This window comes from Pseudarthrobacter sp. HLT1-3, from assembly GCF_059383535.1.
In genome coordinates, this window is sequence record NZ_JBWZCJ010000021.1 from 1 (window position 1) to 57671 (window position 57671).

Genomic DNA, 57671 nt, shown 5'->3' on the forward strand with positions numbered 1-57671 from the left:
CAGGCCGGGCTTGCGCCCGGGCCGCCGGTCCCGTGACACGCCAAGATCCGGCAGAACACGGTCGGTCAGAAGGACATAGAGTGTGGTCAGGAGAGTGTTGAGTCGGGGTTCACATACCGGGTTTAACACTCTCCGCCTCACTTTAAAAGCGTCCCCACCGTCCCAACCAATAGGAATTACTCATCTAGTGCCGGGCCCGGGCGTCGGGAACAAGGGCCTCGTCGTCGTCGGCGTCGTCGGCGGTGATCAGGATGTTGCCTTCCGAAAGGGACTCGGAGAGCACATCGTGCTCGATCGCGGTGGCGAGCGGCCTCTGCTTGACGAAGCACATCAGCACGGCGGCGGCCAACGCCAGCGGAACCATCCAGATGAAGATGGGAGTCAGCGCGTCATTGTAGGAGGAGATGATGGCCTCCTTGATCGGCGCCGGCAACTGGCTGACCACCGCGGGCGTCAGCGAGTTGGATTCCCCAGGCGTGCCGCCGCCGGTCGCTGCGGCTGGCAGACGGTCGGCGAGCAGCTCGGCCAGCCGGCTCGCGAAGAGGCTCCCGACCACGGCGGAGCCTAGTGTGGCCCCGATCTGCCGGAAGAAGTTGTTCGACGCCGTGGCGGTGCCGACTTCGCGCAGCGGGAAGGAGTTCTGCACGATGAGCACCATGATCTGCATGCTCAGGCCCAGGCCCAGGCCCATCACGGCCAGGTAGGCGCAGATTTCCCAGAGGGGTGATTCCGGCTTGAGCGTGGAAAGGAGCACGAGCGCAATGGCGACCAGCACGCCGCCGGCGATGGGCATCCACTTGTAGCGGCCGGTCCGGCTGACCAGCTGGCCGGAGACCACCGAGGCCACCAGCAGGGCGCCCATCATCGGGATCATCAGCAGCCCGGATTCGGTGGCGTTGACGCTGAAGGCCATCTGGAGGTAGGTCGGCAGGTAACCGATGGCTCCGAACATGGCCACGCCGATAAGCAGGCCGGCAATGGTCGCCAGGTTGAAGTTGAGGTCCTTGAACAGGTGCAGCGGGATGATCGGTTCAGCCGTGCGGCGCTCCACCAGGATGAAGCCAATCGCGCTGATCACCGTGCCGGCGATCAGTCCGAGGATGATGGGGTCAGTCCATTCGTACTTACTGCCGCCCCAGGTCGCGAACAGCACGAGGCAGGTCGTCGCGATCGCGAGCAGCAGCATCCCGCCCAGGTCCAGACGCGGTTTGCCGCTGTGCTTGGGCAGTTTCAGGAAGAACACGGCACCGGCCAGTGCGAGCAGGCCCAGGGGGATGTTGATCCAGAACACCCAGCGCCAGCCGGGTCCCTCGGTGAACCAGCCACCCAGCAGCGGACCGGCGACGGAGGCAATGGCGAAGACGCCGCCCATCATGCCCATGTACTTGCCTCGTTCGCGGGCCGGTACCACGTCGGCGATAACGGCCTGCGAGAGGATCATCAGACCGCCGCCGCCGAGGCCCTGGACGACGCGGGCCGTGATCAGCACGCCCATGTCGTTGGCGAGGCCGCCGATGACTGAACCGATCATGAACAGGATGATGGCGGCCATCAGCAGGGCTTTGCGGCCCATCAGGTCGCCGAGTTTGCCGTAGATCGGCATGGTGATGGTGGAGGCGAGGATGAAGGCGGTGATGACCCAGAGCATGTCGCTGACGCCGTGGAGTTCGCCCACGATGGTGGGCAGTGCCGTGCTGAGCACGGTCTGGTTCAGCGACGCCAAGAGCATAGAGAGCATCAAACCGACGAAGAGCAGCACCATGTGCTGTTTTCCTTCGGCCGGTCCCGCGGCGGGGACAGCGTGCTTGGTCATGAAATTTTCCTTAGTAAATGGTGGAGCAGTGTCAATGACGGATCGAGGGTCTTCTCGGAGATTCCCTCGGCGGGGTCGAAATCAGCTGAAGTGAGGTTGAAGCGGATGGGGACGCCGGCGATCATGACCAGCATGCGCGCGGCCTCCTCGGGTCCGAAGCCTTCGGTGCCGTCCGACCACGCGGGGTCTTGGGCCAGCAACCCGGCGACCCCCTGGGTGACGAGCCTTTCGGCCTTAACCATGTAGTCCATATGGCGGCGGCTGAGATTGGGATCCCGGGCAATAAGCACCCGGCGGCGTGCGCGGTCGGTGCCGCCGATCGCCGTCCAGGCAACGGTCATCAGCAGCCGCGAGACCTGTCCCACCAGGTCATCCGCCGTGACGGAGATGCGGGACAGCTGCGCGGCCTCCAGGACAGGCTGCCGCAGCCCCACGATGGCGTCTTCCTTCACCTCGAAATAGTTGAAGAAGGTTCGGGGGGAAACACCGGCATTGGCGGCAATGGCCTCCACTGTGGTCTGGTCAACGCCGTGCTCAAGGGCAAGGGATGCGGCCGATTCATGGAGCGCCGCCCAGGTCTCAGCCTTTTTGCGCTCGCGAAGGGGCATCGAGGCAACAGGAGTCATGGCTAAAATAATTGCACGACTGCAATGATTGCGCAAATGCAAACTTGCACTGATGCAAATCTGCGGTCCCGGCGCTACGGAGGTTCAGGCCGCCGGCACGGGCGCGCCGCGCAGCACCCGGCCGTTCCTGCCGCGCTTGGTCCGGAGACTGCCGGCAAGCCGGCAGATGACGTAGATCAGGAAGGACAGTGTGGTTACATATGGGCTGATCGGGATCCGGCCGCCAAGGGCCAGCAGGATGCCGCCGACCGTGGCTGTCATCGCGAAAACCACGCTGAGAATCACTACGAGCCTCGGTGAGGATGTCACCCGCATCGCCGCCGCCGCGGGAGTGATCAGCAGTGCCAGCACCAGCAGGGCGCCGACAATCTGGATGGAGAGCGCCACGCTGACGCCCAGCAGCAGCATGAACCCGATGGCCAGGACACGCACCGGCACACCGCGGGCCGACGCGACGTCGGGATCCACGCTGGCAAAGGTCAGCGGACGCCAGATGGCCACCAGGGCAAGCATCACGACGACGGCGGCGACCGCCAGCACCTGGAGCTGGACAGTTCCGACGGAAACGATCTGCCCGGTGAGCAGCCCGAACTTGTTGGCCGCACGCCCCTCGTACAGGGAGAGGAAAAGGATGCCCAGACCCAGGCCGAAGGGCATGATGACGCCGATGATCGAATTCTTGTCCCGCGCGCGGACCCCCATCAGGCCCAGCACCAGCGCCGCCAGCACGGATCCGACCAGCGAGCCGAAGATGATGTCCGCCCCGATCAGGAGGGCAAAGGCCGCGCCGGCAAACGAGAGTTCGGAGATCCCGTGCACGGCAAAGGCCAGGTCCCGCTTCATCACGAAGGTTCCCATCAGCCCACCGAGCAGCCCGAGGACAGCGCCCGCCCAGAGCGAATTCTGGACCAGCACGAGCAGTTCGCCGTAGTTGTCGAAGTTGAAGATTGAGTTGAGCAGGCTCTCCAGGTCCATCTAGCCCACCTCCCCCGCCACCACGTGGGCGTCCTCGTGGTGGTGCGTGGCGGCGTCGGGCAGTCCGACGACGATGAGCCGTCCGTTCGCATGGATCACTTCGACGTGGCTGTCGTAGAGATCGGACAGGACCTCGGTGGTCATGACTTCCCCCGGCGTTCCCACGCGGAAGCGTCCGCCAGCCAGGTAGAGCACCCGGTCCACGTAGTCCATGATCGGGTTGATCTCGTGCGTCACGAACACCACGGCACTGTCCTGGTCGCGGCACTGCTTGTTGATCAGCGCACTGACGGCCTGCTGGTGATGGAGGTCCAGGGACAGCAGGGGTTCATCGCAGAGCAACACCTTCGGGTCGGCGGCCAGCGCCTGCGCCACCCGCAACCGCTGCTGTTCGCCGCCGGAGAGCTGGCCCACGGGAACTTTCGCGTAGTCGGCGGCCCCTACCAGGTCGAGGAGCTCATCGATTCGGCGGTTAACTTTGGCGCCGCCGAGCCGGATCCCCCAGCGGTGGCCGTCGACGCCGAGACCGACGAGGTCGCGGGCGCGCAGCGGGGTATCCGGGTCGAAGGACTTCTGCTGCGGGACATAGCCGATCGCCGGGTTGCCCCGCGCCACGGGACGGTCGGCCAGGGTGGCGGAGCCGGAACTCAGCTCCTGCAGGCCGAGCAGGACTTTGAGGAACGTGGTTTTGCCACTGCCGTTGGGGCCGAGGACGGCAAAGAATTCACCCGGGTTGATCTCCAGATCCAGGCCTTCCCACAGGGTTCGCTCGCCGAACGACAGGGAGGCTCCGCGGAGGCTCACTACGGGTGTCAACTTGGATTTCCTCTAATTCTGCGTTCTGGGCGAGCCCTCGGCTCGAGCTCCCAGCCTGCGCTGCCGGGCTGGGTTGACTGCTGGGTGGTCAGCTAATCCTAGGCCAGGGCCTTGGAGATGTGGTCAACATTCTCCGTCATCCACTGGATGTAGGACAGTCCGTCCGGCAGGGTCTCACTGAAGTCCACCACCGGCACGCCGGCGGCCGCTGCGGCCTCCCTGACGGCCTGGGTCTGCGGGCCTTCGGTCTGCTGGTTGTAGGCCAGCAGCCTGATGCTGGCCGAGCCCATAAGATCAGTGGCCGCCTTGAGCACGGCGGGCGGCACATCGCTGTCGTTTTCGATCGCGGCCGTGTACTCGGCCGGGGTCCGGTTTTCCAGCCCTGCGGCCTCGAGCAGGTAGAGCGGGACCGGTTCCGTGACGGCGACGGGCACCCCGCCGGCGGACGTCTTGATCGCCGCGAGCCTGGTCTCGAGGCCGCCGAGCGAATCCTTGAAGGCTGCGGCGTTGCCGCGGAAGCTCTCGGCCGAGGACGGTTCGAGTTCGGCGAGCTTGGCCGCGACGGCGTCCGCGAGACGGGCCATGGCAGGCAGGCTGTACCAGACGTGCTCGTTGAAGCCGGCAGGGCTGTCCGTATGCCCGTCGGCATCCGTGATTGCGGACGGCCCTGCAGTCTCTTCCGGAGCCAGGCCGGAGAGTTCCGCGGCATTCAGGACGTTGGAGTGATCCAGCCCGGTGTCTTCCGCGAGCTTGTGGAGGAAGTCGTCATAGCCACCGCCGTTTTCCAGCACCAGCTCGGCTTTAGAGACCGCGAGCTTGTCCTGCGTGGTCGCCTCATAGGAGTGCGGGTCCTGGCTGGTGCGCGTGATGATGGAATTGACCCGCACCTTGTCGCCGCCGATGGTACCGACGATGTCGCCGTACACGCTGGTGGACGCGACGATGTCGACGATTCCGTCGCCGCTGCCCCCCTGGGGGGTTCCCGACGTGGGGGCGCACGCCGTCAACAGCACGGCCAGGCCGGCGAAGGCGGCAACGAAGGCACGGGGGGCGGGACGGCGCACGGAAAACCTCGGATCTGTTATTGAGAATCAGCAGCAATAGCAACTGCGTCGAGTGTATCCCTAAATAGGAATGATTCCTATTTAGGGATACGGCTCAAGCTACTGCTGGTCCTGCCCGAGCCTCCGGTAGCCGGTGGCCTGGGTGGCATCCCGGATCTCCCCGACGAGTTCCTCGATGACATCCTCGAGGAACAGCACGCCCTGGGTGAGGCCGTCAGGGCCGATGACGCGGGCCAGGTGCGAGCCGGTCCGCTGCATCACGGACATGGCTTTCTCGATCTCGTCGTCCATGGCCAGGTTCGCCAGCGACCGGATGTGGCTTTCCGCGATCGGCTGCTGGTAGGCCTCGTCGGGGATGGACAGCACATCCTTGATGTGGAGGTAGCCGGAGAGCATCCCGTCCTCGTCCAGCATCGGGAAGCGCGAGAAGCCGGTGCGGCTCACGGCCTTTTCGAATTCCACCGGCGTGGTGGCCGGCTTCAGCATCACCAGCTTGTCCAGCGGGACCATGACGCGGGACGCGGTATGTTCCGAGAACTCCAGCGCACCCGTGATCAGGCCGGCATCGTCATCCACGAGGCCGTGGCGGGTCGATTCCTGCACGATCGACTGAACTTCCTCCAGCGTGAAGGAGGACGTGACCTCGTCCTTTGGCTCGATACGCATCAGTTTCAGAATGTGGTTCGCCGACCAGTTGAGGGAAACGATCACCGGCTTCACCGCACGGGCGATGAACATCAGGGGCGGCGCCAGCAGCAGGGCTGCCTTGTCCGCGACAGACACCGAGATGTTTTTCGGGACCATCTCGCCGATGGTGACGTGCAGGAAGGTGACCAGCAGCAGGGCGACGGCGAACGCCGCCACGTCGGCGATTTCCACCGGAATGCCGACCGCTTCCAGCGGCACGACCATCAGATGATGGATCGCCGGTTCCGCGACCTGCAGGATCAACAGTGAACAGACGGTGATGCCCAGCTGCGCGCAGGCCAGCATCAGGGAGACGTTTTCCATGGCGCGCAGTGTGGTTTGCGCCCGTTTGGAGCCGGCCTCAGCCAGGGGTTCGATCTGGCTGCGTCGCGCGGACATGACCGCGAACTCGCCAGCCACGAAGAAGGCGTTGCCCAGCAGCAGGACGACCAGCCAGAGAATTCCCGCCCAGTCGCTCATTCGGCACCCACCTCGGTCGTGGAGTGGTTCCCCTGGTGGGCATGGCCGGGCTTGAAGCAGATCCGGTCGATCCGGCGCGCGTCCATCCTGGTGACGCTCAGGGTCCCGCCGCCGACATCGACAGTGTCACCCACGGAGGCAATCCGGCCCAGCTTGCTCATGACGTAGCCTCCTACCGTTTCGTAGGCAGATTCGTCGGGAACGGTCAGGCCCGGGATCTGTTCGGAGAGTTCATCGGGGCGCAGCAGACCCGGGAAGTACCAGTCCCCAGAGGCGCTCTGCAGCAGCCCCGGCCGGACCTTGTCGTGTTCATCGGCCACTTCTCCAACGATCTCCTCGACAAGATCTTCGAGGGTGGCGATGCCGGCAGTGCCCCCGTACTCGTCCAGGACCACGGCCAGCTGCAGATTGCCTTCGCGCAGTTCCGCCAACAGGGCGTCCAGGTGGATGGTTTCCGGGACGCGGAGCACGTCGGTCATGATGGCTCCCGCCTCCAGATTGGCCCGCCGGCCCGAGGGAACGGCGATGGCTTTCTTGATGTGCACCACGCCGCGGATGTCGTCCGAGGATTCCCCGATGACCGGGAACCGCGAATAACCGGTGCGGCGCGCCGCCTCCACGATGTCGGACACCGGCTGGTCGCCGTCGATGGTTTCGACCCGGATGCGGGGCGTCATGACGTCCGCCGCGGTCCGGCCGGAGAACTTGAGCGTCCGGGCGATGAAGTTGGCGGTTCCGGCGTCCAGCGTTCCCATCGCCGCCGAGCGGCGCACGAGGGAAGCCAGCTCGGCCGGAGTCCGGGCACCGGAAATTTCTTCCTTGGCCTCCAGCCCGAAGATATTGAGCACTTTGTTGGAGAAGCCGTTAAGCACCACGATGGCGGGCTTGAAGATGGCCGTGAAAACCAGCTGCGGACCGGCCAGGGCCTTGCCGACCTGAAACGACAGCGCAATGGCCATATTCTTCGGAACCAGTTCGCCGATCAGCATCGACAGCAGGGTCGCGAAGGCCATCGCCAGGATCAGCGATACCGAGGCCACGGCGGGTTCGGGCAGCCCCAGGGCGCCCAGCGGGGCCTCGAGCAGCTTGCCGACCGACGGCTCCATGACATAGCCGGTCAGCAGGGTGGTGATGGTGATGCCCAGCTGGCAGCTGGAAAGCTGCGTGGACAGGGACTTGAGGCATTTAAGCAGGGGCGCGGCGGCGGTGTCGCCGTCATCCACGGCCCGCTGGACCGTGGCCTGGTCCAGTGCGACGAGCGAAAATTCGACGGCTACGAAAAAGCCGGTTCCCAGAATGAGCAGCAGTCCTGCTCCGAGAAGAAGCCACTCCATTTAGCGGCCTTCTTCCGGCGCAGCGGCGTGGCGCGGAGTGCCGCTGGCGGAGAAGCGAGGGTTGGGGTGCTGGAGCAATCGGTCCGGCGGAGGATGGTCGGCCGCGGCCGACCCTGTTTCCTGAAAGGCTCCGGACTGGTGGGTCGCCGGAGAATGATGGGCACGTGAACGGGGTTTGCCGGCTCTTCGGGTGGACTGCTCGGTAACGGTTTCCGTTCCCCGCTGACAGCCCCCAGGCCGGCACCTAGATTTACTGTCCATAAGAAGTTCAGTCTACAGGAGCAGCTGGCGCCGGCCGCCGTCAGGTGACGCCCGACGGCGGCAGCGTCCGCTGCAGCTCACCAGCTCTGCGGGACCGGGCGGCCTTCCTCGTAGCCGGCCGCGGACTGGATTCCGGCCACGGCGCGTTCCCGGAACGCCGCAAGGTCGGCAGCGCCGGCGTAGCTCATGGAACTGCGGAGCCCGGCGGTGACCATGTCCAGCAGATCCTCGACGCCGGGCCGCGCCGGGTCGATGTACATCCGTGAGGTGGAGATGCCTTCCTCGAAGAGGGCCTTGCGGTCCTTTTCGAAGGCGCCCTCGCGCTGGTTGCGGTTCTGCACGGCCCGGGCTGACGCCATGCCGAAGCTTTCCTTGAACTGGCGCCCGCCGGCGTCCTGCTGCAGGTCCCCGGGGCTCTCGTGCGTGCCGGCGAACCAGGATCCGATCATCACCTGGCTGGCGCCGGCAGCCAGGGCGAGCGCCACGTCGCGGGGGTAGCGGACGCCGCCGTCGGCCCAGACGCGCCCGCCGGCGGCCCGTGCGGCCGCCGAGCACTCCAGCACGGCGGAGAACTGCGGCCTGCCCACGGCCGTCATCATGCGTGTGGTGCACATGGCCCCTGGACCAACACCGACCTTGACGATGTCCGCGCCGGCCTGGATAAGCTCGCGGGTCGCGTCGGCCGTCACGACGTTGCCGGCCACCACGGGCACGCCGGGGTTGAGGCCCTTCACGGCCGCCAGGGCGTCAAACATCTTCTGCTGGTGGCCGTGCGCGGTGTCCAGGACCAGCACGTTGACCCCGGCGGCGAGGAGTTCCGCGGCCCGGCCGGCGACATCGCCGTTGATCCCGACGGCGGCAGCCACCTTCAGCCGGCCGGAGGTGTCCAGGGAGGGCCGGTACAGCGTGGAGCGCAGGGCCCCCTTCCGGGTGAGGACTCCGGCCAGCACGCCGTCCCGCTGCACCGGCGCGAAGTCGGTGCCGGCAGCGTCCATAGCGTCGAAGGCGCGGCGCAGGCCGGACCCGTTTCCGGCATCGGAACCGTTTGCAGGACCGGCACCGGCGTCGGCGGCGGCGGTGTTGTCCAGCAGGGCCGCGTCCACAACCAGCGGCTGGTGCCGCATCACCGAGGCGAGCGAGGCGAAACGGTCCTGGCCCTCACAGTCCGCGGCCCGGACAATGCCGGTTACGGCACCCGAGTCGTCCACGACCATGATCGCCCCGTGCGGACGTTTGCCCATCAGGTGCAGGGCATCAATAACGGTGTCCGCCGGCGTGAGCGTGACCGGGGTTTCCAGAACGGGGTCGCGGGTCTTGATCCAGGCCGTCACGTCGCGGATTACGTCGAGCGGCACGTCCTGCGGCAGTACCGCCAGCCCGCCACGCCGGGCCATGGTCTCGGCCATCCGTTTGCCAGTCACGGCCGTCATGTTGGCCGCCACCAGGGGAATCGTGGAGCCTGTCCCGTCGTCCGCGGCCAGGTCCACGTCCAGGCGGGACGTGACGTCGGATCGGGACGGTACAAGGAAGAGGTCCGAGTAGGTCAGGTCGGTGGTGGGCTCCGTCAGGAAACGCACGGCTGCTCCTTAAATAGGCATTCCGGTGCTAAGGGGTTCTCAGTTGCGAGTCTAGCGAGGGTTCCCGGAGGCCGGGGGTACCTGCACGACCGTCGCCCGCTCCGTTACCCTGCCCGCGCCCTCCTGCTTCGCTGCCCTCGCGGGCTCCCCTCCGGACGGCTTCCGGACGGCTTTGGGAGGGCTTTGGGAGGGCTTTGGGAGGGCTTGTGGACAGCTTTGGGACGGGCTTGTCGGCGGGCTTGAGGACGTCCGGATGGTGTGTCATGTCGGAGCTTTGAGCTGACTTGATGATTTGAGTCACCCTTATTGGCAGTTTGGCAAGAATCGTCACTAGACTGGCAGGGGTCTGGGTTCACTGGACGCGGAGACTGGTTCAATCGTCGTGCTAAGGCACCGTGAAACCAGTGGGAATCAAACTCATGGAAGAGGCGTAATTCAAGTGCCAGAGCAGCCTAGCCACCGTCTACCAGAGGAATTTGGCGGAAACGAGTGGCTCGTTGACGAACTGTACGAGCGTTATCAGCAGGACAAGAACACGGTGGACGCCAAGTGGTGGCCTCTGTTCGAGTCCTTCGACGCCGGGGACAGTTCCGCCACCAACGGAGCCTCAGGCGCAGCGACAGTTGCGCACCCCGCCACCCGCGAAATTCCCGTTGTAGCTCCGGCTGCCGCGTCGGCAGCGCAGCCGGCCGCGCCCGCCCCGGCTGCCGCCCCTGTTGCTCCGGCCGCTGCCCCCGCCGCGAAGAAAGCCCCGGCCACCGTTGCCCGCGACGGCTCCAAGGCCAAGGAAGCCGGCCCCGGCACCCAGCCGATCCCGGCCCAGCTGCCCAAGAACATCAAGGCCCCGACCGCCCCCGAGGAAGACATCGTCTCGGTCCTCCGCGGCCCGGCCAAGGCCATCGCCACCAACATGATCACCAGCCTGGAGGTCCCGACCGCCACCAGCGTTCGGGCGATCCCGGCCAAGCTGCTGATCGACAACCGCGTGGTCATCAACTCCAACCTTGCCCGCGCCCGGGGCGGCAAGGTGTCCTTCACGCACCTGATCGGCTACGCCGTCATCCGCGCCCTGGCCCAGTTCCCCTCGATGAATGTCTACTACGACCTGATCGACGGCAAGCCCGTCGCCGTCCAGCCGGCGCACGTGAATTTCGGCATCGCCATTGACATGCCGAAGCCCGACGGCAGCCGCCTGCTGATGGTGCCGAACATCAAGAAGGCGGAGACCCTTGACTTCTCCGAGTTCTGGCACACCTACGAGGACCTGATCAAGCGGGCCCGCGCCGGCAAGCTGACCGCTGACGACCACTCCGGCACGACGGTGTCGCTGACCAACCCCGGCGGCATCGGAACCGTGCACTCGGTACCGCGCCTGTCCAAGGGCCAGGCCGCCATCATCGGCGTCGGCGCACTGGACTACCCCGCGGAATTCCAGGGTGCCAGCCCGAAGATCATCGCGCAGAACGCCATCAGCAAGGTCCTCACGCTGACCTCCACCTATGACCACCGCGTCATCCAGGGTGCCGGCAGCGGCGAGTTCCTGAAGCTCGTGCACCAGCTCCTGCTCGGCGCGCAGAACTTCTACGACGACATTTTCGAGTCGCTGCGCATCCCGTACGAGCCCGTGCGCTGGAGCCCGGACCTGCAGGTGGACCCGGCCGACGAAATCAACAAGGTTGCCCGGATCCAGCAGCTCATCCACGCGTACCGCGTCCGCGGCCACCTCATGGCGGACACCGATCCGCTGGAATACGTCCAGCGGAAGCACCCGGACCTCGACGTCCTGACCTACGGCCTCACGCTGTGGGACCTGGACCGCGAGTGGCCCACCGGTGGTTTCGGCGGCAAGCCGATGCTCGCCTTCCGCGACATCCTCGGTGTGCTCCGCGATGCCTACTGCCGCACTACGGGCATCGAATACATGCACATCCAGGACCCGGCCGAGCGTAAATGGTTCCAGGACCAGATCGAGCACCCGTACTCCAAGCCGAGCCGTGACGAGCAGCTGCGCATCGTCTCCAAGCTCAACGCGGCCGAGGCCTTCGAGACGTTCCTGCAGACGAAGTTCGTTGGCCAGAAGCGCTTCTCGCTCGAGGGCGGCGAGTCCCTGATTCCGCTGCTGGACGCCATCATCTCCGACGCCGCCGACGACGAACTCGACGAAGTGGCGATCGGCATGGCCCACCGCGGCCGGCTCAACGTGCTCACGAACATCGCCGGAAAGACCTACGCCCAGGTCTTCCGCGAATTTGAAGGCACCCAGGACCCGCGCTCCGTGCAGGGCTCCGGTGACGTGAAGTACCACCTCGGCACCGAGGGGACCTTCACCTCGGACAACGGCAAGGAGACCAAGGTCTACCTCGCCGCCAACCCGTCGCACCTCGAGGCTGTGGACTCCGTCCTTGAAGGCATCGTCCGCGCCAAGCAGGACCGCCTCGACCAGGGCGAGGCTTTCCCCGTGCTGCCGATCATGGTGCACGGCGACGCCGCCTTCGCAGGCCAGGGTGTCGTGGCGGAAACGCTCAACCTCTCCCAGCTGCGCGGCTACCGCACCGGCGGCACCATCCACATCGTGGTCAACAACCAGGTCGGCTTCACCACCGCCCCGTCCTCGTCACGTTCGTCCACCTACTCCACGGACGTCGCCAAGATGATCCAGGCGCCGGTGTTCCACGTGAACGGCGACGACCCGGAAGCAGTGGTCCGCATCGGCCAGCTCGCCTACGAGTTCCGCCAGCGGTTCCACAAGGACGTAGTCATCGACATGGTCTGCTACCGCCGCCGCGGGCACAACGAGGGTGATGACCCCTCGATGACCCAGCCGCTGATGTACAACCTGATCGAAGCCAAGCGTTCGGTCCGCAAGCTGTACACCGAGTCCCTGATCGGCCGCGGCGACATCACCGAGGAGGAAGCCGAGCAGCTGCTGCGCGACTACCAGGAACGGCTGGAGCGCGTCTTCGCCGAAACCCATGCCGCGCAGACCTCCCCGATTCCGATCATCACGGCGGATTCCGCCGCGGTGTCAGACTTGGAGCGCCCGATGGCCCAGCAGTCCGACTCCGGCACCAGCACCCCGGCGTCCACGGCGATTTCCGCCGAGACGCTGGCCCGCATCGGCAAGGCCCACGTCGACATCCCAGAGGGCTTCACGGTCCACGCCAAGCTCAAGCAGTTGCTGGAGAAGCGTGAGGTGATGTCCCGTGAAGGCGGCATCGACTGGGGCTTCGGCGAACTCGCCGCCTTCGGTTCGCTCATCATGGAGGGGGTTCCCGTCCGGCTCGCCGGCCAGGATTCACGCCGCGGCACCTTCGTGCAGCGTCACGCCGTCTTCCACGACCGCGCGAACGGCAATGAATGGCTGCCCCTGGCGCACCTCTCCGATGACCAGGCCAAGCTGTGGATCTATGACTCGCTGCTCTCGGAATACGCGGCCATGGGCTTCGAATACGGCTACTCGGTGGAACGCCCGGATGCCCTGGTGCTCTGGGAAGCGCAGTTCGGCGACTTCGTCAACGGCGCGCAGACCATCATCGACGAGTTCATCTCCTCGGCCGAGCAGAAGTGGGGCCAGCGGTCCTCGCTCGTGCTGATGCTTCCGCACGGCTACGAGGGCCAGGGACCGGATCACTCGTCCGCCCGGATCGAGCGCTTCCTGCAGATGTGCGCCGAAGAAAACATGATCGTGGCCAACCCCACGACGTCGGCTTCGCACTTCCACCTGCTGCGCCGCCAGGCCTACAGCCGGCCGCGCAAGCCGCTCATCATCTTCACGCCGAAGCAGCTGCTCCGCCTCAAGGCCGCAGCCTCGTCGGTGGAGGACTTCACCACCGGCACGTTCCTGCCGGTGATCCCGGACCACGAGCAGCTCCAGGGCGACGCCGTCGAGCGTGTCCTGCTGGTCTCCGGCCGCCTCTACTACGATCTGCTGTCCACCCGGCAGAAGACCGGCGACAAGACCACGGCGATCGTCCGGGTCGAGCAGCTTTACCCGCTGCCCGCTGCCGAGATTGCCGCTGAGCTTGCTAAGTACCCGAACGCCGAGGTTATCTGGGCGCAGGACGAGCCCGCCAACCAGGGTCCGTGGCCGTTTATCGGCCTGAACCTTCCGGATGCGCTGGACCGCCGGGTCCGCCTCGTTTCCCGCCCGGCGTCGGCGTCCACCGCCGCAGGATCGATGAAGCGCCACGCGGCCGAGCAGGACGCGTTGCTCAAGCAGGCATTCGCACGTAAGTAAGGTCAGCGCTGCCCGGCCGGAGATTGAAAATGCAACTCCGGCCGGGCAGCTTTGTTTAACCTTTAATGCACGCTCTGGAATGAAGAGGTAGTCGTGGAAGATCGAAAACTGCGGATCGCAGCCGTGGGCGATGAACTGCTGGCCGGCCTGGGTGATCCCCGCGCGCTCGGCTGGCTGGGGCGGGTGCTGGCGCGGACACCGCAGGACGGCCTTACCCTGGAGTGCTATTCCCTGCCGTGCCCACAGGAAGGCACGGAAGGGCTGGCTGCCCGCTGGCTTGAGGAGTCGGGCCGGCGCTTCAACGCCCATCACGAGAACCGCCTGGTGATCGGGCTCTCCGGCCGCGACGTCGAGTTCGGGCTCTCCACGGCCCGCAGCCGGCTCAACCTGGCCAACATCCTCGACTCCGCCTCGCAGAACAAAATCGAGGTATTTGTGGTCGGGCCGCCGCCCACCCTGGATCCGGCCCAGAACCGCAGGCTCGGTGAGCTGAACACAGCCTTCGCCGACGTCACGACCCGGCGCAAGCACCTCTACGTCGACACGTTCTCGCCGCTGCTGAACCATGAGCAATGGCGCCAGGACCTCGCAGCCAACGGCGGGACCCCCGGCCAGGCAGGCTACGGACTGATGGCCTGGCTGGTGCTGCACCGCGGCTGGTTCCAGTGGCTAAAGATTGACGCCCCGGAGTAGGCCACGCCCCGCCGGGGAAAACCGCGATATAGCTTGACCGCGCCGGGGCCGCGATATAGCGTGAATGCATAGTCACGATATATCGTAACTGTGCGTCTGAAGAATCGCCTTCCCGGAGGAACCATGACAGAGAATAACTGGACCGTCACCGGTCCCCAGACCATCGACGTCGACGGCGTCACCTCGCTCAAGCTCGGCATCGTCCGGGGACGGTTCGACATTGTCGCGCACGATGAGTCCGTCGCCCGGATCGAAGTCTCCGAGGTTCACGGCGACCCTCTCGCGATCAGTCTGGTCAACGGCCGCCTGGAGGTACGGCACCAGCTGCATGGACCGCAGGGCTGGTTCAAGAACCTGATGGACACCGTCAACAACAGCAGCAGCAACTCGGTGGTCATCAGCATCGCCCTGCCGGCCGGCGTCGACGTCGAAGCTGGAACCGTCAGCGGCGACGGCATGGTGTCCGGCATCGGCGGGCACACCCGGCTCAATACCGTCTCCGGCTCCGTCCTGGCCGACGGCACGTCCGGGAATCTGTCGGTCAACACCGTCAGCGGCGAGGTCATCGCCCGCAACCACCACGGAGTGCTCACGGCCAAGAGCGTCTCGGGCGAAGTCACCGCCTCCGGCGACTTCAGCAACATCCGGGCCAACACCGTCAGCGGGGACCTCAGCTTCGACCTGCACGGCTTCACCAATGACTTCGGGGCCAATTCAGTGTCGGGCGACGTCACCATCCGGCTCCCGCACGACGTCGGCGTGGACATCATCGCCAAGTCCGCCAGCGGCGCCGTCGTCATCGACGACCAGCGGTACAGCCAGCCCGGCGGCGCTGTGCAAACCATTGCCGGACCCGATGCCCAGCTGATGCTGGTCCGGACCAACTCCGTGTCGGGGAAGACATCGATCTTCCACGGCCAGCCGGGCCCGGACTCCGGCAAGGGGCTCTGATGCCTCCGGTCTTCGCCCACGGGGCGCTGCGGCTCTATCTGCTCGCACTGCTGGAGTCGGGTCCGAAGCACGGCTATGAACTCATCAAGGCGCTCAGCGAACGCTTTGGCGGCACCTACTCCCCCAGCGCCGGCACCATCTATCCCCGGCTTGGCAAGCTCGAGGAGGAAGGGCTCGTCGCCACCCATACCGAGGGCCGCCGGACCTACTACAGCATCACCCCCGCGGGGCTGGTGGAACTGAACAACCGGCGGGACGAGCTTGCCGGCGTCGAGAACGACATCTCCGCCTCTGTCCGGCGGCTCGCGGACAACCTGCGGCAGGACATCAGGGTCAATATGCGCGGCCTGCGTGCCGACCTGGCCGCAACGGCGGAGGCCGCACGTTCCTCGGCCCGGGCAGCCGGCTCCACGGTCGCCTCGCTGGCGGGGCAGCGTTACTCGCAGGAAAGCGACGGCCGGCTTCGGGAGGCGGAGATGCTGGTGCAGGCCTTCCGCGACGACATCCGGGTGGAACTGCGCCGCCACGGCGGCCGGCATCCGATCACTCCGGTCACGCTGGAAACGGTCAAAACGGTGCTTCACCAGGCCCGGATCTCCATCCGGAATTCGCTGGAATAGAACAACAGGGCGCACCCGCACCGCCGGTTCGCGGCGGGTGCCCCGATGTGGGAGACTTGAGGGCAGCTCTTTTGAGTACCAAAAATTAAGGAGGCCAGCTATGAGCAAACGTGCACGCAAACGTCGTGACCGTAAGCGTGGCGGCGCGAACCACGGCAAGCGCCCCAACGCCTAAGCAAAGCTGAATGACAGCTTGAAACAAATGACCCCGGAAACCATATGGTTTCCGGGGTCATTTGTCTTGGCATCCAGGGTGGAAGGACGGATGGCAGGTCCCGACGGGTCAGGCCTCCACCGGGTTGTTGGAGTGGATCCGGTCCAGGATTGAATTCTTGAGGTTCTCCGGGGCGGCCTCGGTGCAGGATCGCTTTACCATGACGCGGATGACACATTCGAGGTCGTACTGCTCAAAGCATTCCGGGCACCCGTCCAGGTGGTCCTTGATCTCAGCGATGTCATCATGGGTGAGGGCACCATCCAGATACTCGTAGATCCGTTGCATCCGGGCGTCGTCGCAGTCGCCCAGTCCCTGGCAGTCGCTCATTTCCTGTTCTCCTGTTTGTTGCTTCCGGCCGGTGCGGTGGCACCCGCGCCCTTAAATCCCCGCCCGGCGGCGTAGTCGGCGAGCATGTCCCGCAGCATCTTCCGGCCCCGGTGCAGGCGGGACATCACGGTCCCGATCGGCGTGTTCATGATCTCTGAAATTTCCTTGTACGCGAAGCCCTCGACGTCCGCGAAGTACACCGCCAGCCGGAACTCCTCCGGAATCGCCTGCAGGGCGCGCTTCACGTCGGAATCCGGCAGGTGGTCCAGCGCCTCAGCCTCGGCGGAACGGAGGCCAGAGGAGGTGTGCGACTCTGCCCGGGCGAGCTGCCAGTCCTCGATCGTGTCCGAGTTCGACTGCAACGGCTCGCGCTGCCGCTTGCGGTAGAGGTTGATGTACGTGTTGGTCAGGATGCGGTACAGCCAGGCTTTCAAGTTCGTGCCCGGTTTGTACTGGTGGAACGCGGAGAACGCCTTGGTGTACGCCTCCTGGACGAGGTCCTCGGCATCAGCGGGATTCCGGGCCATCCGCATGGCTGCGGAATACAGCTGGTCCACATACTGCATGGCATCGCGTTCGAACCGGACCCGGCGCTGCTCCGTGGTTTCGGTGGCAACGTCCAGGGCCTGTCCGTCCACGATCGTCTCCCGGGCAGCGGGATCCAGCTCGGCGCCTGCTTCCGGGGCAGGTTCTGACAATGCGCCGGCGGGGCCGGCGGCAGGTGACTTAGCGGGCGTGGCGCCGTTTCCGGTCCCCTCGCGCATGGCCGCAACGGCCGGGTCCAAAGTGCTCATTGCCTTCAAGTCTACTGTCACCGTCCGGCGGGCGTCCGCCGTTGCCGGCACCGTTTCATCCTGCAAGGCCGCGGCCCACAAGGCCCCGGAACCTGCCGGGAGCTGCCCGGCACGCATGAACGCAGTATCTTTTACGGGAATGTCCTTCACCAGAATCAAATCTCCGCCTTCCTGCACCACGCCGAGGTACCCCAGCCGTGCCGCCATGTCCCCGCACGCTGGCGGGCTGATCTGAGCCAAAACCAGCCGCAAAAGACGGCTGGAACCTGTCTTTGACAACCCTGCCCGGCGGGCAAATATTCCGCAAAAGTGCAAGACTAGAACCGGCTCTCCCGCATCGATTCCGCGGTTCGTTCTTCCAGGAGGAAATTCATGTCCTTTGTCCGCTTTGTCGCCCGGCCCATGCTCGCCTCCAGTTTCGTCCTTGCTGGCATGGACAAGCTCAAGAACGCGGATGACACTGCCACGCAGCTGTCGCCCCTGCTGCGGCGCGCGGCTGAATCCCTCCCGTTCCAGACCGACGAGAAGGTCCTGGCCCGTGTTATCGGCGGCACCCAGGTCGGAGCCGGCGTCCTCCTGGCCCTCGGCAAGTCGGCGCGTCTCGCCGCCACCATCCTGGCGGTCATCTCAGCGCTCAACGGCTTTGTGGAATGGCGCAGCGCGGACATCAGCAGCAAGAACGCCCGCGACGCCCGCCGCAAGCAGCTGCTCAAGAACGTCTCGCTGACCGGCGGCGTCCTGCTGGCCGCCGTCGACACGAACGGCCGTCCCGGCCTGGCCTGGCGCGCGGAGCACCTCGCCGCTGATGTCCGGAAGAACGCCGGCCACCTCACCGCTGATGTCAGGAAGACCACAGGAAAGCAGCTTAAGAAGGCCGACAAGGCCGTGCGCAAGGCCGTAGACCACACCGTCGGAGCCTAAGACCGCAATGGCAGGCACCACCCCCGCAGCAGCAACCCAGTCCCATCCGGCCGACGGCGCTCCGCTCTGGCGGGCGCCGTTCGCCGGACAGCCCGTCGACGCTACGGTCACCGTGCCGGGATCAAAGTCCCTGACCAACCGGTACCTCGTGCTGGCGGCCCTCGCCGACGGGCCCTCACGGTTGCGGGCTCCCCTGCATTCCCGGGATTCCGCCCTGATGGTCGAGGCCCTGCGGAAGCTCGGTGCCACCATCACGGAAGTTCCGGGTGACGGCGCTTTCGGTCCCGACTTCGCCGTCACCCCGATCAGCCGGGACGCCCCGGAGGCACGGTCCGAGGTTGATTGCGGGCTGGCTGGGACGGTCATGCGCTTCGTTCCTCCCGTCGCCGCCTTGCGCCGCGGGGTAACGGTGTTCGACGGCGATCCGCACGCGCGCAAGCGCCCGATGGGCCCCGTCATTGACGCGCTGACCGGGCTGGGCGTCGCAGTCAGCGCGCCCGACGGCGGTCCGGCCTCCTCGCTGCCGTTCGCGGTCCTAGGCACAGGCGAAGTACGCGGCGGCCACCTCGTCACCGACGCCAGCGCCTCCTCACAGTTTGTGTCCGCTTTGCTCCTGGTTGGGGCCAGTTTCACGGAGGGCCTGCACCTCGAGCATCAAAGCACGGAGCATCCCGGGAAACCCGTCCCCAGCCTGGACCACATCAACATGACGGTCACCGTGCTCCGCGGAGCCGGCGTGGCCGTGGACGATTCCCGCCCGAACCACTGGGTTGTCTCCCCCGGACCGATCCGCGCCTTTGACCTCAGGATCGAACAGGACCTCTCCAACGCAGGCCCCTTCCTCGCGGCGGCCCTGGCCACCCGCGGTACGGTCCGCATCCCGAACTGGCCCACCCCGACCACGCAGGTCGGCGATCTTTGGCGCAGCATCCTCACCACCATGGGTGCCACCGTGACGCTCACGGACGGCACCCTGACCGTGACCGGCGGCCCGGAGATCAAGGGCGCGGACTACGACGACACGAGCGAACTCGCCCCCACCGTCGCCGCACTCTGCGCCCTCGCCACCGGCCCCTCGCGACTGGGCGGCATCGCCCACCTCCGCGGACACGAAACGGACCGGCTGGCCGCCCTCGTGGCCGAAATCAACCGCCTGGGCGGCGACGCGGAGGAGACAGCCGACGGCCTCGTCATCCGGCCTGCGCCGCTGCACGCCGGCGTCGTCCGGAGCTATGCCGACCACCGGATGGCCACGGCCGGGGCCATCCTGGGCCTCGCCGTCCCCGGCGTCGAGGTCGAGGACATCGCCACGACGGCCAAAACGATGCCGGACTTCCCGCAACTGTGGGAGTCCATGCTCGCCCAGGGTGCCCGCCGCAGCGCGGCCCCCGCAGCGCCCGGGGAATCCTCCCCAGCCCGCTCCTTCCCGGCAGACACGTCCCGCACAGGCTCCCTCCCCACAGAAAAGGATGGCGCCGGTGGCACGCAGCACTGACTCCTGGGACGAATCCGATGTCCGGATCCGCCCCAACAAGAAGGGCTCCCGGCCCCGCACCAAGGACCGGCCCGCCTACGAGGACGCTGTCACCGGACGGATCATCACGGTCGACCGGGGACGCTACACCGCGATCGTCGCCGAAGGCACCTCCGAGGAACGCAAGATCATCGCCGCCCGGGCCCGGGAACTGCGCCGCAACCCGGTAGTGGCCGGCGACTTCGTCTCACTCGTCGGCGACGTCAGCGGGGAACCGGACACGCTGGCCCGGCTGGTCAAGATCCAGGACCGCAAAACCCTGCTGCGGCGCAGCGCCGACGACACGGACCCGATCGAACGCGCCGTCGTCGCCAACGCCGACCAGCTGGTGATCGTGGTGGCAGCCGCCAATCCGGAGCCGAGGACCGGATTCATCGACCGCGCCCTGGTGGCCGCCTACGACGCCGGCATCGACCCGCTGCTGCTCGTCACCAAGGCCGATGTCAAGGATCCCGCGGAACTCCTCGCCAATTACCAGCACCTCGCTTTCCCGGTCATCATCTCCAAGACGGCGGACTCCGAGGCCTCCGGCATCGATGCCCGTTCCGATGACGGACTGTCCGCCCGGCTGGACAAGGACGCCGTCTCACAGCTGCGCGACTACCTCGACGGGAAGGTCACCGTCATGCTTGGCCATTCCGGCGTCGGCAAATCCACCATGGTGAACGCGCTGACCGGCGCCGAGCGCGCCACCGGCGGCGTCAACGCCGTCACCGGTCGCGGCCGCCACACCTCCTCCTCGGCGCTGGCCCTGAAGGTCAACGATGCGCCCGTGGGCAGCTGGATCATCGACACCCCCGGCATCCGCTCGTTTGGACTGGCCCATGTGGACCCCGACCGGATCCTGCGCTCGTTTCCGGACCTTGAGCCCGGAACAGACGACTGCGAGCGGGGCTGCAAGCACGATTCCAGCGCCGTCAACTGCGGCGTGGACGCCTGGGTGGCCGCCGGCCACGCGGGCGAATCCGGCCCGGCCCGGCTCGGCTCGCTCCGCCGGCTGCTGGGAACCGACCCGCGGATGGAAGCCCAGGACGTCAAGGAACTCGGCAGCGTCTCCTGACGGTGCTTTCCTGGCCCGACCGGCCCGCAGCGGGCCGCCTCCGGCGGCGCCGCAACGTGGCCTCCCGCCGCGCCGTCCGCTTTGGCGGTAGTTTGGAACCATGAGTCAACCCGCTTCGAGCTACAACGATGACCTGCGCCTTGCCCATGTACTGGCAGATTCCGTAGATTCCCAGACCATGAGCCGCTTCAAGGCGCTCGACCTTCGGGTGGAGACGAAGCCGGACCTTACACCGGTGACGGATGCCGACAAGTCCGTCGAGGAGGCCATCCGCGGCCAGCTGTCCCGCTCCCGGCCGCGCGACGCCGTCCTCGGCGAGGAGTTCGGCAGTTCCGGCCACGGCTCCCGGCGTTGGATCATCGACCCGATTGACGGGACCAAGAACTTCGTCCGTGGCGTCCCTGTCTGGGCCACGCTGATCGCACTCGTCGACGAGGGCGAGCCGGTCGTCGGCGTCGTAAGCGCCCCGGCACTGGGCAAACGCTGGTGGGCCGCCAAGGGCGCCGGAGCCTACATGGGCCGGTCGCTGGCGGCCGCCACCCGGCTGAAGGTCTCCAATGTCTCGAACCTCGCGGACGCGTCGCTGTCCTACTCCAGCTTGGGCGGGTGGAAGCAGCGCGGCAACCTCGATGAGTTCCTCGGCCTCACCGAGGAGGTCTGGCGCACCCGGGCCTACGGCGACTTTTGGTCCTACTGCCTGGTGGCCGAAGGCGCCGTCGACATCGCCTGCGAGCCCGAATTGAACCTCTACGATATGGCCGCCCTGGTTCCGATTGTGACGGAGGCCGGCGGACGTTTCACCTCGCTCGAAGGTGAAGACGGCCCCTTCGGCGGCAACGCCCTCGCCACCAACTCCATCCTGCACTCCGAGGTCCTCAAGCGCCTCAACCCGGGGCTGGACGACCTGCTGTAGGTCGACCTTCTGCAGGACGAGCTGTTGCAGGTCGAGCTGTTGCAGGTCGAGCTGTTGCGGGCCGCCCAGTTGCAGGCCGACCTGTTCAAGCCAGGTGGCGGGCCATTCCGCCGCGGACTCGACCGGACCTCCCGGCGCGTTCCGTAACAAACCGCTTCACATAAGAGCGCCCCCTTTTCCGGTTCGGCGCAGATGTCCTAGGCTCGATGCAGGTCACGAGTGCCAGCGCTAAACCCCGGTTTGCTGGCCGGCAACCCTCCATTCGCGGTGGGGTGCCCCGGGTGACGACCTGGCCGGTCCGGAATGGACCCGGCAAGCGCGGATCCCCGGTATCTGGGGTCCTTTTCGAGCGAGGTCCCATGACGACTGCCACTTTTTCCGCCACTTCCGGATTCCAGGCCGGCGCGAGCCAGACCCAGCCCGATCCGCGGTTCACCCTCGCCCGCCGGCCGCTGGCCGCTGTGACCGGCGCCGAGATCGAGGCACCGCTCATTCAGGGCGGCACCGTGCGCTACGCCAACCTGGACTACGGCGCCTCGGCGCCGGCCCTGTCTGTGGTCTCCGCCTATCTCAACGAGATCCTGCCGTACTATGCCAGCGTCCACCGCGGCGCCGGCTATGCCTCGCAGATCAGCACCTCGGTCTATGAGAATGCCCGCACGATTGTCCGGGATTTCGTGGGCGGCCGTCCGGACGATTCGGTGATTTTCACCCGGAACACCACTGATTCGCTGAACCTGCTGGCGGGCTGCCTGCCCGTGGCCGACGGCGTGCACACCGGTGACGTGCTCTATCTCGACATCGAACACCACGCCAACCTGCTGCCGTGGCAGCGCGTGCCGCACCGCAGTGTCATTGCCGCTCCCACGCTCGCCGCCACACTGGAACTGCTTCGCGGGGAACTCGCCTACGGCGGCGTCAGCCTGCTCGCCGTCACCGGCGCCTCCAATGTCACCGGCGAGATCCTCCCGATCCGGGCGCTGGCCGCCCTGGCGCACGAGTATGGCGCCCGGATCGTCGTCGACGCGGCGCAACTGGCCCCGCACCGGCGGATCGACATCGCCTCGGACGACGTCGACTATCTGGCGTTCTCCGGACACAAGCTCTACGCACCGTTCGGCGCCGGTGTGCTGATCGGCCGTCCCGACTGGCTCGACGCCGGCACGCCGCACCTGGCCGGCGGCGGAGCGGTCCAGGATGCCCGGGTCGACGCGGTCAGCTGGACCACCGGTCCGGCACGGCACGAGGGCGGCTCCCCGAACGTCCTCGGCGCAGCCACACTGGCCCGCGCCACCCAGCTGATCGCCGACCTGGACGTGGAGCAGTGGCAGGCGCACGAGAACGCCATCCGGTCCTTCCTTGTCGAGGGCCTCAACCGGATCGACGGCGTCAAGGTCCACCAGATCTTCGCGGACAGTGCTTCTTTCGATGCACCCTCGGGCACCGGGGCTGACAGCGGCACCGGCAGCGGTACCGGGACCGGCACGATCGGCGTCGTCAACTTCTCGCTCGAAGGCTATGACGCGGGCCTGGTGGCCGCGTACCTGTCGGCCGAACACGGCATCGGACTGCGGGACGGCCGTTTCTGCGCGCACCCCCTGCTCCGGCGGCTCGGGCTGCCGGCCGGCTCGCTGCGGGCCAGCTTCGGCTTGGGTTCCCGGCTGGCGGACGCCGAGCGGCTGCTCGCCGGGATCCAGGAGCTGCGCCAGACCGGCCTCGGCTGGGACTACGTGGTGGACGCCGGGAGGTGGGTGCCGACCAACGACACCCGCAGCTATCCGCACTGGGCACCCAACACACCGGGGACCGCCGGCGCGGCCCCCTGCACCCTGGACTAACAGCACGGCACAGCCGCCCAGTGGACGGAAGCCACCGAACTCCGAGCCTGCCGCGTGCGGTAAATTCGAAAGGTACCCATCCGGACCTGCCGAAGGAGATCGCACGTGGCACGCGGCGGACCCAAGCTGTATCAGGCGCGGCGCCTGGAGCTTGGCCAGAGCTTCCAGGACGGCGGCGAACACTACGAACGCGTCCGCCCCGGCTACCCCGCTGATTCAGCCGACTGGCTGATCCCCGCGGGCGCGAAGGACGCCGCCGATCTGGGCGCTGGAACCGGGAAATTCACGGCCCTGTTGCTCGAACGCGGCCTGCACACCGTGGCAGTGGACCCGTCCGCTGACATGCTGGCGCAGCTGCGCCGGGCTCTCCCGGGCGTCACCGCTGTCGAGGGCAGCGCCGAGAACAGCGGGCTGCCCGCCGCGGCCTTCGACATCGTCACCGTCGCCCAGGCCTGGCACTGGTGCGATCCCCTCCTGGCCAGCTCGGAGATCGCCCGGATCCTCCGCCCCGAGGGTGTCCTGGGGCTGATCTGGAACCAGCTGGACACCTCCGTGCCGTGGGTGCACCGGCTGTCGCGCATCATGCATGCCGGCGACGTGCACAAACCGCATTTTAAACCGCCGCTGGGGCCGGAATTCACCGGGCTGGAAAGCCACCTCACCCGCTGGGAGGATCCGGTGCACACCAGCGACATCCTGGAACTGACGCAGTCCCGCAGCTACTACCTGGCGGCCAGCGAGGCGACCCGCGCCAAAGTGCTCGGCAATCTCGACTGGTATCTGCACGAGCATCTGGGCCACCACCCGGAAGACGTCATCCCGCTCCCCTACCTGACGCAGAGCTGGCGCGCCGACCGGGCCTAAGGCCGCGCGGTCCTGGTCGTGGCGCTCAACCTGGTCCTGTGGATGACCTTCCCCGGCGGCAGCTGACGGTAGGCTGGAGGCTGTGAAGACCAGCCTGCCATCCTCCTCGATTGAGGACTACGTCAAGGTCATCTACTCCTTCACGGAGTGGCAGGACAAGCCCATCACCTCCACCCAGCTGGCCCAACGCCTTGGGGTGGCCAACTCCTCGGTCTCGGAAATGGTCCGCAAGCTCAAGGACCAGGGGCTGGTGGACCACCAGCCCTACAGCGCCATCACGCTCACCGCCGACGGTGTCCGGCTGGCGCTGTCAATGGTCCGGCGGCACCGGTTGATTGAAACGTTCCTGGTCCGGGAGCTCGGCTACCGCTGGGATGAGGTCCACGACGAAGCCGAACTGCTGGAACACGCCGTCTCGGACACTTTCATCGAGCGGATGGCGACTAAACTCGGGAACCCGGTGCGGGATCCGCACGGCGATCCGATCCCCGCAGCGGACGGCTCAGTGCTGGTGCCGGCGGCTCACCGGATGAGCGTGCTCGACGACGGGCACACCGGACGGATCACCCGGATCAGCGACGAAAACCCCGAACTACTGCGCTACCTTTCCGCTGAGCAGATCGGGCTGGACGCGGAGGTCGAGGTTGTGGGCCGGAAACCTTTCGGTGGCGCCTTGGTGGTACGGATCGGCTCCGGCGCGGCCCGGAAGGAATTTGACCTCGCCGAGGAAGTCGCGTCCGCCCTCTGGGTCCACAGCGAGACGGCCCATTCCGGCTGCAGCCTCAAGCGGCCCTGAATGCAGGCCACACCCGCCGGAGCCGCGTCATGAAGCGCATGGCGAAGGATGCATTTTTCACCGCTAAGGCGTCGCCGGGGGTTGCTGCGGCGTCACCGGGCTGGCGCGCGTGGGCTGCCGTCGCCGTCGGCGGCCTGATCGGAACGGAGCTGCGCTACGGCGCCGGAGTCATGTTCCCCGAAGCCCCCGGTACGATCCCGTGGACGACCCTGGTGATCAACGTTCTTGGCAGCTTTGTCCTCGCGGCCCTCACCACAGTTTGGATCGCCCGGCCGAAGACCGCCTTCTGGCTTCGGGCCGGTCTCGGTCCAGGGCTGCTGGGTTCGTTCACGACCTTTTCCGCCGTGGTGTTCTCCATCGACCAGCAAATCCGGGGCGGCTTCCACACCAGCTGGCTGGCCTACCTTGGTCTTTCGCTGGTGCTGGGACTTGGTTCCGCGGCCGCCGGGTGGAAGGCCGGCAAGGCCCTGGCCGACCTGGGCGGGACGGCGTCGTGATTACCGCTCTGCTGGTGGGAGGGTTCGGCGTCGCGGGCGCACTGCTGCGCTTCGCCGTCGACTCATGGTTTGCGCACCACCCGGGACGGCATCCGCACTGGCCCTGGGCGACCCTCACGGTCAACGTGACGGGATCCTTCATCATCGGCGCGGCCATCGGGCTGACGGGCCAGCTGGGCCTGGGGGCCGAGTGGCAGACGGGCCTCTCGACCGGGCTCGCCGGCGGCCTGACAACCTTCAGTTCCTGGACCACGGCCACGGTGCGGCTGGTGAGTGAGACGCGCTACCGCGCCGCCGTCCTCAACATTGCCGCCAACCTGGTCGCCGGGCTGGCGGCGGCAGCGATCGGCCTGGCCCTCACGGGTGGGTGACGCCACGGCGGGGTGACGCCAGCTCTGTGACGCGAGGACTGGGTACGGCACAGCGGTGTGACGAGCCTAACGACGGTGCACGGGCCGCGTGTAAGCGCCGGGGATGAGGCCCCGCGGGGCGCCCCTGCCGGTGCGGTTCCGGCGAATCGGTGGCCCTCTGATCCCGTATCGTTGAAGGATGGTTACCCGACGTGAAGCAGCCCAGGTCCTCGACATCTCGCTGGAAATGGCCCACCGTCACGGCATCCCGCCCCGGCTGAGCGACGCGGAGCTCGGCGAGCTCCTGGAAAATCCGCCGGCCTGGCTCGTTCAGTCCAAAGCCAACCGCACCGGCAAACGCCCCATCTGGGTCCAGCTGACCTGCGCGGTCTGCGGCTTCTCGGAGGCCGCCCGGCCGAAGAAATGGTGGCCGGAGTTCACCTACGTGTGCTGCGCAGACCATGCCCCCTACGAGATCCCGGGCGCAGCAGCCGGGCTGGTCCGCAGCGAATATGAGGGCGTGGGCAGCCGCTTTGTCGGCATCGTGGACGTTGCGGTGCCCGAGGCGTAACTTAATACCAACGGGGGCCATCCCGGCCCCCTGGTGTTAGGGAGCGCCCACATGCCTGACAAAACGCCGCACCGCAGCACGGCCAAGAAGGCCGTGAAAACCATCAAGGAAAAACGGGCTGAGAAGAAAACCAAGAACGTCGCTGAGACGCACGCGGACCCGGTAGCCCACATCAAGAAGCGCTGAGCGTGGCCCGCCCGTCGGGCGGCCGCCTCAGCAAGCAAACGGCAAACAACAAACGAGCAAAACATAAGGCCGGAAGCTTCAGCTTCCGGCCTTATGTGTGGAACGTACGGGGTGGAGCTCCGTTGCCGGGGCTCCGATGGTGGAGATGGGGGGAATTGAACCCCCGTCCGATGTCGTGTTGTCAGGGCTTCTCCGGGCGCAGTTTGCGTTGGATTTTCTCGGCCCCAGCCATGCTACAAACAGCTGGCTGATCCGGGCCCAGTCATCTAAGAGTCCCGTTCACCCCGATGACGGGGGTAAACAGCAGTGGCTATCTAAATGACGCCAGGATCCGGGGCAATAGCAACCTCGGGCTGACGGACTGTCTTACTGCTTAGGCAGCGAGAGCGAAGTCAGTGCGTTTTGATTCGGCACTTATTGGTTTGCAGACAGCGTTTACGAGATAATTCTGCATCCTCGGCCCGCTTCACCTGTCGCGACTAACATCGTCGAAACCGATCATCCCCGTATTTTTTTATCAAACCGGTCTGGCACTTTGCTGAACCGCTTTCGCGGACTCGGCGCCGTTCCTTCCCGGACTACCTAGCATAACGCACGGACCCGCCAAATCATTCCAGCGGGGGTTCGGTAGTTCCTAGCGCCGGTTCCGCTCGCGCATAACGCGCAGGGCCTCGCGCTTGTCCTGTTGCTCGCGCAGGGTCTGCCGCTTGTCGTATTCCTTCTTGCCGCGCGCGACGCCGATTTCCACCTTCGCCCGGCCGTCCAGGAAGTACAGCTGGAGGGGCACGATCGTGAAGCCCGATTCGCGGATCTTGTGTGAGATCTTGGTGAGCTCGTCGCGGTGCAGCAGCAGCTTGCGGCGGCGCCGGGCGGCGTGGTTCGTCCAGCTCCCCTGGTGGTACTCGGGGATGTGGATGCCCTCCATCCACAGCTCGTCGTTGTAGAAGGTGCAGAAGCCGTCGACCATGGAGGCGTGGCCCTCGCGGAGGGACTTCACCTCGGTACCCATAAGTGCGATCCCGGCCTCGTAGGTGTCGAGGATGTGGTAGTCGTGCCGGGCCTTGCGGTTGGTGGCCACTACCTTACGGCCACTTTCTTTCGGCACGGTAGAACTCCTTGGATCGATGGGTGGACCGCAGCCTGTAGGGCGCGGAGTGCTACCAGTTTACGGCAGAGCCGCAGGGCGGGCGGGAGGCTTCCGCTCCGGGCGGATCAGAGCAGGTTCATCGGATCAACGGCCCGGCCGTTGAGCCAGGTCTCGAAGTGCGAGTGGCAGCCGCTGGAGTTGCCGGTGGTTCCCGAATAAGCGATCAGCTGGCCCTGGCTGACCTGCTGTCCGCGGGAAACGGTCACGCTGACGTTGTGGTAGTAGATGGTTGTCAGCGAGTTTCCCTGGACGACGCCGTGGGCGATTTTGACGTTGTTGCCGCCGCCGTCATTGGCCCAGCCGGCGGAGAACACCTCGCCGGCCGCAGCGGCGTAAACCGGCGTACCGCAGGCCGCGGCGAAGTCGATGCCGGTGTGCATGTAGCCGCCCTGGCCGTAGAAGTCGATGGTGCCCGGCGGCGTCGCACGCCAGCCGAAGCCCGAGCTGATCGGCACACCGTTGAAGGGGTGCCTGAGTCCGAAGGCCGACGGGTTTCCGGGCGGGGCGGGGACGTACGGCGCCGGGGCCTTGGTCTGGCCCTTGGCACGGGCGGCCGCCGCGGCGGCTGCCGCGGCGGCCTCGGCGATCCGGCGCTGTTCGGCTTCCCAGGCCTCGCGCAGCTTGCGGTCGCGTTCAGCGATGTCGGCCGCGACGGCGTCCTGCTGGTTCTTGACCTGGGCGAGCTGGGTCTGGATGCCGGGCTTGGCGGCCTGGAGTTCGGCGTCGAGCCGGGTGGTGTCGGAGATGAGCTTGTCCACCTGGGCCTTTTTGGCCTCGGCCTCGTCGCGGGCGGCCTGTTCGCGGGCCAGCGCGGCGTCGGCCTTGGCCTTGAGGTCCGTGATTTCGGCTTCCACCGCTTCGAGCCGGGCCTGCGAGTTGACGTTGGTGGCGCTCTGCTGGGTGAGTTTGTCCATCGCGGAGTTCTGGCTGCGCATGGCCTGGTCGGCCAGGTCGATGGTTTCGGTGAGGCTGCCGCCGTTGTTCGCGCCGAAGAACAGGGAAAGGTTGGAGGGCACGCCGCCGGACTTGTAGGCCTGGGTGGCTATCTGCCCGATCAGCTTCTTGGTGTCGGCGATCTTTTGCTTGTCCGTCTCGAGCTGCTGGGTGATCTTGGCCTTGTTCTGCTGCGCCAGGTCCACGCGCGCGGCGAGGGCTTCGGCCTCTTTAACAGCGCTCGCCACGCGGCCCTGGGCGTCCAGGAGGGCCTGCTGCGCCCCGGGGAGCTGGCCCTGGTAGATGAAGAGGTCAGAGGCGGCCTGGGCGATCCGGGAGTCCACGAACTCCAGGGAATGCTGGACCCGGGCGGCTTCCTCACGGAGGGCGGCCTGCTGGTCTTCGAGGGTGTCGGCGAAGGCCACCGGTGTCGAGGCGCCCATGCTCGCCGCGAGGACGAGCGCCAGGGCGGCGCTGATCATACGGCTGCGGCGGCCTGCCACGGGGAGCCCGGGCGGGGCCGGACGCGGGGCGAGTCGAAGCATCGGTGTCATGGGCCTTCTCATTTCGTTGCGAACGCTAGACCCGCAAGTATCGACGGAGGGTTAGGAGTGATGATACGCCTGCCAGCAGGACGCCGAGGCCGATCAGGGCCGGCGCCAGGATCAGCGTCTGAGCCGCGGAGATAAACGCTGTGTCCGGATACTGCTGGGACAGGTACCCGCCCAGGAAGAAGTGCGCCACTGCCCACAGAGTTGCCGAGGCCAGGGCCGCGCCAATCACGGCGGCAATCACGCCCTCAAGGATGAACGGCAGCTGGATCACCATTTTCGAAGCCCCGACGAGGCGCATGATCCCGGTTTCCCGGCGCCGGCTGAAAGCAGAAAGCCGGATCGTGGTGGCAATCAGCAGGATGGCGCAGACGATCATCACCCCGGCCACGCTGACGGCCACGAGGGAAGCGGCATTCATGACCGAGAAGAGCCGTTCCAGCAGTTGGCGCTGGTCGATGACGGTTTCCACGCCGGCCTGCGAGGAGAAGGTCTCGCTGATGATCTGGTATTTCTCCGGGTCCTTCATATTGATCCGGAACGAGGCGGGGAGCTGGTCCGGCGTCACGGAGTCGACGATTGGGGAATTGGAGAACTGTTCCTTGAAGTGCTTGTACGCGTCATCCTTGGATTCGAACTGGAAGTCGTTGACGTACTGGGCCACCGCGGGAGATTCCAGCAGCTTGGCGACGTTGTCCTGCTGTTCCGGGGTGGCCGGGCCGGTGGCGCAGCCGGCCGCCGTCGAACCGTCACTGCACAGGAAGATGGCGACCTGGACTTTGTCGTACCAGTAGCCCTTCATCTGGTTGATCTGCAGCTGCAACATCCCGGCGGCGCCGACAAAGGTCAGGGACACGAACGTGACCAGGATGACCGAGACCACCATCGAGAGGTTGCGGCGCAGGCCGCTGCCGATCTCGGAGAGGACGAATTGGAGCCTCACAGCTGGTTCTCCCCTGCGGCGGGTACTTCGGCGTGGGGGTCGCTGCGGGTGGTGGCCGGCGGGGCGGCGGAGGGTCCGGGCTCCCGTCCGCTGGCGTCCCGGAGACGGCGCGACGCTCCGACGACCGGAATCATGGAGGTGTAGAGGGCCTTGGCCTCGTCGCGGATGATGACGCCGTTGCGGAGTTCGACGACGCGTTTGCGCATCTCGTTGACGATGTCGTCGTCGTGGGTGGCCATGACGACGGTGGTGCCGTTCTGGTTGATCTTGTCCAGTACGCCCATGATGCCCATGGAGGTGGTGGGGTCCAGGTTGCCGGTCGGCTCGTCGGCCAGCAGAATGCCCGGACGGTTCACGACGGCGCGGGCGATGGCCACACGCTGCTGCTCGCCGCCGGAGAGTTCATGCGGAAGGCGGTTTTCCTTGCCTTCGAGTCCGACGGTTTTCAGGACCTCGGGAACGGTGTCGCGGATGACGCTGCGGCTCTTGCCGATGACCTGCATGGCGAAGGCGACGTTGGCGAACACGGTCTTCTGCGGCAGCAGGCGGAAGTCCTGGAACACGACGCCGATGCCGCGGCGGAGCCGGGGCACGCGCCAGCTGGAGATATTTGCGACATTCTGGCCGGCCACGTAAACGGCGCCGGAGGAGGCCCGGTCCTCTTTCAGGACGAGGCGCAGAAAGGTCGACTTGCCAGAACCTGAGGCCCCGACAAGGAAGGCGAATTCGCCACGGTCGATCTCAAGGTTGATCGAATCCAGCGCGGGTCGCGCCTTTTGGTCGTAGACCTTGGTGACATTTTCGAAACGGATCATTGCCCTAAATACCCTGCAGGACGTGGACGGGTACAGCCCAGTTCTGCCGCCGGCGCGCGGGCTTTCTTTTGGGGGAAGTAGAGCTCCGGCTTCTCGACTATACGCACGGTCCCCGGCGCTTCCGCCAGAGTGTGGGGGTGTGTCGCAGGATTAGGCCGGAGGGGCGGGTGTGACGCAAGAGGCAGAAGTGGGTACGTGCGGCGCCCTCGGGTGCCGGATTTTTTGTCTCCCGGCTTCTGCAATTCGTCCGTTGTCCCCCGGAGGACGCGAACCGCGGCCGGCTGGTCGTCGGGTTATTTGTCCGCGTTGCGGCCGGCGGGTCGGCGGGTTATTTGTCCGCGTTGCGGTTGTCGGTGCGCCAGCGGATGCCGGCGTCGATGAAGTCGTCGATTTCGCCGTCGAACACGGCCGAGGTGTTGCCGACCTCGTGCTCGGTGCGGAGGTCCTTGACCATCTGGTAGGGGTTCAGGACGTAGGAGCGCATCTGGTCGCCCCAGGAGGCTTTGACGTCGCCGGCGAACGCTTTCTTCTCGGCGTCCTCCTGCTCCTTCTTGAGCAGCAGGAGCCGGGACTGCAGCACACGCAGGGCTGCCGCGCGGTTCTGCAGCTGGGACTTCTCGTTCTGCATCGAGACGACGGTGCCGGTGGGGATGTGGGTCAGGCGCACGGCGGAGTCCGTAGTGTTGACCGACTGACCGCCCGGACCGGAGGAACGGAAGACGTCTACGCGGATCTCGTTGTCCGGGATGTCAATGGAGTCGGTCTGCTCGATTAGCGGAATGACTTCGACGGCGGCGAACGAGGTCTGGCGGCGGCCCTGGTTGTCGAAGGGGCTGATCCGGACCAAGCGGTGGGTGCCGGCCTCGACGCTGAGCGTGCCGTAGGCATAGGGGGCCTTGACCTCGAAGGTGGCGGACTTGAGCCCGGCTTCTTCGGCGTAGGAGGTATCCATGATGGTCGTCGGGTAGCCGTGGCGTTCGGCCCAGCGCAGGTACATCCGGAGCAGCATTTCGGCGAAGTCCGCCGCGTCCACGCCGCCTGCGCCGGCGCGGATCGTGACGACAGCCTCGCGCTCGTCGAACTCGCCGGACAGCAGGGTCACGACTTCGAGGTCCTTGAGGGCCTTGCGGATCGATTCCAGTTCGGTGGCGGCCTCGTCCATGGAAGCGGCGTCGTCCTCGTCCTGGCCTAGTTCCACGAGAACTTCGAGGTCGTCGATCCGGGAGGTGAGCGAGTCGAGGCGTGCCAGTTCGGACTGGCGGTGCGAGAGCCTCGAGGTGATCACCTGGGCGGCCGCGGGATCGTCCCACAGATTGGGTTCGCCGGCCCGTTCGCTGAGTTCGGCGATGTCTTCCTTCAGCGCGTCCACATTCGAAACGTTCTCGATCGAGACGTAGGTGGCGCGGAGGGCGCGGATTTCTGCGGGAAAATCAATGTTTGCCATGGTTTTTTAAGCCTACGCTATCCGTGCGGGCCGCCTGACTGGGGCGGGACGGGCCTGGGCAGGCCCGCAGGCCGGGGCGTCAGCGCGTGAGCCGGGAGCGCGCCGTCGACGTCGCTTCGATCCTGATGCCGTCGGGGACCAGGAAGTTGACGACGGGCGGGTGGACCGCGGCGCTGAGCACCACAACGGCGGTGGAGCCGTCCGGGCTGCCCGTTCCAGATGCGACGGCGAGGCCGCTGATCCGCGTGGAGGCACTGCTGCGGTCTAAAAATTCGACGGCCGTGCTCCGCACACGGGCACCGGTCAGGATGGCGGTGGGGCTGCCGCCAACCGTTTCGAGTTGTCCCAGGGTGAAGCTGTCCGCGGCGGCCACCGAGGCGCCGTCGGCCAGTGACAGGAGCTTCTTGTGCTCGATGTAGACACTGGAGGCGGCGATGACCACCGACGTAAGCAGCAGGGCGAGCAACACGAACCCGATAAGCAGCACCATCAGTTGCCCGGCATCGCTGCATTGAGCCGCGCGCTGCGGATCCGTTTGCTGCGGTAGTTGCGGTTGCTGCGGGCTGAGCCTGGTGCGATGCATCCCGGGACGTCTCATCGGAAGCGGCCAACCAGTTGCGTGGCGGAGGCGCTGAGCTGTCCGGCGTTCAAGTTGAGCACCTCGCTGAAGGGGACGAATGGCAGCGGCACCGTGAGATGGACGGTGACCGTCACAGCCGTACCGGCGGCCATGCAGTCCGCGGGGGCACAACTGGTCTCGACCCGGGCATTCATCGCAGAGTGCCCATGGTCCGCGAGGGCCAGCAGAACAGCCTGCTCGGCGGCTGCCCGGCCGCCTGCGGCGTCTGTCTGGGCAACGAAGACTTTCGCGGCCTGGTCGGCGGCGCCGACGACGGCGAACGAGCCGCCCTGAAGCTGGCCCACGGTGATGATGAAGTAGACCAGCGGCACCATCAGCAGCAGCGAAAGGAACGTGAACTCGACGACTGCGCTTCCCCGCTCGCTGCCTTCCAGGACGCGGGAGTCCGGCGTCGCGGTCTCTCCCCCGGGCCGTCGGTCTGGTGAGTCGAGGCAGTAACCGGCCAGTGAGTTCGAAACGGCAGAACGGACCGGCGGGTCAAGGCTGGATGGCCGCATGCCCCTTCACCTCCAGGGCTGCCCGCGGGCCAATGAGCCCGATCACGGGCAATGGCGCGCGGATCGTCACTTCCAGGGTCCGGATCCCTTGGAAAGTGGCTTCGCTGGTGGTCACGTCCCGGGCGAATTCCGGGCTGAGGGCGACGCCGATCAGCTCCGCGGCCCGGTCCCTGGCATCCGCCGCGCCGCGGTCCGCGAGGGTGCCATAGCGGGCGCCCGAGGCCGCGGCGTCGACCAGTGTGTTCCGGACGTGCAGGACAAGGGTGAGCTGAACGATGGCGAGGAAGAACAGCGTCAGCAGCCCGCCCACCAGGACGAAGTCCACTACTGCCGAACCCCGTTCGTCAGTTTTGCCCCTGCCGGCGCCGGGCAGGCGCACGCGCTACTGCCCGACCTTGTCCATGGCCTGGTTGAACAGTCCTTCCAGGGCAGGGCCAGCGAGCGCGAGGAGCGCGGCGACGAGAACAGCCGACATCAGAGTAATCATCACCCAGCCCGGCACATCGCCGCGTTCGCGATGGTCACCCGGACGGTCAGCCTGCCGCGCCGTGGCCTCGAGCGCACCGGCATGCCTGGGAACCAGGCTGATAGTGCAGAGCAACAGCGCCATGCGGTTCAGGATCTGCTTCACTTTCTCCCCTTAGATCGGTGGTTCGGATGTCTTCCTTCTGCTCCGTGCTGTTCCTTTTGTTCCTACAAACCCATGCTGATGGCAGCCAACCCGGGAAAGACTGCGAACACCACCGTCAGCGGCAAGACACCGAAGACAACGGGAATCATCATGCCGATTTCCTTCTTCCCTGCCGACTCCATCAGCTCGCGCTTCGCGGTGTCCCTGGCGTCCTGGGCCTGGGCCCGCAACACTTCAGCGAGCGGTGTCCCCCGTTCAACGGCCACGACCAACCCGTCCACGAAGCGGAGCAACGGACCAAGTTCCGTCCGTGAAGAGAACTCCTGCAGTGCTTCCACGAGCGGCTTCCCTGCCCTGGTCTCCCCCAAAACGCGGGTGAAGTCCTTGGACAGCTCCCCCCGGGCACTGCGGCACACCCTGTCCAGAGCGCCAGTGGCGCTCTCGCCCGCGCTGACGGCGAGCGCCATGAGTTCGGCGACGCTGGGGAACTCGGCCATCATGCGAGCTTCGCGTTTCCTGATCCGTGCACCCAGCAGATAGTCCGGCAAGATGAAGCCGCCGGCGGCGCTGCCGATCACAAGCACCACAGCGAGGATGGGGCTGAGTCGTCCTGCCGCGCCGAACAGGACGACTCCTCCGACCGCCGCAACAAATCCTCCTGCGCCCCAGAGAAGCTGTTCCGCCCGGAAATCTGCGGGCGACTTGACGGACCCGGCCCTGGCAAGGCGACGGTTCAAGGCGGCGGAACCAGGATTCAACCTCCCCACCCAGGCCACGGCGTCGCCGATGACCGGCCGCAGGATTCGTTCCAGCGGCCCGAACGGGGTGAAGTTTCTCGGCACGGCACGCAGGAGCCGGGATTCCAGGTTGTGGGACTTCAACTGCGGACCGATGCGTGCAACGAAAGTGATTGGCCGCATGAAGGGCAGCCTGATCAGCAGCAACCATAAGCCGCAGCCCAGCACAATTCCGCAAGCGACGGCAGTCGCCATCAGCCCAGTCATCGGAGCACCCTCTCGTCTGCCGGCAGCGCTCCAATGCGCAGCATGACGGCATAAGAGGTCAAAGACACCGCCAGTCCACCGATCAGGACCGCGGCCCCCAGCGGCGTGTTGTAGGCAGCCACAGCTTCCGGCCGGCTGGCCAGCAGCATCAGGACAAGCCAGGGGGCGGCCACTGCCAGCCGTGCGGCGTTGACCGTCCAGGACTGCCGGGCCTCCAGCTCGCTCCTGGTGCGGGCACTTTCCCGCAGGAATTCCGCCAGCGTACCCAGCAGCCGGCCGAGGTCCGAGCCACCCACCTCCCTGGTCAGCCGCAGCGCTTCGACGATCCGGTCCGCCACAGGATCCGCCAGCCGGTCCTTGAGCCTGGTAAGGGAGGGATCGAATTGCCCTCCCGAGCGGTAGTCGGAACCGAAATCGCGGAACACATGACGGAGTTCCTCCGGGCCCTTGTCGCCCAACTGGATGAGGGCTTCCGGCAGCGAAAGGCCGGCTCGGATCGCCGACCGCAGATGGTCCACGACGTCGGGCCACAGTTGTCGCAGGACAGCGGTGCGCTTCCGGGCGCGCCATTTGACGACGGCCATCGGCAGCCACCCCCCGAACAGGCCAAAGCAGGCCGCGATCGGCCACGACCTGGTCACGGCAAAGAAGATGAGCATGGTGAACGCCCCGACACCCACGCAGCTGGCCAGCAGGCCGGCGCCGCTGACCTTCTCGATGCCCGCCGAGCGCAACAGGTCCTCCAGACGGCTGGGCCTCGGCGTTCGTTTTACCGCCCGGGGCTGCTCCCAGACAGACCACCAGATCAGCAGGAGTCCAGCGCCGGCCAACATGCCCAGCAGCGCCGCCATCAGCGCGGCTCCAGGAGCGCCGCCACGTCATACCCCGCACGGGCAAACTTCTCAGCTGACGGCATCGAGTTGGCCTTTGGTTGCAGCTGTCCGTCCTCGAAAGCGAAGACCATGGAGGACTCGATGATGCCGTTTTCCACGCGTCGGCCCAACGAAAGGATCTCTGTTACTTCTCTGCGTCCGCTGGCGTGCCGGGCACAATGGACCACGAGGTCGATGCAGGATGCAACCGTCGGAACCACGAAGGCGCTGGAGATGTTCTCGACTGCCAGCAACGGCAACGTGCAGATCTTGGTGACGGCGTCGGGGGTAGTGCAACCATGACGTGTACTTCAAGTAAGACTTGAACCTGAAGTCTACGCTTGGGAATTCGGCACCGAAATCCAACCTGCGCTGGACCTTGGACTGGGCGTGCGTTGAGGGCTCGGAATGCGGGATCCGGCCCGGACCTCCGACTCGCAGTCAGGCTCCGTTTCGCCCAAGACCTGACCGTTTCCCACGGCACTCCGAGAAGTTCAGCGACCGGTTCAGCGTCCCGAAGTCCCCGGGATGGCTGGCGAAATTCCTTGAGTCGTCTTGTTGTCCAGGGCCAACTCTGCACAGCGTCGATGCGCAAGACAGTCGGCCCTTGCGTCACGACCACAGCAACTCGAACAGCGGCTAGCCGGAAACGTCAGCGTATTCGCCGCCTAGCTCCTCCGCATCGATGGTCTGATCCCACAACCCCACCTGAGAAGCTATCCCCTCTCTTGCCTCATCTGCATAGTGAAGGCTGGCCACCTCAAAGGACTTGAACTGGTAGATGGCCGAGTTCATATGCTGTGAATTGAACAGCCCGATCCTGTTGAGCAGACTGAAGTCATCAACTGTCAGGCCGGTGACCCTCTCGAATAGCGCTGAATCAAGGGACTCAATCACGTGCTTTAGGGCTTCTTCCCGGAAGTCAGTGACGTACATGAACACAGGAATTTTGGCCAGGAACTTCTGCAGCTTCTCCCGAATTTCCTTGCGTTGCTTGTTGGTCTGTGTCCGTTCCTTCTTCTGCTGGTCGTCCAGATTTCCGTTCTGCTCACGCTTAGCCTTTTTCAGAAGTTTCGTTGAGGTGACGACGCTCTCGGCGTTGGTGGTCAGTGCTCGGAAATCCTCGATCTGTTCCAGGGCGGCTACGAGATTAGGATGCTCGAGGACCGCAGCCAGCGTGTGCTCGTTGACGTCAACCAAGAGAGGAGAATTCCACCTTTTCGCCAGAGCTGTGGATCCGATACCCGCCGTTGCCCAGTTCAGCACATCTGTTGCGTCGAGTTGGGTCATGTCCCCGCCGGAAAACCCGTAGATCGGAAGGTAGTTGAGGAGCTGTCCAATAGCCTCTGCAGGCGTCACTTCACCTGTGCTGGCCAGCCGTATGCCGTACTCGGCGACCAGCCCAAGCGCGCGATTGGGGTCGAATTCAAAGACATAGCAGGTGGGCTTTTTGACGTCGACGGCGCCCTCAGCATTTCGATAAGCCCATGGCGACTGGACTCGAAACGCTGCCTGAAAATACGACTCTGGAGATTTAAGGGATCGCAGCATCAGGATGGCCCCCCATTCGCGGACGGTCACCCCAGTCATCAGCTTTCCGCACGACAAAGTGATTGAACCGGAGTTGTTTTTTCTCACTGTGGCCGCAATGGCATGCTCGACCGGCGGCTTGGCTGCTGCTCCCCGGCCAGCCTTAGAGCCAGCGGCCACCACCACCTCAAAGTCTTGGAAGTAGGGGTGAAGAGCCAACATATCTCGCATGGCGAAGCAAGAAGCCACGTCTGGCATGTACCACACAGAATGCCTGACAGCTTCCTTGAAGGCCACTGATTCGAACGGGAATGGTGCTTTCTGCCCTGCGACTACAAGCGATTTCATCTGATCGGACAACTTCCCGCGCAGCATTTCCAGGAACTCGGATACTTGCGTCGGGTTTTCGAAGGAGAAATCTCCAGCCCCGTGAGCTTTCGACCCTGGGCTGGTTTTCCGAGCGCGGAAGTATTCGCTCAGTGAGAAACCGTTGAACTCGCCGTCGGCGGCGAACGCTGCCGCATCCCGGCCCATCTCGTAAGAGAAGATCTCCATCCTGGGCAACTCAAGGTACGGATTTGGGCCGCGGCCTTCATCCCAAGTGGCCTTTTCCGCTTGTTCTTGTACGTATGTCCAGTTGAAAATCGCGTCTTCTGTGAACTCTCCGTTGGTTATCGCGCGGAACGGGGTCCCGGACAGGTACAGGTAGTTCGCGGATGTGAGTCCCAAGTCCTCGTCTGTAACCCGTTCCTGCGGTTCTTCCTTGTCTGCGTCATCCTTGTCGGTCGGATCGTAGAGGTCACGTGCGGACTCCCGCCAGGCTCCGAAGTGGTATTCGTCAAGCACAATGCAGTCCCACTCAACCAAGTGGATTACTTCATTGTGAACCTTGATTTGACCGTCAGTTTTTCCATTGAGGTCCTGAAATGAGGCAAACCATACAAAGGGATCTGGCCCGTCAGCTACATAGTCGCGCTCAATTGCCGAGGTATCCCGGTCGACGAACTTCCAGCCAGAAAAGTCGATGTGGTTCGACAAATCGTCTCGCCAGGCCGCATGAACGGCAGGCTTGTAAGTTAGGACCAAAACCCTTTTCCAGTCCATCTCGCGCGCCAACTGGTACGCGGTGAACGTCTTACCGAACCGCATCTTTGCGTTCCAGAGGAACTTCGGTGGCTTACCATTTGGCGAGGCCCGATTCCGCAAATAGGCGGCAGTAACCCGTACGGCTTCCTCCTGATCGGGGCGCATCTTGAAGCTTTCAGTCCGATTCAGATTGAACGGTTGGCCTGTACGCACCGTGTTGATGGCAGCCTTAACCTCGGCCAGTGAGGCTTCAAACCACTCACCGCCAGGGCGCTTGATGCCCGCCCCAATGAGTGCCCGATGAACGTCGTGGTCAGCATAGAACGCGCCGTCGACTCGCTCGGCTGGCTCGTCAAGGAGGATCGAAACGCCGTCGAGGTTTGGATAAGCTGTTCCAAGCTGCTCCTTGATGCGCGCCTTCGCTGAGGACTTCGTGGTTTGGCCGACCTTGATGAGCCCCTTGCCCACTATTCGGGTGCTGCCGATGCTTCGCTCCCACGGATCGGAGTCCTTACCGACGACTGTGTATGCGTAAATACGATTCTGGCTGGAACCCGGCCCGCTCATTTCGTCGAACCAAAGGTTGCTGCCGCTTCAGGGGCTAGCATCTCCTTGACTTGGGATTCGATGTAGGCGATCTCTTCATCGGTGAATCCGTATCTGGCGTAGAGGAGCTCGTCGGTCCATTCGCGGTCCAGCGGGACGGCCGGAACGAAGGCATAGACGTCCTTAGTGGCGTGCTGAGTGGCCTTTCTAAGGGAAACCAAGAACCGGACAAAGCGCGTCCGTAGATATGTCGCGTACCGCTCTGCTTCCTCGTAGGTGGGCATCCGGCCGGCGACGAGATAGGTCTCAGTGCATGCTTCACCAGGCGCTGCGATGATGGGCTTGCCGAGAAACTGCGTCTCTATGCTTGCACTTGTACCCTGAACCGCAGACATGAGGACCTTCCAGTCCTTGACCCACTCCGAGTTCTGAGGGATGTCAGACTTCTCGATCCAAGAAATCCGCTGAGATCCGTAGAGTTTTACGGGGTCAGCTAACTTGTCCGAGCTGTCCGATCCGTGGAAAAAGGTACGGAGCCCAAATGGCTTGGCGCTGGACACTCGGTCAGCTAGAGATGCCTCCGACCGTCCGTCGACTTCAAATTCGCGAACTTTCTCAAGAATCGAAACGGCTTCATTACGGCGGATCAAGACGTCGTAGATGTCGAGGAAACGTTTGACAGGGCCGCCCACTGGCTGGCCTTCCCACATCGTCTGCACGGAACAGGCTCCATTGTGGTCCCTAGACCATAGGAAGTACGAGACACCGCCTCGGATCTTTACTCCTGGGAAGCAATCGTACAACTTTGGGTAGTCGACCAAGGTTTCCAGTCGTCTGTCTTTCAGCATACGAGCTCGAAATTTGTCCAGCCCTTTCCCGCCCGCGAACCAACGCGACGGCGTGATCATTAGAACGTGCTTCGGACTCATATCGATCGCGGCTTCGACGAAATGCTGGTAGATCGGCGTGGCACTGGCCCCGTGACCGCCGTCCCCCGTCTGATACGGCGGATTCCCTACGATCACGTCGAACTTCATCTCGGACATCTCCTTGGTGGGGTAACCCCCGTGTATGAATGAGTAGGCGTAGTTTTCGCGTTTGTCCCCGCGATCCAACTCGGGTGGCGCCCCACAGATCCGGCAGGGAGTCACGATGCCCTTCTTTTTTCCGAAACTGTGCTCGCTGGGAACAAACGGCAAGTTTCCCGCACTGGTTTCAAACTTGACGACGCTGTCATCGCTAGTGGCATCTCGGGAACAGTAGAGACTGCGCCTCGCGATATGGCCGGTCATTTCCGTGATTGACGTGCCGAAGAGCATATTCCGGAATATGTGCTCCCGCCGTCTGTCAAAGTCAGGCTCCCACTCGACCAACCCATCGAGCAGTCGAGCCGCCACTTCTCGCAACAGCACCCCGGATTTGCAGCACGGGTCAAGCCACTTCAGGTTTGGGTTGCTCCACACATCGAGGGGAAGCTGGTCGAGCATGGCCCGGGCCAGCTTGGGAGGGGTTGGCACCTCGTCGTTAGAGAGCTGGGCCAAGCAGTCGAGTATGTCCGGTACATGCTGGCCAAACTTCTTTTGTATATGACCAACGATTTGCTGTGCTTGCGTCACGTTCAGTCCCCCATTACGCCGGCTGTTAACGCCCCGCGAAGGGCTCTGGATGCGCTGCCAGTTGTCCGTAGTGAACAGGTACTGCGTCCCGACGTTTTTCAGGCGTGTCGCCAAACAACTCTAATTGACCATCCACCGTGAACTCGTTCAAGAAGGACCATTCACGAATAAATGTCGCGCCCAGACTAGGCCGGTATTCGACCAGTTCAATTCGGTTAGCGTCGGTTAGCGTATTTGCGCAGACAATGTTTGTCTCCAGGATGGCTTCGATTGCCGATGCCAATGCTTCGGTTGGAGGTTTGGTGTTGAGGTCATTGTCGAGGTGTGAAACGATGAGCGCCCTGAGCCTACCCCGAGACTCATCGACGTTCTCAGCGTCGATGTCTACTCCGTAAATGGATGCTAGGCATCTAACGATTCTGTGCTCGTACTTCTCACCCCGACCGTACCGCCGAACGGTCACCGTCGCCAGCTTTCGACGGAGGATCTCCTCAAGGAAGTTTCCACTGCCACACGTAGGTTCGAGGAACTTCCGGTCATGATTGCCCGGGTCCGCCTCAGAAGGGAACATGCCGGCTACCAGATCCAGCATGGCCTTGACCTCACGTTCGTGGGTGTAGACCTCGGCTAAATCACGTACTCGCTGGCGTGTCTTGATCTGCTGCCTGTCGACGCTCACTGTGGTTCCTTTCTGAGACGTGGCTAACTTGGTCCCGACGCCGTTGGACTACTTTGCTGTAGTTCTTCAAGAACTCTAGTCAAGTTGATCGCGTCGTCGGTACGGCGGTGTCATGTCCGTGCTCAGTTCCCTTCGCTGCAGGTTTGCAGCTCCCACATATTGCCGGAAGCGATCGGGAAGCGGGGTGCCGATTTCGTTCCGGACACCTGATTGAGGTAGATTGCTTCACTTTGACGCCAGCTTCGATGAGCTCGTCTAACGTCATCGGGCGGCGTTGGTCGCTGGCTGGCCGACATCCTGACATCCGAGTAGAAGTCCCATGCCGGACGCTAGATCCGGGGGAATGTCATTTCCCCTCGTGGATTCGTGGGACAGCATAAGTGAGACGGATTTGGTGAGACACCTTGCAGTCGGCGTACGGCTGGTTTTGGGTAGATGAGAACACGCAGCGGCAACCTGAAGTTCATGAGATGCCGACAGTGTCCTCTCGTCGCATGAGCAAGCGGATGAAGGACGACGGATTCAGGGCTGACCAGTTCGCCAGGGTCCATAACGCTCATGTGAGCCGGATCAACACACTCATCGAAATACTCCGCGAGGCAGATTCTCCAGGCGGACGCGGCTACGTGCCTTACATTGCACCGCTCCACGGAGGCTCCGAGGGGGGAATCCCTGAGCATCCTTCGGGATCCCGGCCCGAAGACCCACGAGACAATGGGGTCGGGGATGCTCTGCTTCGAGAGCGCCGACGACACGGCTGTCCTGCGGTGCGACGTATTGTTCCCTTCCCGAGGCATTCTGCCGCAGGATGTCACAGCGTGGAACGCCTACCCCTGGTATCGGATTGACCAAGGGGCCGGACATACGATGGCGCAGACTCCGAAGGGCCTGGACCCGTTGTGGCGCATCCTCGCTGAAATGCCCGTCCTAGAGTTGTCGTGCTCCAGGGCAACAAGGCACGGAAGGGTCAATCAGGCACGAATCCCTCGCCCTAAGACTGACTCTTTAGCCACTCCTTCTTGAGCATCTTGAGAGCGAACTGACGTCGCGAATTCGGAGTCACCTCGCCGATGTTCGAAGGCGAGCCATCGACACCTTCAATTTCCGAGCCAAGGGACTCGTAGACCCGATTCAGACCGACCATGCGGTCCAGTGCTTCAAGTTCAAGGCTTCGGAGCGTTCGTTTGGCGCCCGCGCTTCCCACCGACGATTGTGCAACCACAAAGCTGCCTGCAACGTCGAGCATCGGCCATGCCCCTTCCTGGATGGCGGCCTGCAACCAGATTCTCGCGCCATTCTCGTCTAGCCTGATCCAGTCCCAGATAAGGTTCCAAACGTGGACGGGGAAGTCCAGCGGACTCAGGTTCCTAAGTTTGTCGAACTCTTCCTGGACGAGCTTCAGAAATCTCCCTTGGGCATCAGCATGGGCTGCCAGTCGTTCAGGAGTGTCCTGGGTAAGAAACCGATCCGTTCCCGTCGCGGCGTATATCCAGAATGATGCGAGCGCCAGCCCCTCTTCATGCTGTGCAGCGGATTCAAGCGCTGCCACAACGTCTCTGGCCGGAAGGGAAAGATAAACGCGTTGTGAAGCGTATTGAACTCGGGTCCTTGGGGTGACGAGATCGTATTCATCACTTAGAAGGCTGTATTGAGAAGCCAACCATTCGAGCAGCTGCACCCCACCCTGCTTTCGCTCCTCGAAGAGATTCTCGAGTTTATCTACAAGGATGTCCGTCTTCGCAGCAAACTCCGATCCAACGCGGAGCAAGTGCGGACCTGGTACACCGTCAATAATCTGCTGATAGGCAATCCTGACCAGCGCATCTGAAATGTCGCCTTCCGGTACTTGAAACGAAACGAAACGGTCGAAATAGTCGGGGTTCGAGATCCGGCCAGCCTTGGCCCGGGACGAGTGTTCTGTCTGCGACTCATGCCACGCGGACTGAAACCGCGGAAACAACAGCCCGAGAACGTATGCCACGCCATCAACATGGTTTTCCGAGACGCGCGAGGCAGTCAAATTCGCCGACCAGTGCTTTTTGCTGTACGTCTCGCGATTTCCGAACAGGCTATGCGCGTTCATAACAGCCTCGGATGTGCCCAGCAGCTCGTCCCGCTCCCTGATCATCAGGTCGTAAACGAGCGGCTCGGCCGTCCGGAGCCAAGACACGAGCAGGAAATCGACCCAGTCCACCTCGTCTTTGACCTGATCGAAAAAAGCGTCGATCTGTCCGAAATATCTCTTGATCGCCCGGGGCGTGTCCAACCTGTGCCTTATGTGGCCGCGGTAGGCCCAGGTGAAACGGTTCAGCTCTTCGGAGCTGGGACTGATGCTGAACCTGCTCGCAAATGAATTGACTGCCCCGTCCACCCAACTCGAGGTTTGCTCGGCCAGTAACGGCGGAAGATCAAGCCGAACCTGAACGATCTTTTCGAGATAGTTGATGGCCCGGCGTGGGTCCTCTGCGCCGACGAGACCCGTGCGGCTCAAAACGTCGAGCAAGGTCTCTTCGTCGTAGGAGACAAGGTAGTAAATATTTGGCAAACGCCCAATCAGCCGGATGAGCTTGAAAACCAGGAGCAACTCTTCAGGCGCCAGCCGATCCAGGTCGTCCAGGATCATGAGAACCGGTTTGCCGGCTTTGCGCAGAGCGATTTCTGCTGCTCTTCTGGACTCTGCGACGCTCGGTGCGGCAGCTATTAACTCCGCTACGCCTGCCACTGCCTTGGACGGATCAATGCCCGCGAGACTCGCCAAGCTGGAAATCGGAGCGATGGATCGGCTGAATCCGCTAATCGAATTGCGGACCTTTTTCCACGATTTGCCGGATGGCACCGACTTGTCAAGCTCACGGAAGAAGCCTTCCTGCAGAGACGGCAGGTCCTGGTAGTGCCAAGGATTGAAGTTGATTACAACCCAACCACGCCCCGCATCGGCGGGAATGCCTGCCAGCTTGCTGGTGAGGAGGTTCAACACACTAGTCTTGCCCGCTCCCCACGGCCCGATGAGCGCGATCACCGAGGACTCGCTCTGGGAGCGGATACGTTTCAGCAACTCGAGTGACGACTCCACGAAGCCCTCCATCCCCAACAAATCCGATTCGGGGGTGTCTCCGGAAATGGGGTCATCGCTCAGCCAGCCATCGACAGTTACGTTCATGGGCCGATTCTCCCATGTACCTCGAATTCCAAATTCTGCGATCAACTCTCAGTCCAGGCCCCAAGAAAGGTCCTCTGCCCGGTTCGCTCGCTTGGCATCACCAATCTCCGATTTCGGCTACGGCCAAGATTGCTTTCTCCGCGGCCGCAACGGCGGCTATAACTGAAATGACCGTCACCAGCGGTTGCAGCCGGCTTGGTGCAGGGAATCCAGCTGGCACAAGAGACTCTGGTCAGTCGTTGGCCGGGGCACAATCGAGGATCGACCCGCGAAAACCCGGGTTGAGTCCTAAGGGTCTTGCCGGGTGCTGAGGCGCCTTTCGTTCACCGGCAGCTGTGCAGGCAGAATCTTTCGATGGTTGTCTGAATAACTCGCTTCACAGCGCCTGCATCGCCAACCAGGTGTCAGGTTGCGTTTCGGCGATCTCGCTGACGGTGTGTTCGCCCGCTGCGTGAAGTGACACCAGGTGCCCCTCTTGCTTAGGATTCAGCTTCGGCTACCGCCCGCGGAGTTTTCCTTTGGCTTTGGCCAATTGCATCCCCCTGGCGTGTCCGGGACCGGTTCAAATCGGCCTCGAACTCGGCCATCATTGCAAAGGTATTGTAGAGAAGGCGCGAGGTGGGGTCCTTGGGGTCGTGGACCGAGGTGCCCAGCTGAAGGCTGACTGCCATTGCTGTTAGCTCCTCTACGATGTCGCGGGCGTCGGGCAATGACCGCGCGAGCCTGTCGAGTTTGGCGACTACGAGTACGTCCCCGCCTCTAAAGGCGGCTAGCGCCTCACGAAGGCCGGGACGGTCCCTATTGGTTCCGGTAAGCCCGTGGTCAACGTAGATGCGCGTCGCGCCGAGCTCCTCGAGCTGCAGAGAAGGTCATCGCGTCGGTCGCCCGCGGCCAGAGATCCGCGGGAACTGCTGCCGGTCGGTGGACTGCTGCCGCGTCGAAACGCGTGCGTGTCGAAACGCGTGCGTGGCCGACCAGTTTCGTCACGGGCTTCTCAGACGTGACTCGTAATTAGCGGTGAATACGCCGATGCAAACGGAAGGTTCCGAAACCTAGTTACGGGAATCGGCGGCCGCGGACGAATCCGCACAATTCCGCGAAAATTAGAGGATTGCCTCTGTGGCGGTCGCCAGGCCAGCGAGACGCCTCGTATCCCAAGGCATATGAGACACGTCTCTATAACAAACAAAACCTTGGTTCATCTGGTCCGCCTAAGGCCCTGACATCACCGCCGAGGGTAGTATCAAAAAAACTACACAACGAGCGGATGGAGCGAAGTGTTAGGCAATCTGCTTAAGGATGAGGTCCTAGACCTTGGTCCGTCCCCTGTCGATGCAGAGCCCGTAATGACCGACGAGCAAATCGCCGCGCGCTACATCACGGGAGAAATCCGAATCGTCACCGATCAAGCTCGGACGCAACTAGCCGAACTCTCTGCAGTTCTAGGTTCCGGTCGTTGGGAACTGCAACCTGATTTCCAAAGGCGCAGCCGTTGGAGCCAAGGTAAGCAGTCCCGGCTAATTGAGTCCTTCATCATGAACGTGCCGGTGCCTCCTATTTTTCTGTACGAGTACGAATACTCGAAGTACCAAGTAATGGACGGGCTTCAGCGGCTTACTGCGCTCGATGCTTTCTACAAGAACGAGCTCGTGCTCACCGACCTCGAGCACTGGCAAGTTCTTGAAGGACGGACCTATGAGGGACTGCCTCTCCAGCTCAAGCAGGGGATTGATCGCCGGTACCTTTCGAGCATCGTCTTGCTCTACGAGACGGCACAAAAGGCCGACCAGGCCGACCAGCTCAAACAGCTTGTTTTTGAGCGGATCAACAGCGGGGGCGAACATCTGACGCCTCAAGAATCCCGAAATGCCCTGAGCAAAGGCCCCCTCAACGAGCTTCTTCCCCCTCTGGCTCGTACGCCAAGCTTCTGCCGAGCATGGCGTATTCCAGAACCAGATGAATCCGAGCTTGAGACGGGTGGAGTTAGCGACGAGGTGCTCCAAAACGAGCGTTATCGTCAAATGGAAGACGTGGAAATGGTCTTGCGGTTCTTCGCGCATAGACAACGCGGAGCGGAGAGCGGGCCTCGACGACTTAGGACCTTCCTCGATGAGTACTGGAAGAACGCCAATCGCCGATTCACCCCGGAACTGGTCGCGGAAATCGGATCAATCTTCGTCCAAACAATTGATCTTGTCGAAGCAGTTCTCGGCGAACGGGCATTCTATATTCGGCGTGAACGCAATGGAGTCAAATCCTGGATTCCGAGATCGACTCTGTTGGCATACGACTCAGTGATGGCGGCATTTAGTAGGCATATTTCGTCCGCTGACGTACTCTACGATCGACGAGAAGAAGTCCTTGGAGGGTTGGCAGACCTCTATGACGAGAACTCGGCTGCTTTCGATGGGCGGCGCACTGACCCTCAAGACCTGGCCCAGCGGGACACTCTTATCGAGAACCTGTTGCTTCAGGTCATCACTCGCAGCTGATGCAGGCACTTCTGGAGAGCCTGGCCGTGGCAATCCACCGCCTGAAAGCCGAACTGCAACTTTATGACGTCCTGACCGACGCCTTGGCTGTTCGGTATGGCACCGATCCCACCGCCTTGCAGGAATATGACCGTCGTGCGAGACGTGCCACGTATTCGACGACGATAGTCAGCTGTTATGGGCTCATGGAGCAGACAATAGACTCCGTTTTGATTGCTATAGCTGCGGCATACGGGCGTATCTACGTCCGCCTCGACGACGTACCGGACGTCGTACGGAAAAACCATCGGGATTTGATCCTGACGTGTTTACGTGACGGTGACAGGGCGCGCACCCGAACGAAAGTCGTAGAACGAAGCGCACTCCACGCGCTCGGCCAAGAACCCGACGCTTCAACGCAACTAATTCCGGAAGTCTTTACCCTGTCGACCGCGAACTACCGCCTGCCCTACGTTCAGATGCTTTTCAACCGGCTTGGGGTTGATATAGGGGCAGGCCTTCCAACCAATCTGCCCGCCGACGAACTAACCAAGGTTGGATTTGCCAACTACGAATCGTTCCTCGAAGACCTCGTTCAACGCCGGAATGATCTAGCACACTCGTACGGCGATGACAACCTTATCGATCCCGGGCTGCTGGCTGCCTACGTCGAGATCGTGAGCAGCTATCTCCGGTCAATTAATCGAGTTGCCCACTTAGCCCTCCTTCAGCTTCTAAGTCAGAAACAACTTTCGCCTATCGGCACGATTGTGAAGACGTGGACTGGACGTATAGGCATTCGCTTTACCGGAGGCTCCATCAAGGTCGGAGATCAATTGCTGCTGATAAAAGATGAGTGGAGTACTTCGCACTACGTGACGGCCCTTCAAAACGACGGATGCTCATTGGACGAGGCAGCGTTTGCTGGAGTCGACATGGACGTCTCTGCTCAAGTTTCTGATGTTCCGGCGAACGCCGAAAACTCGAAGGTATATGTCATTCCGACGGAATGGAAAGATCTCTGGCCAGCCCAAGTCAAGTGGTAGGAACGGGGTTAGGCCGCACTCTTAGCCTCAAGTGTCTCAAAACCCACCTGTGCCGGAACATATGCCATGCGAGACGATGCAAAGCCTGGAAGTGCGACTCCGAGCGATCACAAAAATGCCGCCAGTTGAAAGGCCCTAGGCGGAGCGAAAGGAGCTACCGGCGGCGGCGTATGAGAGTCCCCCTGACTTGTACGAATGACGCAGGATCTCGCACTCGGCATCCTCAAGCTGGCTCGCGTCGACAGGTTCATCAGAGAGCATTTGCGGCTAGTGGGGCTCGGCCTGAGCTCCGGAATAGTAGCGTGCCTCCGCCGAAGACGACCGGGGCAGGCAGGTTTTAATGCGCAGCAGACCGTAAATGCGCCTGCTGAGTCGCGGCTAGGTCTTCAGCGCCGAGGGCCCGCCCGGAGCAAACCCGCGGGACCTCAAGGACTTCGCCAATTGCAGCATCGGTGCCAACCCAGGGAACGTGTCCGTCTTCAACGAAGCATGGAATGAAATGGGGGCCGATGCCCGCGCTGAACAGGTCCGCAAAGGTAGTCGACTATCTGCTTCGGGGGACATCGCCCGCCGATCTTGAGGGCCGCTTCACTTCCCTCATCACGGACACCACGTCCTTCGGGACAAAGGCGGTCAACAATGACGTCAACACTGGAGACCAGGTCGCAACAGGTCGATGTCGGTGACACCGCCCTGCACGTGTCCATCGCTGGCCAGGGCCTGCCTCTGGTCTGGCTGCACGGCAGCGGCCCCGGCGCGAGCGGACTTTCCAACTTCCAGACCAATCTGGAGGCCTTTCCGGACTTCCAGAACCTCGGCGTGGGTGGTGGTGGCGGCGAACTGGCCGCCGACGGGAATGCCTTTGGGCTGGCGCGCCTTGGGAATCGATGCTCATACCCTGCCTATCGACGCATGATTAGCGGTATGGGGAAAATAATTTCAGGACGGACCGCTTTCATCGCCGCCGCCATCGGCACAGCCGGGGTCTATCTCGGGGTCCGGCTCTGGTGGGATGCCTTCTGTGTTCTCTCGTGCACCCTCGTGGAGCAGAACGCCAGCGATGACGCTCAACTCCTGCTAGTCATCTCGTTCCTGCTGGTGCTCGGCGCGGTCGTCGTTGCCATCAAAGCGGTCCGCCAGCGGGTGGACCGGCGCTGGGCCGTCGCTGCCCTCTGGGTATCCGGGGTACCTCTGGCCTTCGGTCTGATTGCCGTCCCGTTATTCGTCGTGGTCCTCGGATCCTGAGCCTGTCACACGCCGGGGCCCGCAAAGATGGAGCCCCTATTTCTCCTGTTTCTTGACGGTCTCCAAGCTGCGGATGCGCTCCTGCGCGGTCGCCAGTTCCACACGGAGGCGCTGAGCCTCTGCTTCGGCGTGTTCGCGGCGCCCCTGCTCTATGTTCAGATCCTGGACCGCCTTCGCCGCTTCAGCGCCGGCTGCCTGCGCCTGGCTGGCCGCCTCGGCGGACTCAGCCTGGTACCGGTCGGCCGTCCGCTGGGCGTTGTCCCGGGACGTCTCCGTCTCCGTAAGCCTGGCCCTCAGTTCCGATGCCCCGGCTTCGGCTGCCACCCGTGCCTGCCGCGCCTCAGCTTCTGCGCTCCGGGCGACCGCTGTCTCCTGCCGCGCGGCCTCAATAGCCGTCCGGCCCTTTTCGAGGTCCGCTTTTTGCCGGTCCCGCTCTGCGATCAGGCGCTTGCGCTCATCTGCCATCGTCTCATTGCTTGCTTCCGCCTTGTCAGCGCGGGATCGCTGGGCGGTCAGGGCCTCGGCCGCAGCTGTTGCAGAGGCATCGGCCTGCTCCTGCGCCCTTGCGGCGACCCGCAGAGCCTCATCGCGCTGGGTTTCAAGTTGCTCCACGTCCTCGGCCATGGAGCTGCGCTCTGCCTCAGACTGCTGGAGCTTGGCCTGCCACCCGGACCGGGCCTGCTCAAATTCGCCCCGCGCAATGGTGAACGCCTCGCGCCACAGTGCGGCGAACCTTGCCTCGACGGCCGGCGGAGGATCCGGCACGAGGCCGGCACGGGCTTCGCGCTCATTCCAGATCCGGGCAGCCTCGACAGCAACGGCCATCCGCACTCCGGACCGGGCGCGGACAGCCCTGCCGGTTACGGGGGTTCCCTCCGCTGCCAGTGCCTCAGCGGCCTCGGCGGCACGTCGTTCCGCGGACTCCTGCTCGACCGGGCTCTCGCTCATCCTGGGCTCCTTCGGAGGGGTATCAATGGTATCAACGTTACCCGCTACCCGTGTTACCGGGGCCGCAGTCCGTGCACATGACGCAAGTATGACGCCGAGCATTCCCGGGTGTCATTGCCGGGGTTCGCCACTCGCTGGCGCCCGGGCCGGTGCGGCCGGGTCTGCAATGAGGTTCCCGGACCCTGAGAAACACAAATGGCCCCCGACGCGATGCCGGGGGCCATTCTCCGTGAATCCTACTTGGCGAGTGCCACCTTGTACTTCGTGTTGCCGAACAGTTCCATGAAAGCTTCAGCGAAGCGCTTCGGGAGACCGGCGACGCCCTTGGGCAGGTTGTTTGCGAGCTTCTGTGCGGAGGGGAACGCCACGCCCGGCCTGCCGCCCTCGGCGCACTTGGCGAGGACGATTGCCGCCTTGCGCCACAGGTCCCCGTCACCGGAGAGGCCCAGTGCCGTCACACCCTGCACGAGGGCGAACAGGCGGTCAGCACGTTCCTCTTTCCAGTTCACCTGCACGGTGCCGTCGATAACTTCCATCGGGTCGTGCAGGTCAGCGGAGGCCAGCCAGGAGAAGTATTCGGTGGCGGCACCCTCGCCGACGAGACCCTCGACGACCAGGAAAGCGGCTTCTTCGTCGTAGCGGTCCAGGTGGGACAGGACGCTGATCACGTTGGTCCAGGAGCGCGGGGACGGCCACGCGCCACCGGCCTTGACGGCGTCGGTGGGAACCGGCGGGGTCATGAACTTCGAGTTGATCTTCAGGAACGTGGTCACGGCGGCGGAGACAGCGGCCTTGCGGGAGACCGGGTCAGCGGCCAGCATGTCCGCCAGCGGAAGCGGCGTCGTGTTCTGGAAGCCGGTGCCGACGTTTTCGAGCCAGTTGGTCGAATCGAAAACCCATTTCAGGTGCATCATGCGGTTCGCCATCGGGGCCGGGAGGTCGTAGGCGTCCACCGCGGTGTCGATCGGGTTCATCAGGGCCACGATGGAGACGGAGTCGTTGAGCTTCGTGTCGCCGACGTAGCGTTCCTGCACGACGCGGAGCATGCCTTTCATCGTGGACGGGGCCGAGGTGTTGAACTCGTCGAGCAGGAGCAGACCCTTTTCGGCGCGGTTCAGGTTCTGCACCCACTGGAAGGACGAGTACTTGATCGCGCCCTCATCCTCGATCATCACGCCGAGGAAGTCGGTCGCTTCACGGTTCGAGCCGATCACGGTTTCGCAGTGACGGCCCCAGCCGGAGGTCGAGGATTCCATGGTGGCCGTCTTGCCCTGGCCGGGCTCACCGATAACACCGGTGGGGACGTTGGCCTGGACGCCAGCGGCAAGTGCGCGCTGGAACGGGGAGCCGGGGAATTTGTGGATCGAGGCCATGATGTTCTCCTAAGAGGTAGGTGGGCTGTTGCCCTTTGCTACCTCTCATGTGTGCGGAGTCCGGAAACCCTCTCACCGCCCGGCGATGCATTCAGTGGTGTGCCGTCCAGGCACCGGAGCGGCTGGCCGCCGGCGCTTGGGCACAGGCTGTCGGCGGCCAGGGCCCTGATCAGGCGCACAAAGGCAGGTCATCCCGGATCAGCTGGGCAGAAAATGTCAATGAGTCCGCGACCATTTGTCCAAGCTGCTTGCGGTTCGTATGGACAACCTTGATGAAGTCCTCAAGCGCACCACGTGCCTTAGCGACGTTTTTCTGGGTGAGCGCGCCGCCCAGTAGCGCGGCTGCTTCCTCCAACGGGGCGACCAGTTTGGCCTTGATCTTTTCGCTCACCTGACTCTCAAGGACGTCGTCATGGAGGGCAGAAATGGTCTGTACCGGGTCGAAGGTGGAGAGTTGGTAGGGCGCATCTCCGGGATCCAGCCGTGTCCGGACGTGATTAGCGTCGATGAACTCGACTACGGTCTGCTGAACGTCGGATGCATCGGCGTAGCTCGGGGATGCCGGCAGCGCCGTCGAATCGAACATGGTGCCTTGGAAATCGGCGAGCAGGAATCTGACGAGATTCAAGTCAAGGCCAAATAGCTTCTTGCCGGCAACCGCGGCGCCTGCAGCCCGGACGTCGATCGAGTCCTCGTCGGGGCCCGCGTTGTTGAAGACTGTGGCGCCGGTACCGTCTCCTGACATGGACGCGCACTCTTTTCCCACTTCGACGATAAACATCCTGAGCGGCCCGTAACTCTCATATGTTCCGTCGCCCGATGATCCGAATGGACCGCTTCCGGGAGCCAGGGCGAGGTCATACGAGTAGAGGATGCGCAATGGCGTGACAACGCTTCCTCCGACTTCGGTGGCATCGACCGTCGTTTTGAGCTCAAAGATTATCGAGGGTTCGGCATGTGCCGGGGTGCTGATCCCAAAGGCAAGAACAGTTGTGAGCGTGAAGATGGATGCTGCGATGGGTAGTTTGTGGGCCATGGTCGTCTCCGATGAGTTGTGGATCGGGAGCCGCACACCCAGTTCGAGGCTGAGGAGACCTGTGCGTTGAGTAACGGGCCGTAGCCCTGACAGCGGTCGTACCGCACAGCGTCACGCCGGACACCCGGCACGTCCGCACAGGTTATTGCCAGATCAGCGCTGGCGGCAAGGGCTTTTTGTCCGGTCCCATGGCCCGCGATCCCGTCGGCTTACGCGACACCGAGACGGCCATTCCCAACTGTGTACTGGCCGCCGCCGGCTATCTGTCGAACGGTGTTCTGGCTGGTCATGTTTCCCCAATGGCTTCTGAAAGAAACCATGCGTAGGCCTCAGTCGCGGGCTGCCGGCTCGTGACGATTGCCGGCGTACTTGGATGCACCCTGGCGGGTCCGGACTGGTCCGGTCACGGGCCCTTCCGCTCCGAACTGCTTCAGATAGCGGTACATGGTTGCCTTGGACCAATTCACCGCTTCCGCCGCGTCCATCGACGACATCCCCTCTGACATCATCTGTCGGCACAGCCGCACCTTGTTCTCCACCGTTTCCGCTTTGGGCGCCGGCTTGCCGAACCGGACGCCCCGGGCCTTCGCAGCCATCACCCCGGCCCTGACTCTTTCGTTGATCAGCTCGCGCTCGTACTCGGCAAGGCTGGCGAACAAGGCCAGTTGAAGCCGTCCGTGGGCCGTAGAAGGGTCCACCCCGTCCATGATCGAATGCAGCCTGATGCCGCGGGAAGTGATGTCGTTGACCGTGTTGATGACATCGACCAGGGACCGGCCGAGACGATCGATTCTCCAGCAGAAGATCTCGTCCCCGTCGCGGGCGTAGTCCAGGAGCTTGGCCATCTGGGGCCGTTCGCGTGCCGACTTCGCTCCGGACATCTCGTCGAGGAAAATCTTGTCCTCAGCAACCCCCGCCGCGATGAGAGCCTCAACCTGCATGGCTGCGTTCTGGTCACTGGTGCTGATCCGCGCGTACCCAAGTTTCATGCGTTCCCCCGCTCTGTCTCGTCTCGTAAGTCCTTAAGGAGTTTCAAGACGACCCGATGAGACAGACTGTACGAGACAGCTGTGACACTGAAACGGCGGTAAATCAGGTCCCAGGCGAGATTCCCCCTTAACTAGAGTTCCTGAGACGGATACGCCGAGTGCGAATGCCCGCGGTGCCAGCGCCGGGAACAGGTAAATTCTTGATATGTGGGACAGGGATCAAGGGCAGGATCGGTACAACCGGTACTCCGATTTTCGCCAGGCGACTCGGCGGCATGCTCCATCTGAGTTGATTCCCGAGATTGCCGCTCGTGCCGCAGAGCAAACCTACGAGACGGACTTCGAAAAGTGGGCTAGTGGCATTCCGCCTTGGGCTTACGCGGCGATGGCCCGCGACTGCATGGTTCATAGCGATGAACGACGGCACCGGCCAGTGACTGAGGAAGCCATAAAGCATATGTGCAACCTTTTCGTGAACTCCCACGAACCGGATCAGGAACTGCAGGATATTTTCCGAATGATGTCCGGCTACGTCTACGAACAGGCCGTGTACCAAAAGTCCCTCAAGCACGAGACGGCGCGTGCCTATCTCCTGTTCACGAAGACTGAAGTTCAGCCTCGCTACAACGTTCCAGATGCTCGGGACTGGGCTGCCTACATAGGCGTTCCCCTTAAGACTGCTATGACTGCATCGTTCATGCTCGCTGCTCTTACTGCCACACACGCAGGTACTTTTGATCCTCAGTTCCCGCTATCGGATGACTATCGGCCGATGGAGGGTCTGGTGCCGGGGAGAGATTTTCGGCATGTGCTGGATCTTCTGACTACGACCGTCCCTCAGGCCAAGGTGAGAAGTAGCGAGGTTCGTCTTTTACCTCCCCCGCTCCACAGGTATGCGTTCAATCCCCTTGTGGAGCGGCCGTTCGTTGCGTTGGACGAGGGGTTACGATATGCACCGCAGCCAAAGTTCATCAGCACCTCCTTTTCTGTTGAAAACCTCTACTACCGTGGAGTGGCTCAGTGGGGGCAGTCATTTGGCCCGGCTTTCGGCGCTAGGGTTGAGTCGTACACGGGGATGCAGCTTAGGCACACTGGCCACCATGAAGTGCATCCAGAATTCTCATGGACCAAGCCTCGTTCCGGACGAATGCTCTCCTCCGACTGGTTCCTCATAACTCCGGCCGCTACGGTACTCATCGAGTGTAAATCCGCCCGCATGAGTCTTGAAGCCAAGGCTGGGACCGAAGCGGCAGATACCTTGCTGGAGCGATACATTGGCCGCGCCTATGGGCAGCTTGCTAAGAATGCTGCAGAAATCCGCGCGGGAAACCCCTCCTTTGCACATATCCCCTCTGATCGGCCACTAATAGGGCTTGTCGTGACTGCGGAACCCATGTTCGGGGCAAATCATATTGACATGAGGGAACGGTTCGGCTCCCCTGATCTTCCTGTTCTGACCGCTGCACTCGAAGACATCGAACTCATAGCTGCGCTCTCTCCTGAAGTAGTGGGCACAGCGTTGCTGAAAATAGTCGTTGACCCGGAACTGGCGACGTGGAGTCTAAGGCAGTCGGTTATAGAAACGGTTGGGAGAAATCGCATACCGAAGAACGAGCTGATTGAGCGCACCTTCGAAGAGCTCACACCGTTCACCGCATATCGACGTCAACACCCTCCCGGCGCATCCTTCGGTATGTTTCCCGCGTTCTGATTGCCTGCTGTGCCACGCTCATCCCTCAAGCTTTACGCTGCCGCTTTTAGGCGAAATCTGATCAAGGTCCTCCGGCCCAACCATCTTCCAGCCATGCGTAACATCTGCCCCTCGCGGCCGCGCTACTTGCACCTCACTGAGCCGTGCAGTTTGATCACTGCATGGCAAGCGAATGGGTTTACGACCTGCGGGGCAAGGAAGTTGTCTTCACCGGAAAGATCGAAGACTACAGCGAAGCGGAGCTGACGGAGATCGCCCTGAAGATGGGCGCCAGCCGGGTGAAGGACTGGGTCAACAAGTCCAGCACCGACGTCCTGGTCCGCGGCTGGAGCCCCCACTGGAAGTACGGGAACTTCGGCACGAAGGAAAAGCAGACCGCGGAGATGCAACGGGCCGGCCACCATATCCAGATCATCGACACGGAGGGCTTCCTTGGGCTCCGTTCCAGCCTCCCTGCCCCGGCTCTAAAGCCCAACGTCGCCGATGCACCAGCGCGGGCGAACGCAGCGGAAGGTGGGCTGGCAGGCGCCCCATACCGGGCAGGTACTTTCGCCGGCGGGCTTCAGGGAGACGGCGAGCACTACCGTGATCCGGACATCATGGAACGGGGGCTCAAAGCCCACTCGGCAACACAGGACGCGCTGGCAAAACTGCTGGGCATGCATGGGTTCACACCGCTGTCCCCATTCGACAGGAGGTGCAACTTCGATTTGGCATGGAAGCTCGGCGATGGCACGGTCGGTGTCGCAGAGGTCAAAAGCAACACAGAGGGGAACGAAGCCTTCCAAATCCGGCATGGCCTAGGACAGGTGCTGGACTACGGCCACCGGATGAAGGGCCGCGGCTTCCGTCCGAAGCTCTTTCTCGTCCTCGAACGGAAACCCTGGGACGCAAGCCATTGGAAACCACTCTGCGCTGAAAACGATGTGGCCCTGACGTGGGGTCCCTTCTTCCCCGGAATTACGTGAGCTTGAGTCGGACAGTGCCTCGGAATCCTGGGCATGGGGAGCCGCCTGCGAACGCACGGCAACGACGGCGGCCGTATGGCGCTTGGTCAGCCTGGGGTCGCGCCAAGGTGTGCATACTTTTGGAATCGGCAGCTACTCGAAGAGCTCGATGCGCGGTGCGCCCTGAACGCCTCCGCGATGGAGGGCTTCCTTTAGATCGTCTCGGTCGATAAACGCTCTGGCGGTGTCCACATTGTCGAAATGATGGATGACCAGGACATTATTCGGATCATCGGCCATCCGGTGCACCGACTCCTGGGTCACCCCGCCCTCTTTCTGCATGTCGGCGACGGAATCGTAGACTTTGCGCCAGGCGTCGTAATCGGCGACACGGTGAAGGATGGTTGCAACGGCCATGGTGCTTCTCCTTTGAAGCGTGCCGCGCTGTTCCTTCTGGGACTGTGAACGTCATAGACCCCTGATCTTCGAAGGCGCGCGCACAACTGTCTGTGGCGCCCCAGAATTGGACCGCCTACTCGCTGTGTTACTCCCGGCCTGGCAGGTTGTCAATGGCATCAGCCATCACCGTCCATCGTCGGCGGACGAGCTGACTTTCAGTTCACAGCAGATTTCCAACCGGGTTCCGGCTTGCGGAGCATAGCCAACCCTCGTGCCAACAGACAGGCGTTCTGTTGGCATTTTTCCTCCGGCGCCTAGATGAACGTCCGGACTGAAGGCGTGTTCATGCCCGCCGCCGGCGGGTTGATGAGCTCGTAACCGAGTGACATTCGTCCAGTATCTGCCCCCTG

52 protein-coding genes, 1 other RNA gene, 2 pseudogenes and 1 riboswitch are annotated in these 57671 nt (G+C 63.7%); of the genes and pseudogenes, 22 read left to right on the plus strand and 33 right to left on the minus strand.

Annotated features, from left to right (window positions below):
* Positions 1–184: 184 nt before the first annotated feature.
* From AC50X9_RS16695 to AC50X9_RS16730, 8 genes are all read right to left on the minus strand, one after another.
* A complete protein-coding gene (locus AC50X9_RS16695) occupies positions 185–1813 on the minus strand; it encodes an MDR family MFS transporter (protein WP_494895226.1) in 1629 nt (542 codons plus the stop codon).
* Complete coding sequence (locus tag AC50X9_RS16700; protein WP_494895228.1) at positions 1810–2439, minus strand: TetR/AcrR family transcriptional regulator; 630 nt, start codon at positions 2437–2439, stop codon at positions 1810–1812. The genes AC50X9_RS16695 and AC50X9_RS16700 overlap by 4 nt, the downstream gene beginning before the upstream one ends.
* An 84-nt stretch (positions 2440–2523) precedes the next feature.
* On the minus strand, positions 2524–3414 hold the full coding sequence (locus tag AC50X9_RS16705) for a metal ABC transporter permease (protein WP_494895230.1): 891 nt from the start codon (positions 3412–3414) through the stop codon (positions 2524–2526).
* On the minus strand, positions 3415–4230 hold the full coding sequence (locus AC50X9_RS16710; protein ID WP_494895232.1) for a metal ABC transporter ATP-binding protein: 816 nt from the start codon (positions 4228–4230) through the stop codon (positions 3415–3417).
* 98 nt (positions 4231–4328) lie between these two features.
* A complete protein-coding gene (locus AC50X9_RS16715) occupies positions 4329–5294 on the minus strand; it encodes a metal ABC transporter solute-binding protein, Zn/Mn family (RefSeq protein WP_494895234.1) in 966 nt (321 codons plus the stop codon).
* A 99-nt stretch (positions 5295–5393) separates the two neighbouring features.
* Positions 5394–6461, minus strand: a complete 1068-nt coding sequence (locus AC50X9_RS16720; protein WP_494895236.1) for a hemolysin family protein — start codon at positions 6459–6461, stop codon at positions 5394–5396.
* Positions 6458–7795: a hemolysin family protein gene (locus tag AC50X9_RS16725; protein WP_494895238.1), complete on the minus strand. Its 1338-nt coding sequence runs from the start codon at positions 7793–7795 to the stop codon at positions 6458–6460. The genes AC50X9_RS16720 and AC50X9_RS16725 overlap by 4 nt, the downstream gene beginning before the upstream one ends.
* A gap of 338 nt (positions 7796–8133) precedes the next feature.
* Entirely contained in the window at positions 8134–9633 is a 1500-nt protein-coding gene (locus AC50X9_RS16730; protein WP_494895240.1) for a GuaB1 family IMP dehydrogenase-related protein, read from the minus strand.
* A 439-nt stretch (positions 9634–10072) separates the two neighbouring features.
* Between AC50X9_RS16730 and AC50X9_RS16735 the strand changes: the two genes are divergently transcribed.
* The 5 genes from AC50X9_RS16735 to AC50X9_RS16755 all read left to right on the plus strand — a co-directional run bounded on the left by AC50X9_RS16735 (position 10073) and on the right by AC50X9_RS16755 (position 16309).
* A complete protein-coding gene (locus AC50X9_RS16735) occupies positions 10073–13870 on the plus strand; it encodes a multifunctional oxoglutarate decarboxylase/oxoglutarate dehydrogenase thiamine pyrophosphate-binding subunit/dihydrolipoyllysine-residue succinyltransferase subunit (RefSeq protein WP_494895242.1) in 3798 nt (1265 codons plus the stop codon).
* Positions 13871–13963: 93 nt separating this feature from the next.
* Positions 13964–14563, plus strand: a complete 600-nt coding sequence (locus AC50X9_RS16740; RefSeq protein ID WP_494895244.1) for a GDSL-type esterase/lipase family protein — start codon at positions 13964–13966, stop codon at positions 14561–14563.
* 123 nt (positions 14564–14686) lie between these two features.
* The gene (locus AC50X9_RS16745) at positions 14687–15514 is read left to right on the plus strand and encodes a DUF4097 family beta strand repeat-containing protein (RefSeq protein ID WP_494895246.1); all 828 of its coding nucleotides are present in this window, start codon (positions 14687–14689) and stop codon (positions 15512–15514) included.
* Positions 15514–16134: a PadR family transcriptional regulator gene (locus AC50X9_RS16750; RefSeq protein WP_494895248.1), complete on the plus strand. Its 621-nt coding sequence runs from the start codon at positions 15514–15516 to the stop codon at positions 16132–16134. Before AC50X9_RS16745 ends, AC50X9_RS16750 begins: the two co-directional genes overlap by 1 nt.
* 100 nt (positions 16135–16234) lie before the next feature.
* Complete coding sequence (locus AC50X9_RS16755) at positions 16235–16309, plus strand: 50S ribosomal protein bL37 (RefSeq protein WP_104061284.1); 75 nt, start codon at positions 16235–16237, stop codon at positions 16307–16309.
* A 108-nt stretch (positions 16310–16417) separates the two neighbouring features.
* Here the strand turns inward: AC50X9_RS16755 and rsrA are convergent, their stop codons facing one another.
* Positions 16418–16678 (minus strand): mycothiol system anti-sigma-R factor, encoded by a 261-nt coding sequence (gene rsrA, locus AC50X9_RS16760; protein ID WP_069952272.1) that lies wholly within the window; start codon positions 16676–16678, stop codon positions 16418–16420.
* The gene (locus AC50X9_RS16765; RefSeq protein WP_494895256.1) at positions 16675–17472 is read right to left on the minus strand and encodes a sigma-70 family RNA polymerase sigma factor; all 798 of its coding nucleotides are present in this window, start codon (positions 17470–17472) and stop codon (positions 16675–16677) included. The genes rsrA and AC50X9_RS16765 overlap by 4 nt, the downstream gene beginning before the upstream one ends.
* 372 nt (positions 17473–17844) lie before the next feature.
* Here AC50X9_RS16765 and AC50X9_RS16770 point away from each other — a divergent pair, with 372 nt between their 5' ends.
* The 12 genes from AC50X9_RS16770 to AC50X9_RS16825 all read left to right on the plus strand — a co-directional run bounded on the left by AC50X9_RS16770 (position 17845) and on the right by AC50X9_RS16825 (position 27002).
* Positions 17845–18393 carry a DoxX family protein gene (locus tag AC50X9_RS16770; protein WP_494895257.1) on the plus strand — a complete coding sequence of 183 codons (549 nt, stop codon included), beginning with the start codon at positions 17845–17847 and terminating at the stop codon, positions 18391–18393.
* Positions 18394–18400: 7 nt separating this feature from the next.
* Positions 18401–19888 (plus strand): 3-phosphoshikimate 1-carboxyvinyltransferase, encoded by a 1488-nt coding sequence (gene aroA / locus AC50X9_RS16775; protein WP_494895259.1) that lies wholly within the window; start codon positions 18401–18403, stop codon positions 19886–19888.
* Positions 19872–20987, plus strand: coding sequence for a ribosome small subunit-dependent GTPase A (rsgA, locus tag AC50X9_RS16780; protein ID WP_494895261.1), 1116 nt, complete (start codon positions 19872–19874; stop codon positions 20985–20987). The genes aroA and rsgA overlap by 17 nt, the downstream gene beginning before the upstream one ends.
* 100 nt (positions 20988–21087) lie before the next feature.
* Complete coding sequence (gene hisN / locus AC50X9_RS16785; protein ID WP_494895263.1) at positions 21088–21900, plus strand: histidinol-phosphatase; 813 nt, start codon at positions 21088–21090, stop codon at positions 21898–21900.
* A gap of 24 nt (positions 21901–21924) precedes the next feature.
* Positions 21925–22047, plus strand: coding sequence for a hypothetical protein (locus tag AC50X9_RS16790; protein WP_494895265.1), 123 nt, complete (start codon positions 21925–21927; stop codon positions 22045–22047).
* A gap of 64 nt (positions 22048–22111) precedes the next feature.
* Positions 22112–22225, plus strand: a riboswitch (SAM riboswitch).
* Positions 22226–22259: 34 nt separating this feature from the next.
* Positions 22260–23738, plus strand: coding sequence for an aminotransferase class V-fold PLP-dependent enzyme (locus tag AC50X9_RS16795; RefSeq protein ID WP_494895267.1), 1479 nt, complete (start codon positions 22260–22262; stop codon positions 23736–23738).
* A gap of 105 nt (positions 23739–23843) precedes the next feature.
* Positions 23844–24602 carry a class I SAM-dependent methyltransferase gene (locus tag AC50X9_RS16800; RefSeq protein ID WP_494895269.1) on the plus strand — a complete coding sequence of 253 codons (759 nt, stop codon included), beginning with the start codon at positions 23844–23846 and terminating at the stop codon, positions 24600–24602.
* 82 nt (positions 24603–24684) lie between these two features.
* On the plus strand, positions 24685–25398 hold the full coding sequence (locus AC50X9_RS16805; protein ID WP_494895271.1) for a metal-dependent transcriptional regulator: 714 nt from the start codon (positions 24685–24687) through the stop codon (positions 25396–25398).
* Between the two features lie 38 nt (positions 25399–25436).
* On the plus strand, positions 25437–25895 hold the full coding sequence (locus AC50X9_RS16810) for a fluoride efflux transporter FluC (RefSeq protein ID WP_494895273.1): 459 nt from the start codon (positions 25437–25439) through the stop codon (positions 25893–25895).
* Entirely contained in the window at positions 25892–26266 is a 375-nt protein-coding gene (locus AC50X9_RS16815; RefSeq protein ID WP_494895275.1) for a fluoride efflux transporter FluC, read from the plus strand. The genes AC50X9_RS16810 and AC50X9_RS16815 overlap by 4 nt, the downstream gene beginning before the upstream one ends.
* 178 nt (positions 26267–26444) lie before the next feature.
* Positions 26445–26816 carry a hypothetical protein gene (locus tag AC50X9_RS16820; protein ID WP_494895281.1) on the plus strand — a complete coding sequence of 124 codons (372 nt, stop codon included), beginning with the start codon at positions 26445–26447 and terminating at the stop codon, positions 26814–26816.
* Between the two features lie 51 nt (positions 26817–26867).
* Positions 26868–27002, plus strand: a complete 135-nt coding sequence (locus AC50X9_RS16825) for a hypothetical protein (protein ID WP_463963903.1) — start codon at positions 26868–26870, stop codon at positions 27000–27002.
* Between the two features lie 137 nt (positions 27003–27139).
* Here the strand turns inward: AC50X9_RS16825 and ssrA are convergent.
* The 18 genes and pseudogenes from ssrA to AC50X9_RS16915 all read right to left on the minus strand — a co-directional run bounded on the left by ssrA (position 27140) and on the right by AC50X9_RS16915 (position 45959).
* Positions 27140–27508, minus strand: a transfer-messenger RNA (tmRNA) gene (gene ssrA / locus AC50X9_RS16830).
* A gap of 128 nt (positions 27509–27636) precedes the next feature.
* Complete coding sequence (gene smpB / locus AC50X9_RS16835) at positions 27637–28107, minus strand: SsrA-binding protein SmpB (protein WP_024367797.1); 471 nt, start codon at positions 28105–28107, stop codon at positions 27637–27639.
* A 107-nt stretch (positions 28108–28214) separates the two neighbouring features.
* Positions 28215–29627: a peptidoglycan DD-metalloendopeptidase family protein gene (locus AC50X9_RS16840; RefSeq protein WP_494895391.1), complete on the minus strand. Its 1413-nt coding sequence runs from the start codon at positions 29625–29627 to the stop codon at positions 28215–28217.
* A gap of 34 nt (positions 29628–29661) precedes the next feature.
* Positions 29662–30576, minus strand: coding sequence for a permease-like cell division protein FtsX (ftsX, locus tag AC50X9_RS16845; protein ID WP_494895286.1), 915 nt, complete (start codon positions 30574–30576; stop codon positions 29662–29664).
* A complete protein-coding gene (ftsE, locus tag AC50X9_RS16850; RefSeq protein WP_494895288.1) occupies positions 30573–31391 on the minus strand; it encodes a cell division ATP-binding protein FtsE in 819 nt (272 codons plus the stop codon). The genes ftsX and ftsE overlap by 4 nt, the downstream gene beginning before the upstream one ends.
* A 328-nt stretch (positions 31392–31719) precedes the next feature.
* Positions 31720–32835 (minus strand): peptide chain release factor 2, encoded by a 1116-nt coding sequence (gene prfB / locus AC50X9_RS16855; RefSeq protein WP_494895290.1) that lies wholly within the window; start codon positions 32833–32835, stop codon positions 31720–31722.
* A 79-nt stretch (positions 32836–32914) separates the two neighbouring features.
* Positions 32915–33325: a pilus assembly protein TadG-related protein gene (locus tag AC50X9_RS16860; protein ID WP_494895292.1), complete on the minus strand. Its 411-nt coding sequence runs from the start codon at positions 33323–33325 to the stop codon at positions 32915–32917.
* A gap of 104 nt (positions 33326–33429) precedes the next feature.
* Complete coding sequence (locus AC50X9_RS16865; RefSeq protein WP_494895294.1) at positions 33430–33972, minus strand: hypothetical protein; 543 nt, start codon at positions 33970–33972, stop codon at positions 33430–33432.
* Positions 33953–34297, minus strand: coding sequence for a TadE family protein (locus AC50X9_RS16870; RefSeq protein ID WP_494895296.1), 345 nt, complete (start codon positions 34295–34297; stop codon positions 33953–33955). Before AC50X9_RS16870 ends, AC50X9_RS16865 begins: the two co-directional genes overlap by 20 nt.
* Positions 34298–34354: 57 nt before the next feature.
* Complete coding sequence (locus tag AC50X9_RS16875; RefSeq protein WP_494895298.1) at positions 34355–34603, minus strand: hypothetical protein; 249 nt, start codon at positions 34601–34603, stop codon at positions 34355–34357.
* A gap of 62 nt (positions 34604–34665) precedes the next feature.
* Complete coding sequence (locus tag AC50X9_RS16880) at positions 34666–35607, minus strand: type II secretion system F family protein (protein ID WP_494895300.1); 942 nt, start codon at positions 35605–35607, stop codon at positions 34666–34668.
* Entirely contained in the window at positions 35604–36458 is an 855-nt protein-coding gene (locus tag AC50X9_RS16885; RefSeq protein ID WP_494895302.1) for a type II secretion system F family protein, read from the minus strand. The genes AC50X9_RS16880 and AC50X9_RS16885 overlap by 4 nt, the downstream gene beginning before the upstream one ends.
* A pseudogene (locus AC50X9_RS16890) lies at positions 36458–36766 on the minus strand (CpaF family protein); the annotation flags it as partial. The pseudogene AC50X9_RS16890 and the gene AC50X9_RS16885, both read right to left, overlap by 1 nt.
* 352 nt (positions 36767–37118) lie before the next feature.
* Positions 37119–39662 carry a GIY-YIG nuclease family protein gene (locus AC50X9_RS16895; RefSeq protein ID WP_494895304.1) on the minus strand — a complete coding sequence of 848 codons (2544 nt, stop codon included), beginning with the start codon at positions 39660–39662 and terminating at the stop codon, positions 37119–37121.
* Positions 39659–41257, minus strand: a complete 1599-nt coding sequence (locus AC50X9_RS16900; protein ID WP_494895307.1) for an Eco57I restriction-modification methylase domain-containing protein — start codon at positions 41255–41257, stop codon at positions 39659–39661. Before AC50X9_RS16900 ends, AC50X9_RS16895 begins: the two co-directional genes overlap by 4 nt.
* Before the next feature lie 25 nt (positions 41258–41282).
* Positions 41283–41936 (minus strand): hypothetical protein, encoded by a 654-nt coding sequence (locus AC50X9_RS16905; protein WP_494895309.1) that lies wholly within the window; start codon positions 41934–41936, stop codon positions 41283–41285.
* A gap of 991 nt (positions 41937–42927) precedes the next feature.
* Positions 42928–45096 (minus strand): KAP family P-loop NTPase fold protein, encoded by a 2169-nt coding sequence (locus AC50X9_RS16910; protein WP_494895311.1) that lies wholly within the window; start codon positions 45094–45096, stop codon positions 42928–42930.
* Positions 45097–45472: 376 nt separating this feature from the next.
* Positions 45473–45959 (minus strand): annotated as a pseudogene (locus AC50X9_RS16915) (recombinase family protein).
* Positions 45960–46442: 483 nt separating this feature from the next.
* Between AC50X9_RS16915 and AC50X9_RS16920 the strand changes: the two are divergent.
* The 3 genes from AC50X9_RS16920 (at position 46443) to AC50X9_RS16930 (ending at position 49858) form a co-directional block, all read left to right on the plus strand.
* Entirely contained in the window at positions 46443–47588 is a 1146-nt protein-coding gene (locus tag AC50X9_RS16920) for a GmrSD restriction endonuclease domain-containing protein (RefSeq protein WP_494895313.1), read from the plus strand.
* Positions 47588–48613 (plus strand): hypothetical protein, encoded by a 1026-nt coding sequence (locus AC50X9_RS16925; protein WP_494895315.1) that lies wholly within the window; start codon positions 47588–47590, stop codon positions 48611–48613. The genes AC50X9_RS16920 and AC50X9_RS16925 overlap by 1 nt, the downstream gene beginning before the upstream one ends.
* Before the next feature lie 639 nt (positions 48614–49252).
* A complete protein-coding gene (locus AC50X9_RS16930) occupies positions 49253–49858 on the plus strand; it encodes a hypothetical protein (protein WP_494895318.1) in 606 nt (201 codons plus the stop codon).
* 36 nt (positions 49859–49894) lie between these two features.
* Here AC50X9_RS16930 and AC50X9_RS16935 read toward each other — a convergent pair whose 3' ends face one another.
* The 4 genes from AC50X9_RS16935 to AC50X9_RS16950 form a co-directional block, all read right to left on the minus strand.
* Positions 49895–50806: a DNA-binding protein gene (locus tag AC50X9_RS16935; RefSeq protein WP_494895322.1), complete on the minus strand. Its 912-nt coding sequence runs from the start codon at positions 50804–50806 to the stop codon at positions 49895–49897.
* Positions 50807–51042: 236 nt separating this feature from the next.
* Positions 51043–52179, minus strand: coding sequence for a P-loop NTPase family protein (locus AC50X9_RS16940; RefSeq protein ID WP_494895324.1), 1137 nt, complete (start codon positions 52177–52179; stop codon positions 51043–51045).
* 169 nt (positions 52180–52348) lie between these two features.
* Complete coding sequence (locus tag AC50X9_RS16945) at positions 52349–53215, minus strand: hypothetical protein (RefSeq protein WP_494895326.1); 867 nt, start codon at positions 53213–53215, stop codon at positions 52349–52351.
* A gap of 329 nt (positions 53216–53544) precedes the next feature.
* Positions 53545–54204 carry a recombinase family protein gene (locus AC50X9_RS16950; protein ID WP_494895328.1) on the minus strand — a complete coding sequence of 220 codons (660 nt, stop codon included), beginning with the start codon at positions 54202–54204 and terminating at the stop codon, positions 53545–53547.
* A 433-nt stretch (positions 54205–54637) separates the two neighbouring features.
* Here AC50X9_RS16950 and AC50X9_RS16955 point away from each other — a divergent pair, with 433 nt between their 5' ends.
* Together AC50X9_RS16955 and AC50X9_RS16960 are read left to right on the plus strand one after the other, a co-directional pair.
* Positions 54638–55915: a hypothetical protein gene (locus AC50X9_RS16955; protein ID WP_494895330.1), complete on the plus strand. Its 1278-nt coding sequence runs from the start codon at positions 54638–54640 to the stop codon at positions 55913–55915.
* 161 nt (positions 55916–56076) lie between these two features.
* Complete coding sequence (locus tag AC50X9_RS16960; protein ID WP_494895332.1) at positions 56077–56883, plus strand: BRCT domain-containing protein; 807 nt, start codon at positions 56077–56079, stop codon at positions 56881–56883.
* Positions 56884–57015: 132 nt separating this feature from the next.
* On the opposite strand, the gene AC50X9_RS16965 is transcribed toward AC50X9_RS16960, so the two are convergent.
* Positions 57016–57279: a hypothetical protein gene (locus AC50X9_RS16965; RefSeq protein WP_494895334.1), complete on the minus strand. Its 264-nt coding sequence runs from the start codon at positions 57277–57279 to the stop codon at positions 57016–57018.
* Positions 57280–57671: the final 392 nt, after the last annotated feature.

Coding starts and splice junctions, on each gene's coding strand:
- AC50X9_RS16695 (WP_494895226.1), bottom strand. CDS start 1,813: ATGACCAAGCACGCTGTCCCCGCCGCGGGACCGGCCGAAGGAAAACAG.
- AC50X9_RS16700 (WP_494895228.1), bottom strand. CDS start 2,439: ATGACTCCTGTTGCCTCGATGCCCCTTCGCGAGCGCAAAAAGGCTGAG.
- AC50X9_RS16705 (WP_494895230.1), bottom strand. CDS start 3,414: ATGGACCTGGAGAGCCTGCTCAACTCAATCTTCAACTTCGACAACTAC.
- AC50X9_RS16720 (WP_494895236.1), bottom strand. CDS start 6,461: ATGAGCGACTGGGCGGGAATTCTCTGGCTGGTCGTCCTGCTGCTGGGC.
- AC50X9_RS16725 (WP_494895238.1), bottom strand. CDS start 7,795: ATGGAGTGGCTTCTTCTCGGAGCAGGACTGCTGCTCATTCTGGGAACC.
- AC50X9_RS16745 (WP_494895246.1), top strand. CDS start 14,687: ATGACAGAGAATAACTGGACCGTCACCGGTCCCCAGACCATCGACGTC.
- AC50X9_RS16750 (WP_494895248.1), top strand. CDS start 15,514: ATGCCTCCGGTCTTCGCCCACGGGGCGCTGCGGCTCTATCTGCTCGCA.
- rsrA (WP_069952272.1), bottom strand. CDS start 16,678: ATGAGCGACTGCCAGGGACTGGGCGACTGCGACGACGCCCGGATGCAA.
- AC50X9_RS16765 (WP_494895256.1), bottom strand. CDS start 17,472: ATGAGCACTTTGGACCCGGCCGTTGCGGCCATGCGCGAGGGGACCGGA.
- AC50X9_RS16770 (WP_494895257.1), top strand. CDS start 17,845: ATGTCCTTTGTCCGCTTTGTCGCCCGGCCCATGCTCGCCTCCAGTTTC.
- aroA (WP_494895259.1), top strand. CDS start 18,401: ATGGCAGGCACCACCCCCGCAGCAGCAACCCAGTCCCATCCGGCCGAC.
- hisN (WP_494895263.1), top strand. CDS start 21,088: ATGAGTCAACCCGCTTCGAGCTACAACGATGACCTGCGCCTTGCCCAT.
- AC50X9_RS16795 (WP_494895267.1), top strand. CDS start 22,260: ATGACGACTGCCACTTTTTCCGCCACTTCCGGATTCCAGGCCGGCGCG.
- AC50X9_RS16810 (WP_494895273.1), top strand. CDS start 25,437: ATGGCGAAGGATGCATTTTTCACCGCTAAGGCGTCGCCGGGGGTTGCT.
- AC50X9_RS16820 (WP_494895281.1), top strand. CDS start 26,445: ATGGTTACCCGACGTGAAGCAGCCCAGGTCCTCGACATCTCGCTGGAA.
- AC50X9_RS16825 (WP_463963903.1), top strand. CDS start 26,868: ATGCCTGACAAAACGCCGCACCGCAGCACGGCCAAGAAGGCCGTGAAA.
- AC50X9_RS16840 (WP_494895391.1), bottom strand. CDS start 29,627: ATGCTTCGACTCGCCCCGCGTCCGGCCCCGCCCGGGCTCCCCGTGGCA.
- ftsE (WP_494895288.1), bottom strand. CDS start 31,391: ATGATCCGTTTCGAAAATGTCACCAAGGTCTACGACCAAAAGGCGCGA.
- prfB (WP_494895290.1), bottom strand. CDS start 32,835: ATGGCAAACATTGATTTTCCCGCAGAAATCCGCGCCCTCCGCGCCACC.
- AC50X9_RS16860 (WP_494895292.1), bottom strand. CDS start 33,325: ATGGTGCTGCTTATCGGGTTCGTGTTGCTCGCCCTGCTGCTTACGTCG.
- AC50X9_RS16865 (WP_494895294.1), bottom strand. CDS start 33,972: ATGCGGCCATCCAGCCTTGACCCGCCGGTCCGTTCTGCCGTTTCGAAC.
- AC50X9_RS16880 (WP_494895300.1), bottom strand. CDS start 35,607: ATGACTGGGCTGATGGCGACTGCCGTCGCTTGCGGAATTGTGCTGGGC.
- AC50X9_RS16885 (WP_494895302.1), bottom strand. CDS start 36,458: ATGGCGGCGCTGCTGGGCATGTTGGCCGGCGCTGGACTCCTGCTGATC.
- AC50X9_RS16895 (WP_494895304.1), bottom strand. CDS start 39,662: ATGAGCGGGCCGGGTTCCAGCCAGAATCGTATTTACGCATACACAGTC.
- AC50X9_RS16910 (WP_494895311.1), bottom strand. CDS start 45,096: ATGAACGTAACTGTCGATGGCTGGCTGAGCGATGACCCCATTTCCGGA.
- AC50X9_RS16920 (WP_494895313.1), top strand. CDS start 46,443: ATGACCGACGAGCAAATCGCCGCGCGCTACATCACGGGAGAAATCCGA.
- AC50X9_RS16925 (WP_494895315.1), top strand. CDS start 47,588: ATGCAGGCACTTCTGGAGAGCCTGGCCGTGGCAATCCACCGCCTGAAA.
- AC50X9_RS16930 (WP_494895318.1), top strand. CDS start 49,253: ATGACGTCAACACTGGAGACCAGGTCGCAACAGGTCGATGTCGGTGAC.
- AC50X9_RS16935 (WP_494895322.1), bottom strand. CDS start 50,806: ATGAGCGAGAGCCCGGTCGAGCAGGAGTCCGCGGAACGACGTGCCGCC.
- AC50X9_RS16940 (WP_494895324.1), bottom strand. CDS start 52,179: ATGGCCTCGATCCACAAATTCCCCGGCTCCCCGTTCCAGCGCGCACTT.
- AC50X9_RS16945 (WP_494895326.1), bottom strand. CDS start 53,215: ATGGCCCACAAACTACCCATCGCAGCATCCATCTTCACGCTCACAACT.
- AC50X9_RS16950 (WP_494895328.1), bottom strand. CDS start 54,204: ATGAAACTTGGGTACGCGCGGATCAGCACCAGTGACCAGAACGCAGCC.
- AC50X9_RS16960 (WP_494895332.1), top strand. CDS start 56,077: ATGGCAAGCGAATGGGTTTACGACCTGCGGGGCAAGGAAGTTGTCTTC.
- AC50X9_RS16965 (WP_494895334.1), bottom strand. CDS start 57,279: ATGGCCGTTGCAACCATCCTTCACCGTGTCGCCGATTACGACGCCTGG.